Annotated in this window: 56 protein-coding genes, 15 tRNA genes and 1 pseudogene (2 of these 72 only partly in view); 35 read left to right on the forward strand and 37 right to left on the reverse strand. The window is 44.1% G+C overall.

Annotated elements, in window-relative coordinates:
• The 6 genes from fliD to BSR11_RS08170 form a co-directional block, all read right to left on the reverse strand.
• On the reverse strand, positions 1-1786 hold the 5' portion of the coding sequence (gene fliD, locus BSR11_RS08145; RefSeq protein WP_072669916.1) for a flagellar filament capping protein FliD. 179 nt of this gene lie to the left of the window's left edge; 1786 of the gene's 1965 nt are visible here — the first part of the coding sequence; the start codon lies at positions 1784-1786; its stop codon lies beyond the left edge, outside the window.
• A 21-nt stretch (positions 1787-1807) separates the two neighbouring features.
• Positions 1808-2266, reverse strand: coding sequence for a flagellar protein FlaG (gene flaG, locus BSR11_RS08150; RefSeq protein ID WP_072669917.1), 459 nt, complete (start codon positions 2264-2266; stop codon positions 1808-1810).
• Between the two features lie 81 nt (positions 2267-2347).
• Positions 2348-3478 (reverse strand): flagellin, encoded by a 1131-nt coding sequence (locus tag BSR11_RS08155; RefSeq protein ID WP_072669918.1) that lies wholly within the window; start codon positions 3476-3478, stop codon positions 2348-2350.
• Between the two features lie 281 nt (positions 3479-3759).
• Positions 3760-4893 carry a flagellin gene (locus tag BSR11_RS08160; RefSeq protein WP_072669919.1) on the reverse strand — a complete coding sequence of 378 codons (1134 nt, stop codon included), beginning with the start codon at positions 4891-4893 and terminating at the stop codon, positions 3760-3762.
• 237 nt (positions 4894-5130) lie between these two features.
• Positions 5131-6273, reverse strand: coding sequence for a flagellin (locus BSR11_RS08165; protein WP_072669920.1), 1143 nt, complete (start codon positions 6271-6273; stop codon positions 5131-5133).
• 155 nt (positions 6274-6428) lie between these two features.
• Positions 6429-6890: a DUF2919 domain-containing protein gene (locus BSR11_RS08170; RefSeq protein ID WP_072669921.1), complete on the reverse strand. Its 462-nt coding sequence runs from the start codon at positions 6888-6890 to the stop codon at positions 6429-6431.
• A 155-nt stretch (positions 6891-7045) separates the two neighbouring features.
• On the opposite strand from BSR11_RS08170, the gene BSR11_RS08175 reads away from it, so the two are divergent.
• Positions 7046-7393 carry a DUF2956 domain-containing protein gene (locus BSR11_RS08175; RefSeq protein ID WP_072669922.1) on the forward strand — a complete coding sequence of 116 codons (348 nt, stop codon included), beginning with the start codon at positions 7046-7048 and terminating at the stop codon, positions 7391-7393.
• A 21-nt stretch (positions 7394-7414) separates the two neighbouring features.
• Here BSR11_RS08175 and BSR11_RS08180 read toward each other — a convergent pair whose 3' ends face one another.
• Entirely contained in the window at positions 7415-7702 is a 288-nt protein-coding gene (locus tag BSR11_RS08180) for a winged helix-turn-helix domain-containing protein (protein ID WP_072669923.1), read from the reverse strand.
• A gap of 276 nt (positions 7703-7978) precedes the next feature.
• Here BSR11_RS08180 and BSR11_RS08185 point away from each other — a divergent pair, with 276 nt between their 5' ends.
• The 4 genes from BSR11_RS08185 to BSR11_RS08200 are packed head-to-tail and all read left to right on the forward strand — an operon-like array spanning position 7979 to position 10414.
• Positions 7979-8341 (forward strand): ArsC family reductase, encoded by a 363-nt coding sequence (locus tag BSR11_RS08185; RefSeq protein ID WP_072669924.1) that lies wholly within the window; start codon positions 7979-7981, stop codon positions 8339-8341.
• Positions 8342-8343: 2 nt separating this feature from the next.
• Positions 8344-9480, forward strand: a complete 1137-nt coding sequence (dapE, locus tag BSR11_RS08190; RefSeq protein ID WP_072669925.1) for a succinyl-diaminopimelate desuccinylase — start codon at positions 8344-8346, stop codon at positions 9478-9480.
• Positions 9480-10151 carry a M15 family metallopeptidase gene (locus tag BSR11_RS08195; protein WP_181397477.1) on the forward strand — a complete coding sequence of 224 codons (672 nt, stop codon included), beginning with the start codon at positions 9480-9482 and terminating at the stop codon, positions 10149-10151. The genes dapE and BSR11_RS08195 overlap by 1 nt, the downstream gene beginning before the upstream one ends.
• Positions 10152-10162: 11 nt before the next feature.
• On the forward strand, positions 10163-10414 hold the full coding sequence (locus BSR11_RS08200) for a DUF2897 family protein (RefSeq protein WP_072669927.1): 252 nt from the start codon (positions 10163-10165) through the stop codon (positions 10412-10414).
• Positions 10415-10458: 44 nt separating this feature from the next.
• On the opposite strand, the gene bamC is transcribed toward BSR11_RS08200, so the two are convergent.
• Together bamC and dapA are read right to left on the reverse strand one after the other, a co-directional pair.
• Positions 10459-11475 (reverse strand): outer membrane protein assembly factor BamC, encoded by a 1017-nt coding sequence (gene bamC, locus BSR11_RS08205; RefSeq protein ID WP_072669928.1) that lies wholly within the window; start codon positions 11473-11475, stop codon positions 10459-10461.
• A gap of 42 nt (positions 11476-11517) precedes the next feature.
• Entirely contained in the window at positions 11518-12396 is an 879-nt protein-coding gene (gene dapA, locus BSR11_RS08210; RefSeq protein WP_072669929.1) for a 4-hydroxy-tetrahydrodipicolinate synthase, read from the reverse strand.
• 528 nt (positions 12397-12924) lie between these two features.
• Between dapA and BSR11_RS08215 the strand changes: the two genes are divergently transcribed.
• The gene (locus tag BSR11_RS08215) at positions 12925-13467 is read left to right on the forward strand and encodes a glycine cleavage system transcriptional repressor (RefSeq protein WP_072669930.1); all 543 of its coding nucleotides are present in this window, start codon (positions 12925-12927) and stop codon (positions 13465-13467) included.
• A gap of 16 nt (positions 13468-13483) precedes the next feature.
• Positions 13484-13951, forward strand: coding sequence for a thioredoxin-dependent thiol peroxidase (gene bcp / locus BSR11_RS08220; protein ID WP_072669931.1), 468 nt, complete (start codon positions 13484-13486; stop codon positions 13949-13951).
• Between the two features lie 94 nt (positions 13952-14045).
• On the opposite strand, the gene BSR11_RS08225 is transcribed toward bcp, so the two are convergent.
• Together BSR11_RS08225 and BSR11_RS08230 are read right to left on the reverse strand one after the other, a co-directional pair.
• The gene (locus BSR11_RS08225) at positions 14046-15917 is read right to left on the reverse strand and encodes a methyl-accepting chemotaxis protein (protein ID WP_072669932.1); all 1872 of its coding nucleotides are present in this window, start codon (positions 15915-15917) and stop codon (positions 14046-14048) included.
• A 242-nt stretch (positions 15918-16159) separates the two neighbouring features.
• Entirely contained in the window at positions 16160-17233 is a 1074-nt protein-coding gene (locus tag BSR11_RS08230; RefSeq protein WP_072669933.1) for an AI-2E family transporter, read from the reverse strand.
• A gap of 446 nt (positions 17234-17679) precedes the next feature.
• On the opposite strand from BSR11_RS08230, the gene bepA reads away from it, so the two are divergent.
• The 3 genes from bepA to wrbA all read left to right on the forward strand — a co-directional run bounded on the left by bepA (position 17680) and on the right by wrbA (position 20240).
• Entirely contained in the window at positions 17680-19146 is a 1467-nt protein-coding gene (gene bepA / locus BSR11_RS08240; RefSeq protein ID WP_072669935.1) for a beta-barrel assembly-enhancing protease, read from the forward strand.
• A 165-nt stretch (positions 19147-19311) separates the two neighbouring features.
• The gene (gene arsC, locus BSR11_RS08245; RefSeq protein WP_072669936.1) at positions 19312-19662 is read left to right on the forward strand and encodes an arsenate reductase (glutaredoxin); all 351 of its coding nucleotides are present in this window, start codon (positions 19312-19314) and stop codon (positions 19660-19662) included.
• Entirely contained in the window at positions 19659-20240 is a 582-nt protein-coding gene (gene wrbA / locus BSR11_RS08250; RefSeq protein ID WP_072669937.1) for an NAD(P)H:quinone oxidoreductase, read from the forward strand. Before arsC ends, wrbA begins: the two co-directional genes overlap by 4 nt.
• Positions 20241-20282: 42 nt before the next feature.
• Here wrbA and BSR11_RS08255 read toward each other — a convergent pair whose 3' ends face one another.
• Both BSR11_RS08255 and BSR11_RS08260 read right to left on the reverse strand, forming a co-directional pair.
• Entirely contained in the window at positions 20283-21686 is a 1404-nt protein-coding gene (locus BSR11_RS08255) for a metal-dependent hydrolase family protein (RefSeq protein ID WP_072669938.1), read from the reverse strand.
• A gap of 126 nt (positions 21687-21812) precedes the next feature.
• Complete coding sequence (locus tag BSR11_RS08260) at positions 21813-22925, reverse strand: DUF8605 domain-containing protein (RefSeq protein ID WP_072669939.1); 1113 nt, start codon at positions 22923-22925, stop codon at positions 21813-21815.
• Positions 22926-23177: 252 nt separating this feature from the next.
• Here BSR11_RS08260 and BSR11_RS08265 point away from each other — a divergent pair, with 252 nt between their 5' ends.
• Positions 23178-24422, forward strand: coding sequence for a uracil-xanthine permease family protein (locus tag BSR11_RS08265; RefSeq protein WP_072669940.1), 1245 nt, complete (start codon positions 23178-23180; stop codon positions 24420-24422).
• Positions 24423-24561: 139 nt separating this feature from the next.
• Here BSR11_RS08265 and ybaK read toward each other — a convergent pair whose 3' ends face one another.
• From ybaK to hemA, 7 genes are all read right to left on the reverse strand, one after another.
• Positions 24562-25035 carry a Cys-tRNA(Pro) deacylase gene (ybaK, locus tag BSR11_RS08270; RefSeq protein WP_072669941.1) on the reverse strand — a complete coding sequence of 158 codons (474 nt, stop codon included), beginning with the start codon at positions 25033-25035 and terminating at the stop codon, positions 24562-24564.
• 82 nt (positions 25036-25117) lie between these two features.
• Positions 25118-25969, reverse strand: coding sequence for a 3-deoxy-8-phosphooctulonate synthase (gene kdsA, locus BSR11_RS08275; RefSeq protein WP_072669942.1), 852 nt, complete (start codon positions 25967-25969; stop codon positions 25118-25120).
• Positions 25970-25991: 22 nt separating this feature from the next.
• The gene (locus BSR11_RS08280; protein ID WP_072669943.1) at positions 25992-26801 is read right to left on the reverse strand and encodes a SirB1 family protein; all 810 of its coding nucleotides are present in this window, start codon (positions 26799-26801) and stop codon (positions 25992-25994) included.
• Positions 26802-26822: 21 nt separating this feature from the next.
• Positions 26823-27206 (reverse strand): SirB2 family protein, encoded by a 384-nt coding sequence (locus BSR11_RS08285; RefSeq protein WP_072669944.1) that lies wholly within the window; start codon positions 27204-27206, stop codon positions 26823-26825.
• Between the two features lie 10 nt (positions 27207-27216).
• On the reverse strand, positions 27217-28065 hold the full coding sequence (gene prmC, locus BSR11_RS08290; protein ID WP_422636403.1) for a peptide chain release factor N(5)-glutamine methyltransferase: 849 nt from the start codon (positions 28063-28065) through the stop codon (positions 27217-27219).
• Positions 28066-28072: 7 nt separating this feature from the next.
• Positions 28073-29161, reverse strand: a complete 1089-nt coding sequence (prfA, locus tag BSR11_RS08295; protein ID WP_072669946.1) for a peptide chain release factor 1 — start codon at positions 29159-29161, stop codon at positions 28073-28075.
• Between the two features lie 35 nt (positions 29162-29196).
• Complete coding sequence (gene hemA, locus BSR11_RS08300; protein ID WP_072669947.1) at positions 29197-30453, reverse strand: glutamyl-tRNA reductase; 1257 nt, start codon at positions 30451-30453, stop codon at positions 29197-29199.
• A gap of 157 nt (positions 30454-30610) precedes the next feature.
• Here hemA and lolB point away from each other — a divergent pair, with 157 nt between their 5' ends.
• From lolB to BSR11_RS08405, 20 genes are all read left to right on the forward strand, one after another.
• Complete coding sequence (gene lolB, locus BSR11_RS08305; protein WP_072669948.1) at positions 30611-31228, forward strand: lipoprotein insertase outer membrane protein LolB; 618 nt, start codon at positions 30611-30613, stop codon at positions 31226-31228.
• Entirely contained in the window at positions 31225-32097 is an 873-nt protein-coding gene (ispE, locus tag BSR11_RS08310) for a 4-(cytidine 5'-diphospho)-2-C-methyl-D-erythritol kinase (RefSeq protein WP_072669949.1), read from the forward strand. The genes lolB and ispE overlap by 4 nt, the downstream gene beginning before the upstream one ends.
• A gap of 29 nt (positions 32098-32126) precedes the next feature.
• Positions 32127-33071 (forward strand): ribose-phosphate pyrophosphokinase, encoded by a 945-nt coding sequence (locus tag BSR11_RS08315; RefSeq protein WP_004394723.1) that lies wholly within the window; start codon positions 32127-32129, stop codon positions 33069-33071.
• Positions 33072-33218: 147 nt separating this feature from the next.
• Positions 33219-33809, forward strand: a complete 591-nt coding sequence (pth, locus tag BSR11_RS08320; protein ID WP_072670065.1) for an aminoacyl-tRNA hydrolase — start codon at positions 33219-33221, stop codon at positions 33807-33809.
• A gap of 11 nt (positions 33810-33820) precedes the next feature.
• Positions 33821-34912, forward strand: coding sequence for a redox-regulated ATPase YchF (gene ychF / locus BSR11_RS08325; protein WP_072669950.1), 1092 nt, complete (start codon positions 33821-33823; stop codon positions 34910-34912).
• A 326-nt stretch (positions 34913-35238) separates the two neighbouring features.
• Positions 35239-35315 (forward strand) — tRNA-Met (locus BSR11_RS08335).
• Between the two features lie 39 nt (positions 35316-35354).
• A tRNA-Leu gene (locus tag BSR11_RS08340) sits at positions 35355-35439 on the forward strand.
• Positions 35440-35475: 36 nt separating this feature from the next.
• Positions 35476-35550 (forward strand) — tRNA-Gln (locus BSR11_RS08345).
• Positions 35551-35631: 81 nt separating this feature from the next.
• A tRNA-Met gene (locus BSR11_RS08350) sits at positions 35632-35708 on the forward strand.
• A 43-nt stretch (positions 35709-35751) separates the two neighbouring features.
• Positions 35752-35836: transfer RNA gene (locus tag BSR11_RS08355), tRNA-Leu, on the forward strand.
• Between the two features lie 26 nt (positions 35837-35862).
• A tRNA-Leu gene (locus BSR11_RS08360) sits at positions 35863-35947 on the forward strand.
• Between the two features lie 36 nt (positions 35948-35983).
• A tRNA-Gln gene (locus BSR11_RS08365) sits at positions 35984-36058 on the forward strand.
• 43 nt (positions 36059-36101) lie between these two features.
• A tRNA-Leu gene (locus tag BSR11_RS08370) sits at positions 36102-36188 on the forward strand.
• A gap of 13 nt (positions 36189-36201) precedes the next feature.
• A tRNA-Gln gene (locus tag BSR11_RS08375) sits at positions 36202-36276 on the forward strand.
• 45 nt (positions 36277-36321) lie between these two features.
• Positions 36322-36406 (forward strand) — tRNA-Leu (locus BSR11_RS08380).
• Positions 36407-36439: 33 nt separating this feature from the next.
• Positions 36440-36514, forward strand: a tRNA-Gln gene (locus BSR11_RS08385).
• Positions 36515-36558: 44 nt separating this feature from the next.
• Positions 36559-36643: transfer RNA gene (locus BSR11_RS08390), tRNA-Leu, on the forward strand.
• Between the two features lie 12 nt (positions 36644-36655).
• Positions 36656-36732 (forward strand) — tRNA-Met (locus tag BSR11_RS08395).
• A 66-nt stretch (positions 36733-36798) separates the two neighbouring features.
• Positions 36799-36873: transfer RNA gene (locus tag BSR11_RS08400), tRNA-Gln, on the forward strand.
• 45 nt (positions 36874-36918) lie between these two features.
• A tRNA-Leu gene (locus tag BSR11_RS08405) sits at positions 36919-37003 on the forward strand.
• A 52-nt stretch (positions 37004-37055) separates the two neighbouring features.
• Here BSR11_RS08405 and BSR11_RS08410 read toward each other — a convergent pair.
• The 15 genes and pseudogenes from BSR11_RS08410 to BSR11_RS08485 all read right to left on the reverse strand — a co-directional run bounded on the left by BSR11_RS08410 (position 37056) and on the right by BSR11_RS08485 (position 53460).
• Entirely contained in the window at positions 37056-38189 is a 1134-nt protein-coding gene (locus BSR11_RS08410; protein ID WP_072669952.1) for a flagellin, read from the reverse strand.
• A gap of 490 nt (positions 38190-38679) precedes the next feature.
• Entirely contained in the window at positions 38680-39819 is a 1140-nt protein-coding gene (locus BSR11_RS08420; RefSeq protein ID WP_072669954.1) for a flagellin, read from the reverse strand.
• Between the two features lie 491 nt (positions 39820-40310).
• Positions 40311-41504 carry a flagellar hook-associated protein FlgL gene (gene flgL, locus BSR11_RS08425; RefSeq protein ID WP_004394718.1) on the reverse strand — a complete coding sequence of 398 codons (1194 nt, stop codon included), beginning with the start codon at positions 41502-41504 and terminating at the stop codon, positions 40311-40313.
• A 12-nt stretch (positions 41505-41516) separates the two neighbouring features.
• On the reverse strand, positions 41517-43442 hold the full coding sequence (gene flgK / locus BSR11_RS08430; RefSeq protein WP_072669955.1) for a flagellar hook-associated protein FlgK: 1926 nt from the start codon (positions 43440-43442) through the stop codon (positions 41517-41519).
• Positions 43443-43706: 264 nt separating this feature from the next.
• Positions 43707-44633: a flagellar assembly peptidoglycan hydrolase FlgJ gene (gene flgJ, locus BSR11_RS08435; protein WP_072669956.1), complete on the reverse strand. Its 927-nt coding sequence runs from the start codon at positions 44631-44633 to the stop codon at positions 43707-43709.
• A gap of 10 nt (positions 44634-44643) precedes the next feature.
• Positions 44644-45729 (reverse strand): flagellar basal body P-ring protein FlgI, encoded by a 1086-nt coding sequence (locus tag BSR11_RS08440; protein WP_072669957.1) that lies wholly within the window; start codon positions 45727-45729, stop codon positions 44644-44646.
• A gap of 82 nt (positions 45730-45811) precedes the next feature.
• Positions 45812-46591, reverse strand: a complete 780-nt coding sequence (gene flgH, locus BSR11_RS08445) for a flagellar basal body L-ring protein FlgH (protein ID WP_072670066.1) — start codon at positions 46589-46591, stop codon at positions 45812-45814.
• A gap of 27 nt (positions 46592-46618) precedes the next feature.
• Entirely contained in the window at positions 46619-47407 is a 789-nt protein-coding gene (flgG, locus tag BSR11_RS08450; protein WP_072669958.1) for a flagellar basal-body rod protein FlgG, read from the reverse strand.
• Positions 47408-47423: 16 nt separating this feature from the next.
• Complete coding sequence (flgF, locus tag BSR11_RS08455; RefSeq protein ID WP_072669959.1) at positions 47424-48173, reverse strand: flagellar basal-body rod protein FlgF; 750 nt, start codon at positions 48171-48173, stop codon at positions 47424-47426.
• Positions 48174-48446: 273 nt separating this feature from the next.
• Positions 48447-49751 (reverse strand): flagellar hook protein FlgE, encoded by a 1305-nt coding sequence (gene flgE / locus BSR11_RS08460; RefSeq protein ID WP_072669960.1) that lies wholly within the window; start codon positions 49749-49751, stop codon positions 48447-48449.
• A 28-nt stretch (positions 49752-49779) separates the two neighbouring features.
• The gene (locus tag BSR11_RS08465) at positions 49780-50487 is read right to left on the reverse strand and encodes a flagellar hook assembly protein FlgD (protein ID WP_004394710.1); all 708 of its coding nucleotides are present in this window, start codon (positions 50485-50487) and stop codon (positions 49780-49782) included.
• Between the two features lie 16 nt (positions 50488-50503).
• A complete protein-coding gene (gene flgC, locus BSR11_RS08470; protein ID WP_004394709.1) occupies positions 50504-50920 on the reverse strand; it encodes a flagellar basal body rod protein FlgC in 417 nt (138 codons plus the stop codon).
• A gap of 4 nt (positions 50921-50924) precedes the next feature.
• A complete protein-coding gene (gene flgB, locus BSR11_RS08475) occupies positions 50925-51320 on the reverse strand; it encodes a flagellar basal body rod protein FlgB (RefSeq protein ID WP_072669961.1) in 396 nt (131 codons plus the stop codon).
• A 377-nt stretch (positions 51321-51697) separates the two neighbouring features.
• A pseudogene (locus BSR11_RS08480) lies at positions 51698-52523 on the reverse strand (protein-glutamate O-methyltransferase).
• Between the two features lie 10 nt (positions 52524-52533).
• A complete protein-coding gene (locus tag BSR11_RS08485; protein ID WP_072669962.1) occupies positions 52534-53460 on the reverse strand; it encodes a chemotaxis protein CheV in 927 nt (308 codons plus the stop codon).
• A 57-nt stretch (positions 53461-53517) separates the two neighbouring features.
• On the opposite strand from BSR11_RS08485, the gene flgA reads away from it, so the two are divergent.
• The 3 genes from flgA (at position 53518) to BSR11_RS08500 (ending at position 55186) form a co-directional block, all read left to right on the forward strand.
• Positions 53518-54285, forward strand: a complete 768-nt coding sequence (gene flgA / locus BSR11_RS08490) for a flagellar basal body P-ring formation chaperone FlgA (RefSeq protein WP_072669963.1) — start codon at positions 53518-53520, stop codon at positions 54283-54285.
• A gap of 103 nt (positions 54286-54388) precedes the next feature.
• Positions 54389-54712, forward strand: coding sequence for a flagellar biosynthesis anti-sigma factor FlgM (flgM, locus tag BSR11_RS08495; RefSeq protein ID WP_072669964.1), 324 nt, complete (start codon positions 54389-54391; stop codon positions 54710-54712).
• A 48-nt stretch (positions 54713-54760) separates the two neighbouring features.
• Positions 54761-55186, forward strand: coding sequence for a flagella synthesis protein FlgN (locus BSR11_RS08500; RefSeq protein WP_072669965.1), 426 nt, complete (start codon positions 54761-54763; stop codon positions 55184-55186).
• Between the two features lie 135 nt (positions 55187-55321).
• On the opposite strand, the gene flgP is transcribed toward BSR11_RS08500, so the two are convergent.
• Together flgP and BSR11_RS08510 are read right to left on the reverse strand one after the other, a co-directional pair.
• Positions 55322-55759: a flagellar assembly lipoprotein FlgP gene (gene flgP / locus BSR11_RS08505; RefSeq protein ID WP_110166527.1), complete on the reverse strand. Its 438-nt coding sequence runs from the start codon at positions 55757-55759 to the stop codon at positions 55322-55324.
• 9 nt (positions 55760-55768) lie between these two features.
• A complete protein-coding gene (locus BSR11_RS08510) occupies positions 55769-56404 on the reverse strand; it encodes a FlgO family outer membrane protein (RefSeq protein ID WP_004394702.1) in 636 nt (211 codons plus the stop codon).
• Between the two features lie 160 nt (positions 56405-56564).
• On the opposite strand from BSR11_RS08510, the gene BSR11_RS08515 reads away from it, so the two are divergent.
• Positions 56565-57528 carry the 5' portion of a flagellar assembly protein FlgT gene (locus BSR11_RS08515; protein WP_072669967.1) on the forward strand. Its footprint extends 182 nt past the window's final position, so the window shows 964 of its 1146 coding nt (coding positions 1-964); the start codon lies at positions 56565-56567; its stop codon lies off the right edge, out of view.

The following is a 57528-nucleotide window of genomic DNA, read 5'->3' on the forward strand; positions in this document are numbered from 1 at the left end:
TCGAGCCGGTCGCTCCGGTCAAACCTTGAATCGCCTCTTCGACTCGTCGAGCAAAGCCTTGATTACCACCAAAAAAATCACCCAGTTGATTAAAATTATTATTCAACTGGCGATTGAGCATAGCATAGTTAATCTCTAAGTTCCCTTGACGGGTGGTAGTAATCCCTAATTCCGTCAAACTTTTGAGCTGCTCAGGCCCTTGTTCAATTGGTGATGAAAAAACCGATTTAAGTCGTGAATCGGCACTACGAACAATGCTATCTCCAGCAAGCGGTCCAGCGCGGCCTGTCCTTGGATCGACAGCCGATAATTCTTTACTGATTTGATAAAATTGATTGTAAGCCGCAACGAATTGCTCAATGTCTTGACGAACACTATCCCTATCGTACTCTATGCCAATTTCTGCTGGCCGTTGATTGGCGTCATGTCGACCTTTAAGAGTAAGATTAACGCCATCGATAGCATTTTCAATTATGTTATTTTCACTGGATAATGTCGCGATCCCATCAAGTAGGACCAAAGAATCTTGCCCAGCTTGAACTTGGATCATCCCTTGATATTCATCAAAAGAGTGCTGCGCGGCTTTTAATTGAGCTTGAACTTGTTCCATCTTTTCAAAAACAGCAAGCTCTTCAGCAGATAACTTGGCTCTTTCAGCGGCTTTTGCCTCCTCCGGAGTCATATTGCCGCTTTTTATCGCTTCTTGTATTGCGGCTTGCTCTTGGGCAAGTTTGGCATCAATTTTGGCTTGGGCTTCTTTAGGCGTCACATAAGAATCAAGCAACGTGCCTGACGCGGTATTACTCCAACCAGGAATATCGGCGGCCTTTGCTAAGCCATTTTCATCGGGTTCCGGTTGAGGTTCAGAGTAAGAGTCAAGCAAGGTACCTGAGGCAGTTTCGGTCCAACCGGGAATGCGCTCCTCAGGTCTTAAATAACGATTAGCCTCTTCTGCAGCCTTTATGCCAGCACTTGAGACATCATCGAGCTCTTGTGTTGTTGAGACCACTTGCTCAGCTTGAGCCGCGAGCTCGCTATCCACAGCACGTGCGGCCGCACCAATTTTTTCAGCCACTTGTGCCGCGATTTCTTGCTGCTCAGCCGTCAAAGGAGCAATAATTTGTTGCGCTTCAGCTCGTGCTTTCTCTAAATCTTTAACCCTTTGCTCTAAAGTTTTATACTCCAAGCGTTTTAACGGATTACCAGACTCAGCTTGCGCTTGAATTGAAATTTGGTGTTTTTCACCCGATAAATTCGAAGCAATGATCAGCCGAGGCCCTTCGACATCATTGATGATCGACGCTCGCACACCGGGGTTATTTTTATGGCCATTAATCTCTCGTATCACATCTGTCAGCCGAGAATTATTAGCAACATCAACTGTAAATTGTCTTTTCCCGAGAGAAATTTGCAGCTTACCCTCACCAAATCTTGTGTCACTCGGTATAACCTCTGACGCAATTTTATGGCTTTGAGCAAGCTGCAACACATCGACTGAGTATCTCCCAGCAATCGCATCGGTTGAAGCGGTTGCAGAAACAATCTGGTCATCAGAAGTGTCAACTTTGCGCACAGCAAACGCTTTCTCTTGACGAAAGTTCGCCATGAGATTTCGCATGGTATCCAGTGATTCTCTGAGCCTGCCATAGGCACTAATACTGGCTTCATTATCATAGCGCTTATTATCAATGCTTTGCTGTTTTGGTATACGCTCAGCATCAACAATCGTCCTTACAACGCTATTGATATCAAAACCAGTGTTCATCCCCATTGGGCCTAAACTCATCCAATCACCTCAATCATACGATTACGCCTTAATCACCAGCAAGCCTGACTTTGGACTCTGCTCACGAGAGAGACGCCGTAATACTTCAAGCATTTCTTCTTCAGGGATCTGCCGAATAATGTCACCCGTAGAGGCTTCATAAATCGTCACAACATCCCGTCCGGATTCTTCATCAACCCGAAACGCCAAACCTTTATTGATCGAATTAACAAACTCGTCCATTTTCTCAATAACCACTGCGCGTTGCTGCTCGTTTATCCGCTCTCTTTCTTGAGATTGTTTAATCGCGGCTTGCAACGCTTGTTCTTGGTTGCGTTTTAGTTGTTCAGACACTTGCGCATTGACTTTTTCAGTCTTGCGCACCGAACGGTGACTCTCCTGCGAAGAAGCACTTACCACGCTGTCGTTTCCTGAAGCAAGTTTAGTGCCACTTTGCGAGCCGTAAGGCTGGATGTTCGATGTGTAGGATGGTACTTCCATAACAATCTCCCTTCCACCTTATAGGTAGCTTAATCGCTAATCGCGCTTTCAGCTACCCATGCTGCCCATTGCACCTGTCAGTTAACCTAACAGGCTAAGAGCTGCAGATGGTGACTGCTTCGCTTGAGCCAATACTGAGGTACTCGCTTGTTGCAAAATTTGCGCTTTAGTCATTGCCGTTGTTTCACGTGCGTAATCTGTATCTTGAATACGGCTGCGTGAGGCATTAACGTTTTCATTGGTATTCTCTAAGTTATTAATCGCATGAGAGAATCGGTTTTGAAAAGCACCTAATGAAGCTCGCTGGCTATCCACCGACTTCAGTGCGCCATCAAGAATAGCAATCGCTTCTTGTGAACCAGCAACAGTAGTGACATCAATGTTTTTAACGTTAACATCTTGTCCTGCGCCAAAACCGATTTCGGTAGCAAGATCGCCAGCTATCGTCACATCACCGGTTACTTTTTGCGAAGAGGCATACAACTGAAGCTTGCCATCTTCACCGACGGAAGCATTGATATCTTCACTTTGACCATTGATGTAAGTCGCGACCTCTTCAAGATCATCACCGACTTTAGCGTTAATAGTGATTTCTCGCGCTTCACCCTGTTTATCTGTGTAGTTAAGCGTGAGTTCTGTCGCAGTGGTGACTCTCCAATCTGGCGTTTGGCCTGTTTCTGCTCGATAAGCTCTTCCGCCCATCTCCGCAGTATCAGAACGCAAACTTCCCATGGTTAACAGTACCGCTTCCCCTGACTCAGCACCAATTTGGAAAGATTTACTACCAAAAGTGCCGTTCAGCAGCCGGTTACCACCAAAGGAGGTACTTTCCGCAATCCGGTTAAGCTCTTGGTTAAGGGCCGTAACTTCTTCTTGAATCGCCACACGCTCAGAGCGTGAGTTTGAACCATTAGAAGATTGCAGTGCGAGATCTCGCATACGCTGCAAAATATTGGTACTTTCGCCCATCGCACCTTCAGCGGTTTGAGCAATAGAGATCCCATCATTAGCATTGCGTACCGCGACATCAAGTCCACGGCTTTGCGAAGTCAATCGGTTTGAGATTTGTAGGCCTGCTGCATCATCACGAGCACTGTTAATACGATACCCCGATGATAGGCGTTCCATTGATTTTTGCACACCGTCAGCCGCACTGTTCAAGTGGCGTTGTGCGGTCATCGCCGACACATTGGTGTTTACGTTAATTGCCATAGTTTGATCTCCTTAGGCGGATAGTTGGCATACCTTCAAGTCTCTCACCTCTCGTCGGTATACCTCATTTCTCTCGTATCCTTTAACGGCCTAGATTCAATATCCTTTAGGGAAAGAGTAGACATTTTTTCATTTTTTTTCTTTTCATAGCAAAAAGATGATCCAGTTCAAAAAATAACACTCATCTATAGCTAAAGATTACAAGAAACAGCCCCACCTTGCTCAATTTCAAACATAAAAAAATCCAGCCGAAGCTGGATTTTTAGTCAGTATTTGGATAATTAACCAAGTAAACTTAACGCGGCATTCGGTGCCTGTTTAGCTTGAGCTAAGATAGAGCTTGAAGCTTGACCAAGGATTTGCGCTTTGGTCAACGCTGTGGTTTCCTTCGCAAAATCAGTATCCTTAATACGGCTCTTCGACGCATTAACGTTCTCGTTAATGTTATCCAAGTTGTTGATAGCATGGTTAAAGCGGTTTTGGAATGCACCAAGTTCGGCTCGATGACTATCGACATACTGTAACGCTGCATCCACGATAGCAACAGACTCTTGAGCGCCCCCAACACTGGTGACATCAATGGTATTCACGGTAACGGCTTGTCCAGCACCCATCGCCAGCTCAGTCGCTAACGTACCACTAAAGGTTACGTCTCCGTCAACTTTATGATTACCAGTGAAAACCTGCAGTTGCCCTTTTTCATTGACTGAAGCTTGAACTAGGTCGGTTTGACCATTGATGTAAGTAGCCAGCTCTTCAATATCATCGCCAACTTTAGCACTGATATTAATGGTCTGCTCCACACCATTCACATCATTAAGTGTCAAAGTTAGTTCATTGTTACCATCACTGACGGTCCAGTTTTTATCGGCTTCAGTAGCCGCCACATAACTAGTACCACCCATTTTAGCGTTATCACTGCGCATGTCGTTAAGAGTCAACATGACGGCTTCACCACTGTTCGAACCAATTTGGAATGCTTTGGTTTGGAACGTACCATTCAGTAGACGGTTACCACCGAAAGAAGTCGTTTCAGCGATACGATTGAGCTCATCATTCAACGCCGTCACTTCTTCTTGAATCGCAACACGTTCTGATTTTGAGTTAGAACCATTGGCCGATTGCAATGATAGATCACGAATACGTTGTAGAATATTGGTGGACTCATTCATCGCACCTTCTGCAGTTTGGGCGATAGAGATACCATCATTAGCATTACGCACTGCGACATCTAAACCACGACTTTGTACATTTAAACGGTTAGAGATTTGTAGACCAGCAGCATCATCTTTAGCGCTGTTGATCTTAAAACCAGAAGATAGACGCTCCATCGACGTTTGTTGCGCATTAGTCGCGCTATTTAGGTAACGTTGTGCGGTCATTGCGGCTACGTTGGTATTTACATTCACTGCCATGGTAATTTCTCCAATTGATTTTCCGATGTTTCCGGTTTTCGACGTCTCGTAAAACCAAGGTAGTTCTCTCAAAGTTATTTTCTTAGCGGCGTGTTCTGAAAAACCTTTAGAATTTTTTTTGCTTTTCTTTAAAAAAACTCACTTTGTGGTTAAAAACGCACCAAATAGGATAAAATCACAAAAAAGGTATTTTTTTCACTCAAGCTTTTAAATGACCTGTCGATAAAGATTGTTTTTTTAATTCTTCAGTAAAGACAAGGCGAGATGAGGCTGTTTTTTCGCTTGGCTAAGAATCGACGTGCTGACTTGTTGCAGTATTTGCTGTTTAACCATTTGAGTGGTTTCTTTAGCAAAGTCAGTATCTTTGATCCGGCTATTTGAGGCAGCTAATTGCTCATGCATATTATCAAGGTTATTAATGGCATGATAAAAACGATTTTGGAGAGCACCTAATTCAGCGCGATGGCTATCGACATACTGCAATGCGGTATCAATCACAGCGACAGCACTTTGCGCGCCACCAACGGTGGTGATATCAAGATCATTGACGGTTTCATACTTTCCAAAGGTAAGCTGTAGCTGGTCAGCCAAACCACCTGAAAAATAAGGCTGGCCGTGAATAAAATGGCTATGTTGATTTTCGAAATAAATCTGTAACTGCCCATGTTCATCAACCGAAGCCGACAGCTTATCGGTTTGACCATTAATATAAGTCGCTAATGACTCGATGTTATCACCGACTTTAGCCTGAATATCGACAGTTTCCGTTATGCCTGCGCGATTCATAAACGAAATAGACAACTGGTGATTCCCTTGTTCAACTTGCCAATCCGAACCTTTAGGCAGAGAAACATATTTAAAGCCGCCCATCAGCAACTGGTCACTCCGCATCGATTTCAAACCGACTTGTACCGCCTCTCCAGAGGCCGCACCAATCTGAAAAGAAGCCGAACCAAAACGTCCATTGAGTAATTTTTGCCCCGCAAAAGAGGTGGTTTCTGCAATTCGGTTTATTTCATCATTCAAAGCACTCATTTCTTCTTGGAGTGCTCGTCGCTCAGCTTGGCTATTCGAGCCATTCGCTGACTGTAAGGAGAGATCGCGCATTCGCTGCAAAAGGGTTGTTGTTTCTTGCATTCCACCTTCTGCGGTTTGCATGATCGAAATACCGTCATTCGCATTACGCGCTGCGACGCCTAAACCTCGCATCTGTGTTTCTAATCGATTGGAGATTTGCAACCCAGCGACATCATCTTTAGCTCGATTAATTCGTTTACCAGAAGATAATCGATCCAGTGATTGCTGAAGGGCTACTGACGCTTGGTTAAGGTGCCGCTGAGCAACTAGCGCCGAAACATTGGTGTTGACCGAAAGAGACATGCTGTTTTATCAAATTGCCTTGTAAACAGGTAGTTAATCAGAGTATCGACAAAATGAAAAAAATCTTGAGTCATAATGCAGAACAGCATTGATGATCGGCAATGAAATAAGAAGACCACTCGATAAGGTAGATTTAACTTGGCAATCAATAACCGTCAACTCAGTGGATCTGTAGAATTAAAACACGCTTTAACCCGACGACTACGTATCAAGTAAAAGCCAAACCACAGTAAGATGAGCAGCGTCAGCGCATTGGCCCATTGAAATCTGCCATTATCCAAATAAACATGATAACCCGTTTGTACTAATTGAATAATCAGAACACAAAGGGTCATGGCGCGCCCGAAACGGAAATAGGCAACAAGCAAACGCCGCTGCTCTTGCCGAAGGTGAATAAGCCACATTAATAGTAAGCTAGGTAGCCCCGTAAGCAATCCTAAATACAACATGTTGTGGTCAGGATACACAAAGTTCAAAATGGTTGAACCATGTTCTCGGCTTACTCCAGCCACCACAAAAACGACCCAAGCGCGAGCTAAAAACAACCAGCCTAGCCAGAGCCATAACGAAGCATTAAGGTAACCATAACGGTCATAGTGTTCGATCGGATATCGCATAATTCATCATAATTCATACTATTACGCCTGCTACTTTAACGTAATCCTTGCTCGTCGCCTATGCCTTAACAACTCAAGTTTTAACCTTACTCGTCCTCAGTTGAGGAAATGAATCAAGGCATGTTAATCTGATCGATATTGAAAAGGGGTTATTAATGAAACAGACCATTATTCCGTCACCACAAACTCAGCAAGAAGCACAAGCCATTGCTAAAGCCTCACAAAAACCGGGCCAAACGAAAGAACAAACCAAGTTAATTGCACAAGGCATTGAAAGAGGCATTGCGCTCTATAAGAAACAACAAAAAGAGAAAAGCCGTCAAGCCGATAGAGCCAAAAAAAAGTTGCAGCAGTTAAAGAGTACGGTAGAGAAGACTACGGAACAAGTCATGCCCCCCACGGCCCAACCCAGCGAAAAATCAATGTTGTGGTTACCTTGGGCACTGTTAATCATCAGTTGGATAGGTTTTATTGTTTATATTGCCACAAAAACCAACGAATAAAAAAAGCCAGCGTAGGCTGGCTTAAGCATGAAACCCAAGGCTTGCTGCAATAGCAGCTCGGCGTTCGATGACCCATTGACTATCAAACGGCCCCCAATCCGATAACCGATAATAGCCATCATTATGACGACGTCCATCTTGAACAAAGCTGAGCTCAATTCCGATCCCCGGCATCGCTTTGATCACATCCTGAATGGTGCGACGTGGCCATCCGGTTTTTTCAATTAACTTAGGGACATTTGGTCGTTCAAGACTTTCAACTAATAAAGCAAGATATAACCGCCTTGCAAAAACAGGACTCAATTCCATTGATACCTCCTAAATGGTGCAGAGTGCATTATTTCTGTTTTGTCAGTTAAGATGTTGCGTTCGATCAATAACAGGCCAATCGATAGCGCTACAGAACCACTTTCTTATCTCCCACGTGCTATCCGCATAGTATTTGTGCACACTCAACCAAATCATCAATAGGTTTTTTTGTCACTACTTGCGCTTCCTGTTAGGATTTGAACACTGAGTTCATACCAATGATTAACCAGCCAATGATGACGATAAATTGGCACCAGAGCGAGGAAAAGGAACCTTATGCTTATTACTCTTTACGGTATCCCCAACTGCGACACCATCAAAAAAGCGCGAAAATGGTTAGACGCCAAGGGGGTCGAATATCAATTTCATGATTACCGAAAAGATGGTATTACTGCTGAATTAATCGATGAGTTTTTTCAAGCGCTCGGTTGGCAAAATGTGATCAATAAACGGGGAACGACTTATCGCCAATTGAGCCCACAGCAAAAAGAGAACCTCAATGAAACGACCGCTCTGCCTTTGTTGCTTGAGCAACCTGCGATGATTAAACGCCCTATTTTACGTATCGAAAAATTACTCTATGTCGGTTTTAGCACCGATGATTACGCCACTCTTTTTCCATCACCACAAGGACAATAAGGATGATAGATAGCCCCGTACTCGCGCTAGCAAAAGATTTGATCAGTCGCGAATCCGTCACCCCAAATGATGCAGGTTGCCAACAGGTGATGATTGAACGACTTGCCGCGTTGGGCTTTAATATTGAGCCGATGGTCTTCGAAGATACGACCAACTTTTGGGCTCGTAAAGGAACCGAAGGTCCTTTGTTTGTCTTTGCAGGTCACACCGATGTAGTTCCTGCTGGGCCTCTTTTTCAGTGGCATACACCGCCATTTGAACCCACCGTCATTGATGGCTATCTGCATGGTCGTGGTGCTGCGGATATGAAAGGCTCATTAGCGTGCATGATAGTGGCGGTAGAACGCTTTTTAGCGAAACATCCTAATCACAAGGGGTCCATCGGTTTTTTAATTACCTCTGATGAAGAAGGTCCTTTTATTAACGGGACCACTAAAGTGGTTGATGCGTTAATGGCTCGCAATGAGCTGATTGATATGTGCATTGTCGGCGAACCTTCTAGTACCTTAAAAGTCGGCGATGTTGTTAAAAATGGGCGTCGTGGTTCGATTACTGGCGATCTAACCATTAAAGGAACACAAGGCCATGTTGCTTACCCTCATTTAGCGAATAACCCCGTACATCAAGCGCTACCGGCTTTAGCGGAACTCGCAGCGACCACGTGGGATCAAGGCAATGCTTACTTTCCGCCAACCAGCTTCCAAATCCCGAACTTACAAGCAGGGACCGGCGCGTCAAATGTAATACCTGGTGAATTTAGTGTGCAATTCAATTTCCGATTTAGTACCGAATTGACCGAGCAAGAGATCAAACGTCGTGTGCACTCGGTATTAGATGCGCATGGTTTAGACTATGAGCTAAAATGGACATTGAGTGGTGATCCTTTTCTGACTGATGCTGGCTCGCTACTCGATGCGGTGGTTTATGCCGTCCAAGAGGTCAATCATCAACAGCCCCAGTTATTAACCACTGGAGGCACTTCTGATGGCCGCTTTATTGCCAAGATGGGCGCACAGGTCGTCGAGTTAGGACCTGTCAATGCCACTATTCATAAAGTCAATGAATGCGTCAGCATCGCAGATTTAGAGAAACTCACGGACATGTATCAAAACGTGCTGGAGCACCTTTTCGGCCAATGATGTCACCTAAACAATTAACGGGGAAAACCGACGACCACCTCAATGCGGTGCTCGTCGGCCAAAAAAACTTTTGGATTCATCCCCAAGTCAGCCAAGATTTGCTGGCTTTAAAACAAGCGGCCGACTCAGCTGGGTTTAATTTTAATATCGCCAGCGGTTTTCGATCTTTTGCGCGTCAGCAAAGTATATGGAATCGAAAAATGAATGGTGAGCTCGCTATCTTAGATGATAATAGCCAACCTATTGACACTTCTCTTTACTCAGAAGAACAACGAGTGTGGGCTATTTTACGCTGGTCTGCGTTACCTGGCGCAAGTCGCCATCACTGGGGGACTGATTTTGATGTTTTTGATCGCCATGGATTACCCGCTGGAGAGTCATTGCAGTTAGAGCCTTGGGAATATTTACAAGCCCATCAACGCCCATTCTATCAATGGTTAAAAGAGCATATTAAACCGTTTGGATTTTTTTTCCCTTACCAACAAAATAGTATCGGAGTCGCTTTTGAGCCTTGGCATATCAGCCATCGACTGACTGCTGAAAGGTGCTTAACACAATTAACCCTTGACGTACTCGCCGAACAATTAGCAGTTGAAGACCTATTAGGCAAACAAACCGTATTACAAAACCTAGAGACGATCTACAATCAGTACATCATCAATATTGCATAGGCAGGACGGATATGGACTTTTTATTCAACCCATGGGTGATTTCAATTGCTGCGATGAGCCTGATTATTGGTAATTTAGCGGCACTCAAATACCTATCCAAAATCAAATTCCAACCCATGAGCAAAAAAAAAGATTTTGAAAAGCTCAGCGAGCTAGACAAAAAACTGCAATCAATCACTGCCGAACTTGATTCCTCAGAACCGACACCATCAGAGCAGGAAATAGAAAAAACAGAACAAGCTAAAAAAGAGAGGGATACTTAACATTAGTATCCCTCGTCGTAGTAATAACTTAACTCAGTATTAAACTATTTCTCTGCAATCGCAGCCAGAACTGGAGCCATTTCTTTCAATAACTCTTCTTCAACAGGTTTACCTGCCGAGTTGGTTACGTTGACTGACGTTCGATTACCTAAATCACCAAACAAGAAAGTATAAGTGCCCGCCCTTAGATTCATGGGCTTGACACCAATATGATGCCAAAATTGATCATCAGGAGAGGCGTAACGCGCTTTAATGGTTCCCTGAGACTGATTACGCTCTTCAATAGTAAAGCCCATCTCAGGTAATAAAGTCGGTATACGCTGCCATAACACATCATAAGGTGTACGAGCAATGATCACCGGCAAACCACTACGGTCGGAGCCCATCGTGATGGGTATCTGCTTGACTAACTCTTGCGCTCGACGCGTCGCTTCTTCCCGCACTTGCTGATCATAACGGCTAGTAACTAAATTGGTCATAAAGGCGTTATAACGCTCTTTATTACTGGCGGTTACCGGCATTGGTTTACCATCTTCCCGCCAATCTATCAGGGATATTTTAAAACCAAAACGGTTGTTAGCTTCGACACGGGTTAACTCATAGCGGCTACCAAGCGTGGTGTCCTCATCTTCAGAGACCCAATTAATCCAACTGGTTTCGACACGATTATCGCTCTGCTCTACCGCGCCAATCCCTCGCTCTTCCATCATGGTTAATGCCGTTTGCCATACTCTATCGGCTTCATCTTGACGAATCATCCACAAGGTTACTTCACCATTTTGGCGTTCCGCACGGGCGCCAGGAATTAACTCAAGAATTTGTTGAGGTGGACGAATATCCACTTTTCGGCCGATTTTCCCAGGGAATTGTCCTTCAGGAATCGTATAGTTAGGATAAAACTGAGGTACCGCGCCTTCAGGTAAGACCCAAGACGTTAATGGTTTAGTCTCTAAGTAAGCAAAATCATTTTTTGCTTGACGCCGCTGTGCCGGACTACTTGAACAAGCACTCAACACCAATACAGCCAGCGAACCAACAACCAGCTGGTGGGATAACTTCATTGAAACTCCTAAGTTGCTGAGAAGAGTCTCAGCCGTAAAACGTTATAGAATACAAGCTTCTGTCATAGCTTGGGCAACAAACGGGCGAGCGGATTCTGAAAGCTCAGTTAAAGGTAAACGTAAATGACCGTGTGCAATTAAACCCAATCGATGAGCCGCCCATTTCACTGGAATAGGGCTAGACTCAACAAACAGCCCCTTATGGAGAGGCATTAAACGTTGATTAATGATTTCCGCTTCTGCAAACTGGCCAGAAAGCGCAAGTGACATCATTTTAGCCATATCTGCGGCCGCAATATTATTAGTAACCGAGATAACGCCTCTTCCCCCCAGTTTAACAAACTCAAGCCCAGTAGCGTCATCGCCACTTAGCAAAACAAACTGGTCACCGCAAAGCTCACGATGTAACGCAATACGACTTAAATCACCCGTTGCGTCTTTGAGTGCAACAATATTTTTTAGTTCCGCTAAACGAGCAACGGTTTCTGGTTTTAAGTCAACAGCCGTTCGGCTCGGAACATTATAAAGAATCACCGGAATATCCGTTTCTTGGCTGATCGCTTGATAGTGCTGAAACAATCCCTCTTGCGTCGGTTTATTATAATAAGGAGTCACACTCAAATAACCTGCAATTCCGGTATTGTTCAGTAAACGACTAAACGTTACCGACTCATGCGTCGCATTCGCTCCCGTTCCAGCAATAACGGGAATACGCCCAGCGGAAAACTCGACCGTTTTCGCCACAACTTTGACATGTTCTTCTACCGAAAGGGTCGATGACTCGCCTGTCGTACCGACAGAAACAATGGCGTCAGTCCCTGCGGCGACATGATAATCGACAAGTTTTTGTAAACTAACGTAGTCTACTTCACCGTCATGGTCGAAAGGCGTAATTAACGCAACGATACTTCCTGAAAACATGTCTATCTCCCTAAATTGATAACTTTTGCATGGTACTGCATGGCACTTAAAAAACACAAGGGGGGAGATCTGCTTAAATGACACCTAACCGTGAATATTTATCAAATCTTATAGCAGCGCCACTGAACCTAGCCGTGTCGAAGTCACTCAGTGGGCCCCCAAGAATCTATTAATACAACGTTAGTTCAGATAAACCAACGTTATTACTCTCGTTATGATTGCAAAAGAGAGTATGCATGGCTCTTTCGTTTGGTTATATACCTAAATGACTTGGCGTTGCAAGTCAGCGATAAATAAATGAATGCATGCCATGCGCATCGATAAACAAGCTGAGTGACTAGACAAACGTAGCTAGCCTCACAACATCAAGCTAGTCGGTTATACACTTGTTTTGTACAACGGATTGTCAACTTCCAGCAAGAAGGTGATTAACAGTTATTGACTCATGACCATTCACCAGATGTACGATTTTCATATCGCTTATTAACTGTGTTAACATCAATGAAAACATTCAACTTAAGTGGCCTTATGATTCAACATCTCGTGATAACCGCTATAGGCTCTGACCGTGCGGGCGTTTGTAACCAAGTCGTTCAATTGGTTACTCAAGCTGGTTGTAACATTATTGATAGTCGTATTGCTTTATTTGGTAATGAATTTACCTTAATAATGCTGGTTTCTGGTAATACAAACAGCATTACTCGCGTCGAAAGCACACTGCCGTTACTCGGACAACAACAAGATCTGATCACGATGATGAAACGAACTTCTCCGCATCATCAGCCACATTATGCTTATAGTGTTGAAGTGTATGTCGAATCTGACGATCAACTTGGCTTAACTGAAAAATTTACCCATTTCTTTGCCGAGCGACACATTGGTATGGCTTCACTGAGCGCACAAACCATTCACAAATCAAAACTCAGTACCGAGCATGATCAATTTCATATTGCGATTACGGCTCAAGTCAATGCCGACTATAATCTTATGCAATTACAAGAAGAGTTTGCCGCACTCTGCCAACAGCTGGATGTGCGAGGCTCACTCAATTTCATAAAAAACAGTCAATAAAAGGAAAATAATCACCATGACTCCTCTACACGTAGGTTCAACAGTACCGACGCTGACTCGACTGGATCAACACGGCAAGCCAATCTCACTGGCAGATTTTGCAGGAAAAAAGGTACTGCTGTATTTTTATCCGAAAGCCATGACACCGGGCTGTACTGTACAAGCCCAAGGCTTGCGTGACATTCAAGCAGAACTTGCAGCGCACAATGTCGTGGTACTCGGCGTAAGCATTGATCCCGTAGCTCGGTTAGGTAAGTTTATTGAGCGCGATAAGCTTAACTTCACATTATTGTCCGATGAAGATCATCAGTTGGCGGATCAATTTGGCGTTTGGGGAGAGAAAAAGTTTATGGGTAAAACTTACGATGGACTGCATCGGCTCAGTTTTTTAATTGATGAACAAGGCAAAGTTGCTCATGTGTTTGATAAATTTAAAACCAAAGATCATCATCAGGTCGTTCTTAACTATTTAAATCAAGCATAACGTCGCAGAGGCATTCCCTTCGCTCAGTAAAAACCGCTCTATTATCAACAGAGCGGTTTTTTAGTCACGACTGATTAATTATCAATCAGTACGCTCAAACAATAAATTTACCTAAAATGGCGTCTTGCTCACGCACGTTCTCAGCTTGAACCTGCATGGCAATATTGGCCTCTTCAGCCGAGTCAGAAACTTGGGTTGATAAATCTTTTATCTTCACCGTATTGCTGTTAATTTCTTCCGCTACTAAGCTCTGTTGTTCCGCCGCAGAAGCAATCTGTAAGTTCATATCACTGATTTGCTGAATGGCATGGCGGATACGCTGTAATGCACCATCGGCTAACTGCGCTTTGGCAACCGCATCTACCGCCGTATCTTTACTCTCTTTCATCGCTTTCGATACCGAGCTAGAGCCAATCTGTAGTTGCTCAATCATACCGCGAATTTCCGTCGTTGATTGCTGAGTTCGTTGCGCTAACGTACGTACTTCATCAGCAACAACCGCGAAACCACGCCCCGATTCACCCGCACGGGCGGCTTCAATCGCCGCATTGAGTGCTAATAGGTTAGTTTGATCGGCGATATCGTTAATGACTTTTAAAATCGTTTCAATATTAGCCGTTGCCGACTCCAAACCTTGAACTTCTTTAACAGCCATTTCAATGTGCGCGGATAACTTATCGATCGATTGCGTCGTTACACTCACAACTTGCGAACCTTCAATGGTTGCTTCATCGGCTTCTTTTGCGGCAGAGGCGGCCCCTTGAGCATTATTGGCGACCTCCGTCGCGGTCACCGACATTTCATGCATCGCCGTCGCTAATTGCTCAAGCTCTTGCAACTGAGAGCGCATCGCTGAAGATGAACCTTCAACACTCATGATCGTCAGCTCAGCCCCACGCATGATCTCCTCACCAATCGCTTTCGATTGCTTGATTTGCGTTTGTAATGTCTCAGTGAAGGTATTAAAGCCGTGAGCAAGCTCAGCAAACTCTTGATCGGTATTGGTATCTAGACGTTGAGTTAAATCACCTTGTCCCGAAGCAACATCTTTTATAGCTTGATTCAGCACGCTCAGTGGACGCATCAATACCTTGATCAATAAGGTCAGGCCAATGATACTGACAATCACACCAATCAAAGTATAAATAATCGAACTATTACGTAGTTTAGTCAGTGCAACAAATGCTAGCGACTCATCAACCACTGCTCCCACATACCAATTTTCACTGGCGACACGACTGAAATAGACTAGGTGTGACTGGCCATTAATATCAACGTGCTGTATGCCCTCTTTTAATTGAACATCGGGTAAATAGGTCGTCAACTTCTGACCGTTATATTGCGTTTCAGGGTGCGCAATGGTTGAGCCATCGGCAGTCACAATAAACATGTAGCCCGCATCAAACAGGTTAATTCGATTAACCATTTCTGCTAATTGAGTCAGCTCTAAATCATAAAACATTGCGCCGATAAAGCGTCCAGCATGACGTACTGGCGTGCCGATAGAAATGATGATCGTATTGGTCGACGCGTCAGCATAAGGCGCTGTAACGACGAGTGAGTTCTGAGCTTTAGCGCCGATATACCATGGGCGACGTCTTGGGTCGTAATCACTACCCGGATCCCAACCGTCGTCATTCTCGACCATGGAACCATCTGATTCATAGCCCAAACCGATGGATAAAAAGCTACCTTTCAGCGCCGGTTTTTCTAGCACATTACTGACATATTGACGGTTTAAAGGATCAAGTTCTAAAGTTTCGGTGATGGTTTGAGCCATCCCTTTCTTGCTCCCCATATCCAAGCTAATGGTATTTTTTACTCCAGCAACCATTTCTTTTAAGCTGCTGTGCACCAAAGCTTGCACCTCTGAGCGAACCGTCGTCAACTGTTGCACAGACAATGAAACGACAATGACCAACAGTAGTGCAGATGAAGCTGCCACAATTTTTTGACTAAATTTCATAATTTCCCTCTACTAATCTTCCTGATGTTCTTTTTATTTTTTATGTGGGCGGAGTTGGCCTTAATCACTGTATCGCCAAGTTCAATCAAAACTTAAACGAGGATATTAAGAGTGTAAGCAAAAGTTAACTCTTTTTCCGCAACGACGACATAAACATCGCTTAATTATCTTTAAACAAAAAGCCTCATTTATAATAATGAGGCTTAACAATTCAATGATGAGGCAAAAAAACACGCCATCATTTAACCATCGACAGAGGCCGTGTCGTCATCATTACTGGGTAAAGCATGCCACACGGCTTTCACTAATGTGGCCAGAGGAATGGCGAAAAAGACGCCCCAGAATCCCCATAATCCGCCAAAAACTAACACTGCGATGATGATGGCAACTGGATGCAAATTGACCGCTTCAGAAAATAAAATAGGCACCAGTACATTACCATCCAAAATTTGAATAATGAAGTATGCCACCAATAAGGTATAGTATTGAGGCGTTAATCCCCATTGGAACAAACCAACAATCGCCACCGGAATTGTCACCGCTGCCGCCCCAATGTAGGGGATCAGAACCGAAAAACCTACCGCTACAGCGAGTAGCGCAGAGTAACGTAAATCTAAAATCGCAAACGTCACATAGCTCACGCCACCAACGATTAAAATTTCCAACACTTTACCACGAATATAATTAGAAATTTGTTGATTCATTTCTAACCATACCTTGGTCGCTAAACGTCGATTTCGAGGCAAGACGCCACTCGCGATCGACATCATTTCTTGTTTATCTTTCAGTAAAAAAAACACCAACATCGGCACGAGGATCAAATATACCGCCAACGTTGCTAAACTGACCAACGATGCTAATGAGCCTTTAACGACCGACTCTCCCATACTTAATGCTTTATTTTTAGCATTGTTCACTAACGATTCAACGATTTGTAAATTGGCCAACTCTGGATAGCGATCCGGTAAACTGGCAATAAAGTTTTGCAAACCGTTATACATATTAGGGATATCATTAATTAAATTAATTACTTGCTGCCAAATGGTTGGAACAATACCAAATAACGCCACTAACATGAGCCCGAGAAACAACGATACAATAACCAAAACTGATAAGGTTCTCGGGATCCCTAAACGGCATAATTGCGTGACAGGCCACTCAAGCAGATAGGCCAAGACAATCGCAACCAATAATGGGGCGATCAAGTGACCAAAAAAATAGATAATAACAAAACCAAAAAATAAGATAGCGACCAAACTAACCGCATGAGGATCGGAGAATCGTCTTTGATACCAACGATTGAGCATTTCAAACATCGAGCGGGCTCTCCTTAATAATAGAACACGAAAAATAGCCATGATTTGGCAAATTAACAGAGTGTACAGGCAACGTGTTGAGATAACATTGAACACCAACATTACTCTGCCTGCCAATCAGAATAGTGAGATTTTGTCTATCATCAAGCGCTAAGATGTGACGCTTTGCAAGTAATAATGTCATTAGGCAGTACGACTTAGGCAAATCAACAATCTTGGGTTCCATTTTAGAGCTCAATCCTTAATATAGACTCAAACCACCGATGGATGGATCAGATGGTTCCTCGTTATCAAACGCGAGGAGAAGTGGCAACACAGTGTATAAAGCAAACACCAATAATACCACTGCCGCCGTCAGTAAACGAGATGACTTTCTCCGGCGTAGGAAACCAATTACATCGTGCAGTGTCTTAGAGAAAGATAAGCTTGGAGCATTCCCTATCACCATGAAAATAAAACGTTCTCTTGTTTACCTCTGCCTTGCGGCAACCTTAAGTCCTCTTTCCGGTGCGTATGCGAACCGTTTTGGGAGTGATAGCATAGAGCTGCCCGATATTGGTACCGTAGCGGGCTCAACATTAACAATTGATCAAGAGCTTATCTATGGCGATGCGTATATGCGCATGTTACGTAATAGCCGTCCTATCATCAATGATCCTGTCATTAATGAGTATATCGAAACCTTGGGTTATCGCTTAGTTGCTAGCTCCGACGATGTCAAAACACCATTTACCTTCTTCATGATCCGCGATCGTAACATTAACGCTTTTGCGTTTTTCGGTGGTTATATTGCATTGCATTCTGGCCTACTGCTACACGCTCAATCAGAAAGTGAACTCGCGTCTGTCATGGCGCATGAAATTGCTCACGTCACTCAGCGCCATTTAGCACGCAGCATGGAAGAACAAGCTCGTCGCTCTCCAGCAACGATTGCCGCCTTAGCTGGATCACTACTGTTAGCCATCGCCGCGCCTCAAGCAGGAATTGCCGCTATCACCGCAACGACAGCGGGTAGTATGCAAAGCCAAATTAATTACACTCGTAGTAATGAAAAAGAAGCGGATCGCTTTGGGATTGCAACTTTAGCTAAAGCTGGGTTTGATGTGCATGCCATGCCACGCTTTTTTGGTCGTCTTGCTGACGAATATCGTTACGCCAGTACACCACCACCGATGCTACTGACTCACCCTCTACCCGAAGATCGTATTACGGATAGCCGAGCTCGAGCACAGCAGTTTCCTAGTGTGAATGTTGCTCCTTCTCTGAATTATCATTTAACACGCTCGCGAGTTGTCGCTCGTTACGCCGGAATCAACAGTGAAGCCGCATTAGATTGGTTTAAACGTAACCAAAGAAAAGCGGACCCGAGTATGGCTGCCGCTTTTGATTATGGTAAAGCACTCGTTTATCTTGATACTAAACAATACGACGAAGCAGAAAGCCGCTTAAAAACGTTGCTACAAAGCCATCCTGACAATAATTTTTACCTCGATGCGATGAGTGATCTTCTGATTGATACTGAACGTGCAACAGAAGCACAATCTATGCTGGCTCAAGCATTGCAACGTAAACCCAATAATCCGGTGTTGGTAATAAACTACGCCAATGCCTTAATCAAAAATGACCAGTTTCCAGAAGCTATCCGAATGCTACAGCGCTACACACATGATCGCCCAAATGATGTCAATGGATGGCATTTATTAGCAGAGGCCAACAGTCGAAGTGGTAATAGTGCGGAGGATTTAGCAGCCCGAGCCGAAATTTTTGCTTTAGGTGCGAACTGGAATAAAGCGATTCAATTTTATACCCAAGCCAGTCAGCTTGCTCCTTTAGGAAGTTTGCAACAAGCTCGCTATGATGCACGACTCGATCAGCTCATGGTACAAAGAGATCGATTTTTAGCGCTACGATAAATTTAGCGACTCAAGTCATTGTTAGCCAACAATGACTTGAAGTGGTCGATGGTCAGCAAACGAGTGACCCCCTAATAATATCGACAGGGGAAAACGACGCAGCCTCGTCAATTCGCGGAATAATGAACCACTTAAATAATAAACCATCTTTATTAAGGAGAAAGGATGTCCGTTACCATTTATCATAATCCACGCTGCTCTAAAAGCCGAGAAACGTTAGCTTTATTAGAAGCGCGTAACCTACAACCTAATATTATTCATTATTTACAAACTCCACTGACGATTGAACAACTCAAAGCCATTTATGCAAAGTTACCCCATAGTCAGGTTCGCGACATGATGCGTTGTAAAGAAGCCTTGTACAAAACCCTGAATTTAGACGATCCTACTCTCTCGGACGAGGCGTTATTTTCAGCCATGGCAGAACACCCCTCTCTGATCGAACGTCCGATTGTTGTGGTAAATCAACAAGCCCGTCTCGGCCGCCCACCAGAACAGGTACTGGACATCTTATGACCCGTCTGATCGTTTTGTACTACAGCCGTCACGGCAGTACTCAAAGCTTGGCTCGGCACATTGCCCGAGGCATTGAGTCAGTCTCTGGATGTGAGGCGATTTTGCGTACCGTTCCTGAGCTGGAACCTACGCAAGGAAACGCGAGCGAGCCGTACTTAACCCTAGATGAGTTAGAGCAGTGTCATGGCTTAGCCGTTGGCAGCCCCGTTTGGTTCGGAAATATGGCCGCGCCATTAAAACATTTTTGGGATCAAACGACTCCACTATGGGTTAAAGGCTCGTTAATTGATAAACCTGCCTGCGTATTTACTAGCTCAGCAACGTTACACGGTGGACAAGAGACGACCCAACAGACCATGATGCTGCCTTTACTGCATCATGGCATGTTGATCATGGGGATTCCTTATTCAGAGCCTAAGTTACATACAACCCGAACGGGAGGTACTCCCTACGGAGCCAGTCATGTGGCAGACTCTGTAAATACCACTTTAAGTCATGATGAAAGTGAATTAGCACAACGTCTTGGTCAGCGCCTAGCTCAACTTGCCGTTACCTTAAATAATAGCAATAACCTTTAATCGAGAATGTTAGTCCAAACCAATAAGAAGTTGGGACTAACATTAAATCGGTAGAAGGGATTTTTTTATTTTTCCAGCTTGGATAATCATCGTCATTTTGTGCTCAGGATCCTCTAAAAAGCTAATATCATGATTTAGATCTCCCGCGACTAAAAGTATATCAGCCAATGCTTGTTCTTTTATCACGCCTAATGCGCCGGGATAAGGATCACAGTGACCGGATAATTTTAGCAGCTGCCCATTTTTACCAGTCGCCATCGCTAAGACTTCTAATGGCGTGAAAAAACGTGTCAGCTTAGACAACATCTTGCCCTGCTTACTGAGATTGCTTGGTGTAAATAAGATATCAGTGCCCCAAGCAGTATTGATCTGATATTTTTTCGCCAGCTCGTAAGCTCTTATCGTCCCTTCAGCCACTAATTTCTGCTTTTTAATATTTGCTTCATCTTGATAGACGTTAGAATCTTCATCAGCAAGGAAAGGCTGCAAACTCCACCAAATCCCCTGCTTAGCCATCAGCTGGGCCGTTTTTTCATCACATAACTGACCATGCTCAATACACTTTACCCCGCATTCGATCGCTCGTTGAATACTCTCACTGGTGTAAGCATGAACCATCACATAAGTGCCCCAGTCACTGGCCGCCGCAACCGCCGCTTTGATTTCATGTTCAGTATATTGATTGGTAAACAAATGATCATGAGGAGAAGCAACTCCTCCTCCAGCCATTATCTTAATTTGCGCCGCACCTTGCATCAATTGTTCACGAACAGCCTTGAGTACCGCGTCATGGCCATCGGCGATTGAAGAAATACCAGCGCGTTCAATACTACTGAGTGTATTGCAATTAAATAAGTCGGCGGAAGTTCTAAAATCCGCATGGCCCGATGTTTGCGAAATCATTGCTCCAGAAGGATAAATTCTTGGACCATCAAACAAGTGGTTATCAATGGCTTTCTTAAGCGAAAAACTCGGGCCTCCAGCATCTCTCACGGTCGTAAAACCACGCATTAAAGTATTGTTCGCTTCTTTCACGGCAAGGAGATGAAGATAGCTAATCTCTTCCATCATCGCTTGAGACTTAATAATGGCACACAACATTGAGTGCCAATGAGCGTCAATCAAACCGGGCATTAATGTATAGCCTTGACAATCAATCACGCTGTCTTGGGTAAGTGGCAATGGTTGGTCAATAAGAACCGTGATAATTTTGCCACTGTCGATCAATACACTAGCATTTGCTTTAATCGTCAGGGTTTCGCCATCAAATAATTGCGCATTTGTTAGCCAGTATCGGTTCCTATGCTCGACCGATGGACTCGGTGTCAGCGCTGCTGATAGCTGCTCATACACCACATGGGATGCTTGAGGAGTGAGTGCTAAACGTTGATGAATGGTCTCTATTCCTTGACTACCACATTGGCAGTGACTGGTTGTTTCACTCATAACCACTCCTCTATTAATATTTTTTATTTAATAGCTCTTATCAAATAACGTCAATCGTCGTTATTTAATGTTATTTGCATTGATAATGCCATAAGGGGGAAATTCATCCCCCCTTAGAAAATTCACTTAATCTTGCCAAGAAAAATAAAGCTGCGTTCTTTTAGGGGGGGTAACCACCGATGACTCATCCTCTGACTGACGACCATCTTTCGCCTTATCTTGCTGAACGTTCTTACGCTCAATTAGCTTCGGCGCCGCTCTTTGCGTCACTTGACGAAGACGAAGCACTTCTTGAGCGAAATCTGCTTCGCTAGCTAATAAATGCACATTGAAGATAACTTCATCCCCTTGAATACTCACAATATCCAAAGAGGCAACAGAACTTAAGCGTCTGACGCTCTCCTCTAAGGTAAAGAAAGCCCGAGCATTATTAATCGGTTTAAATGCAGCCCAAAGGGTTTGTGAGGACTCAGTGCCGACTAACACAGCACTTTTTTTAGCATAGTGGCTGGCCAATACGTCGATCAATGTATTCACAGCCTCCTCACCTGACGTCTGCCCGCTCATGGGTGCTTTAGGAGAGGTTAGCAGTTGATCGGCAGATTGATCGTACAACGCCCAACGCAAAGTAGAACCTTGAGCTCGTAGCACTAAAATGGCATCACTGGCGTAACGCTGACTCGCTGTCGCAATGGACTCCGTAAAGCCTCCCCATAGATCAGAACTCTGGATACCCGTCACATCCTCAAAGTCACCAACCGGAAGCGTTAAGGGTAAACCTCGCTGTTCAGCCTGCCTTTTTAATTGCGATACCATGTCAGTTTGTGAATGGTCCCAAATAATACGGCGCTCATAGTCAGATTCTTCCACTAACCATACTAAAATATTAGCCCGTTCTTCAGGCCAAAACGCTAAATGCGCTTGAGTCAACAGTGCGCGGATACGAGGCCCACTAAAAGCCACTCTTAATGTTCTTTGATCATTGAGTTGTCCATAGCTGATCTGATTAGCATACTGAGCACTTTGACGCAGCGCTTTACTGACGACGTCATTGCTCAATGAGTCCTGACTACCCGTCGCTCGAATAACCACCTCTTGCATGGCACGAATTCGAGCCTCGGCTTCTGGATCATTGTGCTGCTCATCCATCACAACTTCAGCTTGGTACAAATTGATTTTGGTTAATGCCAATGCAGGCAGACTGATTAACCCAATCAACAACAAAACGAAATAGCGCATACGGTTACCATAGATTCCAAGTGAACATTGATGATAAGCAACTATCTAGGTCGGGGCAAGGCGCTGTACGAGGGCCAGTGTCAATTTTCCGCAGTTTTTCCGCTTCTCAATCCCTCTTCATTAGTGACAACGTCTGACCTTTTCAATCGATTAATGAGCGTAAACCAGAAAAAGTTTGATCTATAACCCATAGCAATCGTTTGCAAAGATGATAGAATCCCGCGAATTTTATTTTGCTTCAGGGAAAACACGATGAAAAATGCCATTCAAGGCGCACAAATGCTATTTGTCGCATTTGGTGCTCTGGTCTTGGTTCCATTACTAACCGGGCTTGATCCTAACGTTGCTCTGTTTGGGGCAGGTGTAGGCACCTTAATCTTTCAACTCATCACTCGCCGATCTGTACCTATCTTTCTCGCCTCTTCTTTCGCTTTTATTGCTCCGATCATGTATGGCGTACAAACTTGGGGAATTGGCGCAACAATGGGTGGCCTAATGGCCGCAGGCGCAGTCTATGTGTTACTCGGCGCCATCATTAAAGTTCGAGGTGTGGGCTTTGTACACACGCTATTACCGCCCGTGGTCGTTGGACCGGTTATTATGGTGATCGGATTGGGTCTCGCGCCTACCGCAGTCAATATGGCTCTGGGTAGAACAGGGGATGGTTCAATACAACTGATCGATGCACAAGCTGCATTATGGATCTCTGCGATTTCATTGCTGGTCACTGTCGGGGTGAGTGTTTTTTCGCGAGGCTTTTTTAAGCTGATCCCTATTTGCGCAGGTATTGCCGCGGGTTATAGCGTTTCTCTCTACTTTGGTGTGGTCAGCTTTGTTCCTGTTCAGCAAGCCGCATGGCTTGCATTGCCAAACTTTACCTTTCCTGAATTTAATATTAATGCCATTTTATTTATGATTCCGGTCGCGATTGCTCCAGCCGTTGAGCACGTAGGTGATATGTTAGCCATATCCAATGTGACCGGAAAAGATTATCTGAAGAAACCGGGCTTACACCGTACTATTGCAGGTGATGGGTTTGCCACTATGGCAGCCAGTATGGTCGGTGCACCACCGAACACCACTTACAGTGAAGTCACTGGTGCAGTCATGTTGACCAAAGCTTTTAACCCGGTGATTATGACTTGGGCGGCAGTAACGGCGATTATATTAGCCTTGGTCGGTAAACTTGGGGCATTGCTACAAACCATTCCTATCCCAGTAATGGGTGGCATTATGATTTTGCTGTTTGGGTCAATTGCTACCGTTGGGCTCAACACGCTGATCCGAAACCAAGTCGACCTACACAAATCACGAAATCTAGTTATTGTCGCTGTCACCTTAGTCTTTGGCATCGGTGGCATGGCATTTGGTATTGGTGAATTTAGTTTACAAGGCGTAAGCCTGTGTGGGATTGTTGCGATTGTTCTTAATTTAGTACTACCAAAAGATCTCGGTGAAAACCAAGTCGTCGATAACACGCAGATGGATAAGCATTGATCATGTCGCCAAGGCAGTGGCAAATTCAAGTAGGAAAATGATAAGTAAAGCTCTCGTTCATCTGAGGATCATCAATAGACGTCATCGAGATGGACGAGAGTATCCAAGCGACCAACTCGCCATAACAGGCTAGAAAAATTTATTGGCATAAATCAGCAAGTTCACCGCCAGTAAGCTTTGCGAGATCTTGTGGGCTGAGTTCGATCTCTAAACCACGCTTCCCTGCACTGACACACAAAGTGGTCAATGTCTCGGCGCTGCTGTGAATAAAAGTCGGCAAGCGTTTCTTCTGCCCTAAAGGACTGATCCCACCAACCACATAACCCGTCACTTTTTGAGCCACCTCAGGGTCAGCCATTTCGGCTTTTTTCGCTTTTGCTGCTTTTGCTGCGAGCTTTAAGTTGAGCTTTTTCTCGACAGGGATCACCGCAACGGCTAAATGCTTGGCTTCACCATTGAGACAGAACAATAACGTTTTGAATACCGTCGCCGGATCTTGTCCCAAGGCTTGCGCAGCCTCTAAGCCATAGCTAGGGTGGCTAGGATCGTGCTCATAGTGATGAATCGTGTGGGCGATGTGCTTTTTTTTCGCTAAATCAATTGCTGGGGTCATACTTAGCCACTCCTTATTGCCCAAACAAAAAAAACGAGTAAGGAATTATCTTACTCGTTTTTTTAAAGCGCAAGGACTTAACTTAACGAATATCGATCGGTGCAAAGCTCTTAATCAAATCATCCAAGGCTTTCATTTGTGCCAAGAAAGGCTCAAGCTTATCTAATGGTAATGCTGACGGACCATCACATTTTGCTTGGTCAGGCGTTGGGTGGGCTTCGATAAATAAACCGGCGATCCCCGTTGCTAATCCAGCTTTAGCCAGTTCTACGGTTTGCTCGCGGCGGCCACCAGAAGCGGCTCCCAATGGATCGCGCATCTGTAGTGAGTGGGTAACATCAAAAATGATTGGACTGCCTTGAGAGGCTTTTTTCATCACGCCAAATCCAAGCATATCGACCACTAAGTTATCGTACCCGTGACAAGCGCCGCGCTCACATAAAATCACTTGCTCATTGCCACATTCCGCGAACTTTTCAACAATATTGCCAACTTGCCCAGGGCTCATAAACTGCGGTTTTTTAACGTTAATAACTGCGCCCGTTTTTGCCATCGCTTCGACTAAATCCGTTTGACGAGCCAAAAATGCAGGTAACTGGATAACATCGACAACCTCAGAGACTGGTTGAGCCTGCGCTTCGGTATGTACGTCGGTAATGATTTTCACCCCGAAGGTCTCTTTCAGCTCTTGAAAGATTTTCATGCCCTCTTCCAAGCCAGGCCCACGGTATGAATGTACCGAGCTACGGTTAGCCTTATCGAACGACGCTTTAAACACGTAAGGAATACCAAGCTTTTCGGTTACTTTGACGTAGTGCTCGCAAATTTGCATCGCCAAATCACGAGATTCCAACACATTCATACCCGCAAACAGCGTAAAGGGATGATCATTGGCGACCGGAATATGACCGATATGAACAATTTTTTGTTCCATAGTGAGTTCTCTTAAGTTGTGATTAATGCAGCGTCACTGGATAAACCGTCAGCGCATTCATTTGATTCTTGAGTAACTGCGCTGCAGGATCATCAGGGCAGTGTTCAATAAAGTATTGGAAATCGGATAACGCCACCTGATGACAATCTAACTGCTGATAGATAAAACCACGATCTCGTATCTCATAAGGATCATCAGGGACAAAAGTTAACGCTAAATTGGTGCAGCGCAGCGCCAAAGTATAGCGCTCTTCGCGCAACAAGGCACTTTTCAATAAGGCTAGCCAACGACCAATAATCGTTGGATTGTCTGTCGGTTGGATGTGTTCTGCCTGTAAACGAGCTAAAGGACCTTTATGACCAACCAACCACGCATTAAGCATGTATTTCGAGACAAACTCGCCAGAAAAAGGATTAAGATACAAGGGCGCTTCGTCTGGCCAATGAACTTCAAGTAAAAATTGGGTAGGGAAAGTAATCCCTTGTACGGGAAAATCAAAGCGCCTAGCAAAATAGAGCAATAAAGCCCCGAGACTGACGGGTATTCCCTGACGACGCTCAAGGACTTTATCAATAAAACCATTACGAGAATGGAAATAGGACTCTTTATCACCACAAAAGCCCCATTGACGATAAAAAACATCCAAAAATAGAGCGAAACGCTGCTTTGCATTCGATTCATCAGCCAAAGCAAGCTCAGCTTGATGATACAACTTTTGTAACTCAGCGAGAGCCCAATCGACCTTTGTCTCTGGGTTGATGGCCTTATTTAATGCCAGCGCACCTTCCACTAAATCCATTGCATCAAAATCTTCATCAAACAAGTTCAACATAGATTTATCGAGTCCATGATATTAACTGAAAAACATCGGAGCTTTAGAAGCGGTAACTTTGCCTGCCATAATCAACCACCCCATGGCACCAAGAAAAGCAAACGAGCGTAGCAGTTTATTACGGCCAAATTTGAGGGCAAAAAAGCCCAAAGCAATATAAGCCAAGACACAAGTAATTTTATCGGTCATCCACGGGGCTGCAGCCGTATAAGGTATAAAGCCAGTGATCACAATAAGCCAAATTCCAGTGATTAATAACAGACTATCGTTGATGTGCGGATAAATTTTCAGAAACTTATGTTGTAACCAATGAGAATCCATCATCATTAAAATATAACGAACACTCAATAAGAAAGCGCTAATCGCAATAGTGAAAAGATGGAGTGATTTAAGTCCTTCGTACATGTGTTCCTCTTTAAAATCGATATTGACCCAAGGTGACTCGATCGTTACCAGCATAATCTTGCTCGGTAACCACTTGTTGATACCCTAGTTCATTGAGAATGGCTTGCACCGCTTTGCCTTGTTGATAACCATGTTCAAACAATAACCATCCTTGATCGAGTAAGTATTCACGAGCCATTATCGCGATATGTTTAATATCGGCTAATCCATTATCGCCTGCGACCAAAGCGCTTTTAGGTTCAAAACGGACATCGCCTTGCTGTAAATGGGGATCGTGTTCCTCGATGTAAGGCGGGTTAGAGGCAATCACAGCAAACTTTATACCGTTAGCGAGAGGGGTAAACCAACTGCCTTGTAAAAATGTGACATTGGTGATTCGTAATCGTTTGCGATTATCGTCGGCAAGCTCAACGGCCTCTGAGCGTAGATCAATACCCAGCACATTACGCTGAGGCAACTCTGAAGCAAGGGCTAATGCAATAGCCCCAGTTCCTGTCCCTAAGTCAAGGATATCACCGTCACAAAGCTCAGCTTTATCGAGTGCCAATTCAACTAAGCGCTCAGTATCAGGTCGAGGTATTAAGGTCGATGGCGCAACTTTTAGGGGCAACGACCAAAATTCGCGTTCCCCAATAATATAAGCGATCGGCTCACCTACGATGCGCCGTGCGAGTAATGCTTCAAAAGCGGAAACCAAGTCTGGGCTGAGTACTTTATCTGGCCACGTCAGTAAATACGAACGTGGTTTTTGTAACACATGGCAAAGCAGTAGAGTAGCATCGAGAGACGGCGAATCACTGCCGCTCTCGGTCAATTGCCGCTTCGCCTTAGCCAATAAGGCTTGTATCATCATGACGATTAATCAACTAATGGTTATCGGATAACGCAGCCAGCAGATCCGCTTGATGCTCTTGGACAACGGGATCAATCAAAGCTTGTAAATCACCTTCCATCACTTCATTGAGACGATAAATAGTGAGGTTAATACGATGATCGGAAACACGGCTTTGTGGGTAGTTATAAGTACGAATACGATCACTGCGATCGCCTGAACCGAGTAGGTTGCGTCGTGTATCGGATATTTCCGCTGCGCGTTTTTTCTCTTCCGCTTGAACAATCCGAGCGCCAAGTACAGACATCGCTTTAGCTTTGTTCTTATGTTGAGAACGCTCATCCTGACACTCAACCACAATCCCCGTCGGCAAGTGAGTAATCCGAATCGCTGAATCCGTCGTGTTAACGTGCTGACCACCCGCTCCTGATGAGCGGAAGGTATCAATTTTTAGATCGCTGGCTTTAATTTCAGGAATTTCTGCTTCAGGAATTTCTGGCATGACCGCCACGGTACAGGCTGACGTGTGTACACGGCCCTGAGATTCTGTCGCGGGAACACGCTGCACTCGGTGGCCGCCCGATTCAAATTTCAATACCCCGTAAGCTCCGTCACCATTAACTTTGGCTATCATCTCTTTGTAACCACCATGCTCAGCTTCACTCGCCGACATGACTTCAATCCGCCAGCCTTTTTTCTCAGCAAAACGGCTGTACATGCGGAATAGATCACCAGCAAAAATACCGGCTTCGTCACCACCAGCACCAGCACGAATTTCTAGAAAGCAGTTGCGATCATCGTTCGGATCTTTCGGCAATAACAAAATTTGCAACTCAGCACTTAAGCGCTCAATTTCAGCTTTGGCCGTTTTCATCTCATCTTGCGCCATCTCGCGCATTTCCGCGTCGTCTTCTTTGGCCATCTCTTCTGCAGCCAGCAAATCTTCCTGAGCTTGCTGATAGGCTTGGAAGCATTTGGTGACTTCTTCGAGCTGCGAGTACTCTTTTGAGAGCGATCGAAATTTATTTTGATCACCGATCACGGCAGGATCACCTAATAAGTGTTGCACTTCTTCGTAGCGCTCCACCAAAGATTCAAGCTTAACTAAAATCGACGCTTTCATAATTTCTTCTTTAATAAATAAGGATTTAGAAATGATTACAGGTCATCAAGACCCAAACTTTGTCTAATAATTGCCAGTTTTGCTGGCTCCCCTTGCTCCGCTGCCATCTGCAACGCGCGCGTTGGGGTATGGATTAATCTATTGGTCAGTTTATTACTTAACTCGATCAACAATTTTTCCGCATCGCCTCCAGCGGCTAACGCTTGTAAACTTTTACTGAGTAACTCTTCACGGATGTGACTCGCAGATTGACGATAGTCACGAATACTATCCACGGCCTGCAGCGAGCGCATCCAGCTCATGAACTCCGCGCTTTCCTCACTGACGATCGCTTCGGCTTGAATCGCCTCAATCTTCCGTTGCTCAATATTGTTCTCAACGATGGACTGTAAATCATCCACTGAATAGAGATAAGCGTCATCGAGTTCACTAACTTGTGATTCTACATCACGCGGCACGGCAATATCGACTAACAGCATCGGTTGGTGGCGACGCGCTTTGAGTGCACTTTCAACCATCCCTTTACCAATGATGGGGAGTGGACTAGCGGTCGAGCTAATCACAATGTCCGCCTGTGCTAAATAATCAGGGATCTCATTTAAGGTGATCACTTCAGCGTCAAAATTTTGCGCCAAAGCCATAGCCCGCTCACGAGTTCGGTTAGCCACGATCATTCGCTGGCAACCGTGACCATCTAAGTGCTTAGCAACCAATTCGATGGTCTCTCCTGCTCCAACCAACAGCACCGTAGCTTTGGTCAATGACTCGAATATGTGTTTTGCTAGTGTACAGGCGGCATAAGCAACGGAGACAGCATGACCACCGATATCCGTTTCGGTCCGCACGCGTTTAGCAACCGAAAACGCTTTTTGAAACAACTTATCTAAGGCCGAATCCACCATGCGATTTTCTCGCGAATCCGCATACGCTTGTTTTACTTGCCCTAAAATCTGTGGTTCACCCAAAACTAATGAATCCAATCCACAAGCGACGCGCATCAGATGACGAATTGCCGCCTGCTCTTCATGAACATATAAACTGGGTTTTAACGTTTCCAAATTGACTTGATGAAACTGAGATAGCCACTCTATTAGCTTATTCTTACTTGCCACCTTAACATCGCAATACAGCTCAGTTCGGTTACAGGTTGACAAAATCACACTTCCCTTGACATAAGGTTGACCAGATAAATGGCGTAAGGCTTCGGACAGTTTATCTGGTCCAAAGGCCACTTTTTCTCGCAACTCAACCGAAGCTGTATTGTGATTGATACCAATAACAAGCAAGGACATGTATCGAGGGTTCTCTGATAAGAAGTGGATTGAGCGGCGAATTTTACTTGATGCACCTATTTATTGAAAGAGCGATTGGGATTTGTTTTCCCGAGTTCGTGATATCAATGGTATAGTGACGGCTCTTGTGTCCCATAAATGGATAAATAACGAGCATATGATAATATTTCCGCCACGTATTTTTCTGATGATCACCTTACTCTTAGGGTTATGGGGCTGCAGCAGCCTTCCTGACCCTATTAGTGATGTAGAATGGCAATCACACCAAGCTCGCTTAAAGACCATTAAGCAGTTTCAACTGGTTGGCAAACTTGCCTATATTGATCCCAATCAGCGTCAATCTCTCAACTTTCAGTGGCAAATCTCCCCCCAGCAAACCCAACTACGCCTAAGCACATTTTTAGGGCAAACGGTATTAAACTTATCGATTGATCAACAGGGTGCGCAAGTCATCACTCATGATGACAACGTCTACCGAGCTGACAATGCCGAACAATTGATTGCTTCTCTGACTGGGTTAACGCTGCCTATCGAACTTTTACAAGCGTGGATTATCGGTTTACCCACTCAAGCGGATCACTTTGAATTAAATTCGAACAATACCTTGGCTAGGTTACAAAAAAAACAAGGCCTTTCTCACTGGACTGTGGATTATCATCGCTACCGCGAATACCCCTGGCAAGATAAACCTCTTCCTTTGCCAGACCGAGTATTGCTCACCCAACAGGATACTTCGATTAACCTAGTGATTTCTAAGTGGACACTCACGCCATGATACAACAAACAACGGTGTGGCCATCACCCGCTAAATTAAATCTGTTTTTGTACATTACCGGCCAACGTGCTGATGGCTATCACGACTTACAGACATTATTTCAATTTATTGACTATGGCGATGAACTGACGATTACCGTCAATCAAACAGGCCAGATCACTCTCACACCTCCGTTAGCAGACGTCGCCCTGCAAGACAATCTGATTTATCGTGCAGCTCGTGCCTTGCAACAGCAAACCCAGAGCTCGCTCGGCGCGGATATTCAATTAATCAAACGCTTACCCATGGGCGGTGGAATTGGTGGTGGCTCTTCTAATGCGGCAACAGTATTGGTGGCGCTCAATTATTTATGGGGCTGTCGGTTAAGCGATGATCAACTCGCCACAATTGGCTTAACCTTAGGGGCCGATGTTCCAGTTTTTATTCACGGCTTCTCCGCTTTTGCCGAAGGTGTTGGAGAAAAGCTCCAACCAGTGCAGCCAGAAGAAAAATATTATCTCGTGGTTCGTCCAAATGTGAGTATTGCAACAAAAGTGATTTTTTCTCATCCCAATTTACCGAGAAACACAGCAAAACGTGATATTAATACCCTACTCAATGAGAACTACGAAAACGATTGCGAAAAAATTGTCCGATTGGAGTACCCAGAGGTTGATAAGCAACTTTCATGGCTGCTACAATACGCGCCGTCAAGATTGACCGGGACTGGGTCTTGCGTTTTCGCTGAATTTTCGAGCAAAAAAGAAGCGCAGGCTGTCCTTGCGAAACTCCCAGACACTGTCTCTGCGTTTGTCGCTCAAGGCCGCAACGTATCACCACTAAAAGAGACACTGGCTGATTACCAATCAGCCGACACCCAACCTAATTAAAAACTGGACGCAACCCTGAGGTTTCCACCGTGCCTGATATGAAGCTATTTGCTGGTAACGCCACACCTGAACTAGCCCAACGTATTGCTGAACGTCTATACATCTCCCTTGGTGATGCTACTGTTTCTCGCTTCTCTGATGGAGAAGTGGCAGTGCAGATCAACGAAAATGTTCGTGGTAGCGATGTATTTATTATTCAATCAACTTGTGCCCCAACCAATGACAATTTAATGGAATTGGTGGTAATGATTGACGCAATGCGCCGCGCTTCAGCAGGCCGTATTACTGCTGTCATCCCTTACTTTGGCTATGCACGCCAAGACCGTCGAGTGCGTTCTGCTCGAGTTCCGATTACGGCGAAAGTCGTTGCTGACTTTCTCTCTAACGTAGGGGTTGATCGAGTCTTAACCATCGACCTACACGCAGAGCAAATTCAAGGTTTCTTTGATGTCCCAGTAGATAACATCTTCGGTACTCCCGTTCTCTTGGAAGACATGAAAGCACGTAATCTAGAAGATCCTGTTGTTGTATCTCCGGATCTGGGTGGTGTGGTACGTGCTCGCGCAACAGCAAAAGCACTCGGTGATATTGATATTGCGATTGTTGATAAACGTCGCCCGCGTGCTAACGTCTCTGAAGTCATGAACTTAATCGGTGACGTTGAAGGGCGTGACTGCGTGATTGTCGACGATATGATCGATACCGGCGGCACCTTATGCAAAGCAGCTGAAGCACTTAAAGAGCGCGGAGCAAAACGTGTATTTGCTTATGCAACCCATGCGGTATTTTCAGGCAATGCGGCCAAAAATATTAAAAACTCCGTACTTGATCAAGTGATCGTTACCGATTCAATCACTTTGTCTAAAGAAATGGCAGCAACGGGTAAAGTAACTCAGCTAACCTTATCGACCATGCTTGCAGAAGCGATTCGTCGCATCAGTAACGAAGAGTCTATCTCTGCTATGTTTAACTAAGCTTGCGGTAGTCTTTGATCGGTAAAATACCTCGTCAAGATGACGAGGTATTTTTGTTTCACGGCGTCGAGCATCAGCCATCTCGCCCTTTTGCGCTTTTCTATGCTATCATACCGCGCTTTTTTCGTTTCCGAAGGGATCCTAGCCTTGAGTCAACCAATTAAATTACTTGTCGGTCTGGCCAACCCGGGGCCTGAATACGTCAATACACGACATAATGCAGGTGCATGGGTCATCGAAGAACTGGCCAGAGTGCACAATACGACACTAAAAAGTGAAGTGAAGTTCTTCGGATTAACTGGTCGTATTTTGGTTAATGGCGAAGACCTACGTTTACTGATTCCGACGACTTATATGAATTTATCCGGTAAAGCCGTCGCGGCTCTTGCTAAGTTTTATCAGATTAAACCAGAAGAAATCATGATAGCTCATGATGAACTGGATCTTCCTCCCGGTGTAGCTAAATTTAAGCAGGGTGGCGGACATGGTGGTCATAATGGGTTAAAAGACACCATCAGTAAATTAGGCAACAATAAAGAATTCTACCGTCTTCGTATTGGCATTGGCCATCCAGGACACAAAGATAAAGTGGCAGGTTATGTGTTAAGTAAAGCTCCTAACCAAGAGCACGAGTGCATCCTAGCAGCAGTAGATGAGTCTGTTCGCTGTCTCGATATCTTACTGAAAGATGGCCTAACTAAAGCGCAAAACCGCTTACACACGTTCAAAGCTGAATAAGGTTACCAAATATGGGTTTTAAATGTGGCATTGTCGGTTTACCTAACGTAGGTAAATCAACTCTTTTTAATGCACTGACTAATGCAGGTATCGAAGCGGCTAACTTCCCGTTTTGTACTATTGAACCAAACACTGGTGTCGTACCAGTGCCTGATTTGCGTCTTGACGCATTGGCAAAAATTGTCAATCCGCAACGCATATTACCCACCACAATGGAGTTTGTGGACATCGCAGGCTTAGTCGCTGGCGCATCAAAAGGGGAAGGATTAGGTAATAAATTTTTAGCCAACATCCGCGAAACTGATGCGATTGGTCACGTAGTCCGCTGCTTTGAGAACGAAAATATTGTTCACGTCGCAGGAAAAGTATCACCTATTGAAGACATCGAAGTGATCAATCTTGAGTTGGCTCTCGCTGACTTAGACAGTTGCGAACGCGCGATCCAACGTCAAACGAAACGTGCCAAAGGTGGCGATAAAGACGCTAAATTTGAGCTTACTGTTTTAGAAAAACTATTGCCCGTACTGACTGAAGGGGGCTCTGCACGCTCTGTCCCCTTAAGCAAAGAAGAGCTTGCCGCAGTTGGATACCTTAATTTCCTCACCCTTAAGCCAACCATGTACATTGCTAATGTGAATGAAGATGGCTTTGAAAATAATCCCTATTTAGATGCAGTCCGAGCTCATGCCGCCCAAGAAAATGCCTCTGTCGTCGCCGTATGTGCAGCGATTGAAGCTGAACTATCTGAATTAGAAGAAGAAGAGCGTGCTGAGTTTCTTGCTGATCTGGGTATTGAAGAGCCAGGCTTAAACCGAGTGATTCGTTCAGGTTATGAACTGCTTGATTTGCAAACTTACTTTACCGCAGGGGTTAAAGAGGTCCGTGCTTGGACCGTTCCAGTAGGAGCTACAGCCCCTCAAGCGGCAGGAAAAATCCACACTGATTTTGAACGTGGATTTATTCGCGCCGAAGTGATCGGTTACAACGACTTCATCCAATATCAAGGTGAAAGTGGTGCAAAAGAAGCCGGAAAATGGCGCTTAGAAGGTAAAGATTATATTGTCAAAGATGGTGATGTCATCCATTTCCGCTTTAATGTATAACACTTAACCTCTATCGAAAAAAGCCAACGTAATGTTGGCTTTTTTGTAACGCTCGTTCACGGCTTATTTTCACATCAATCATCAATAAACTACGATTATCGGTTTGATGTAGAATAAGAAAATCTCTCGCTTTGGGATAGATTTTGATCAGAAATAGCCAGCTTTGTTTAAAAAAAACTCGAACAGTTGGTTTTCGGGAATTTATTCAAAAAAACTATTGACGCTCTACAGCCATATCCGCATAATGCGCACCGTTCGCAGTGAGAAGGCAACTTCAAAACTTCGAAATTTAAGGCTGACTGTGAGTGATAAGCAGTTTAGCAATTGGCTACGTAGCTCAGCTGGTTAGAGCACATCACTCATAATGATGGGGTCACAGGTTCGAATCCCGTCGTAGCCACCATTTCCTAAGTGTTCTTTGGTAGAATATTCAGGAAATAATGCGGAAATGGCGAAATTGGTAGACGCACCAGATTTAGGTTCTGGCGCCGCAAGGTGTGAGAGTTCAAGTCTCTCTTTCCGCACCATTTATTGATAAGCTGTCCAAAGCAACTTATCACCGTAGGTCTATCGCCAAGCGGTAAGGCAGCGGCTTTTGATGCCGCCATTCCCTGGTTCGAATCCAGGTAGACCTGCCATTATTTCTTTAAGTTTCAATACATAAAAACTATTGGAACTGATAGCGAGAATAGATTATAGTTTCTCGCTCTATAAAAGATGGCTACGTAGCTCAGCTGGTTAGAGCACATCACTCATAATGATGGGGTCACAGGTTCGAATCCCGTCGTAGCCACCACTTATTTTACCTACTCCTCAAGGATAAGGTACGATAGCGAGATGCGGAAGTGGCGAAATTGGTAGACGCACCAGATTTAGGTTCTGGCGCCGTAAGGTGTGAGAGTTCAAGTCTCTCCTTCCGCACCATTATCTCGTTATAAAAATAAAGTTTTGCGGAAATGGCGAAATTGGTAGACGCACCAGATTTAGGTTCTGGCGCCGCAAGGTGTGAGAGTTCAAGTCTCTCTTTCCGCACCATTTATTGATAAGCTGCCCAAAGCAACTTATCACCGTAGGTCTATCGCCAAGCGGTAAGGCAGCGGCTTTTGATGCCGCCATTCCCTGGTTCGAATCCAGGTAGACCTGCCAACTATTTAGTTCCATCAATACTGTATCAGCATTCACTGAATTTGCGGTGGTGGCGAAATTGGTAGACGCGCTAGCTTCAGGTGCTAGTGTCCGTTAGGACGTGAGGGTTCAAGTCCCTCCCTCCGCACCAAGTTCAGTATTACAGGTCTATCGCCAAGCGGTAAGGCAGCGGCTTTTGATGCCGCCATTCCCTGGTTCGAATCCAGGTAGACCTGCCAATTACAACGATGATTTGAGTTAATCAAATTATCTACAAAATTAGTGCGGAAGTGGCGAAATTGGTAGACGCACCAGATTTAGGTTCTGGCGCCGCAAGGTGTGAGAGTTCAAGTCTCTCCTTCCGCACCATTAATTAAGTTAGCATAGCCTGCTATCACCTACAGGTCTATCGCCAAGCGGTAAGGCAGCGGCTTTTGATGCCGCCATTCCCTGGTTCGAATCCAGGTAGACCTGCCAGTTACAACGATGATTTGAATTAATCAGATTATCTACAAATTTGTGCGGAAGTGGCGAAATTGGTAGACGCACCAGATTTAGGTTCTGGCGCCGCAAGGTGTGAGAGTTCAAGTCTCTCCTTCCGCACCATTAATTAGTCGTGGCTACGTAGCTCAGCTGGTTAGAGCACATCACTCATAATGATGGGGTCACAGGTTCGAATCCCGTCGTAGCCACCATTTATCGTTAGTTACTGTTGGACAGTTGATTTAACGATAAGCCTGTTATTAAATTGACGGTATTACAGGTCTATCGCCAAGCGGTAAGGCAGCGGCTTTTGATGCCGCCATTCCCTGGTTCGAATCCAGGTAGACCTGCCAATTATAACGATGATTTGAGTCAATTAGATTATCGACAAAATTTGTGCGGAAGTGGCGAAATTGGTAGACGCACCAGATTTAGGTTCTGGCGCCGCAAGGTGTGAGAGTTCAAGTCTCTCCTTCCGCACCATTAATTTAAAAACCCAGCTTTAGCTGGGTTTTTTATTATTACTCAATCTAAATTACCCCAATAGCGCAAGTGCTGCCGTTGGTGCTTGTTTCGCTTGAGCTAAGACAGAGCTTGAGGCTTGGCCTAAAATCTGTGATTTAGTCAATGCCGTCGTTTCTTTCGCAAAGTCGGTATCCTTGATCCGGCTCTTAGACGCATTAACATTTTCATTAATGTTATCCAAGTTATTAATTGCATGGCCAAATCGATTCTGGAACGCACCTAGCTCTGCACGATGACTATCAACATATTTAAGCGCAGCATCGACCACCGCCACTGATTTTTGCGCCCCGCCAACGGTCGTCACATCAATTGTATCGATAGTGATCGCTTGCCCCGTTTGCATGTCTAACTCGGTAGCTAATGCACCACTAAAAGCGACTGCACCAGTGACATCATTATTTCCCGTAAAGATCTGTAGTTGCCCCTTCTCATTCACTGAGGCTTGCACTAAGTCTGTTTGACCATTGATGTAAGTCGCCACTTCTTCAATATCATCACCAACTTTGGCGGTAATATTAATGATTTGCTCATCACCATTGATATCGGTCAGGGTTAATGTTAAATCGTTACTACCGTCACTAACTGTCCAATCTTTATCCGCTTCAGTCGCCGCAACGTAACTGGTTCCTCCCATCATCGCGTTATCACTACGCATGTCTTTCATGGTCAGCATTACAGCTTCACCGCTCTGAGATCCAATTTGGAACGACTTCGTTTGGAAAGTACCGTTCAATAGACGATTACCCGCAAATGAGGTGGTCTCTGCGATACGATTCAATTCATCATTAAGTGCCGTGACTTCTTCTTGAATCGCAACACGCTCAGATTTTGAGTTTGAACCATTCGCAGATTGTAAAGAAAGATCCCGCATCCGTTGCAAAATGTTGGTGGTCTCATTCATGGCGCCTTCGGCGGTTTGTGCCATGGAAATACCATCATTCGCGTTACGAACAGCAACATCTAAGCCACGACTTTGCACATTCAAACGGTTTGAGATCTGCAAACCTGCAGCATCATCTTTCGCACTATTAATTTTAAAACCTGAAGACAAACGTTCCATTGACGTTTGCTGTGCACTGGTTGCACTGTTCAGGTACCTCTGTGCCGTCATCGCTGACACGTTAGTGTTTACATTTACCGCCATAATTGGTCTCCTATTAATATTAGACGTAGCGGAACTTGCCGAACGGTTTCCGACGTCTCGGAATACCACGTAGTTCTCTCAAAGTATCTTTAATAGCGACTTAGGGAACCATTCCTTTAGAAGATTTACTGAGCAAGATGAATTAAATCATTTAGAAAGAGAGATATGAGGTATAGAACACAAAACCAATTGAAAACGACATAAATCGCTCAAGATTTAGCAGTAATGGTCGGGGGGGGATATGAGAAATGGATTGGCAGAAAAAAGAAAAGCCCCTTTTCCTTTGAGAGAACTGGGGCTATGGTTGGCAGCCATTGCCAATGTGGAGATCAAGAGAAATGAACACATTATGGCTAACCATAATGTATGGTTATTTTCCGAGTATAAACAGGCGTATCTGAGAGAGCTTATACTGTTCTAACAACCATACCTTGCCAAGGTTGCGGTATTACATACTCACGTCTGAGCTTATTAATGCCGCCTCCCAGGACTACTGCAATAGTGATATTGCAGAGTTTGGCAACTGTTTTGCTTGAGCAAGAATTGACGTTCCTGCTTGTTGCAATATTTGTGACTTAGTCAACTGAGTCGTCTCTTTCGCAAAGTCGGTATCTTTGATCCGGCTCTTCGATGCTTCGACGTTCTCTTGGATGTTGGCCAAGTTATTAATGCTGTGGTTGAGTCGGTTCTGTTTAGCACCTAAATCCGCGCGTTGTGAGTCAATGTATTTGAGCGCTGCATCTAAAATACCGACCGCGTTTTGCGAGCCACCGACAGTGCGCATATCAATATTTTGCACGGTCGTTTTTTCGCCAGGGCCACCAGTTAAACCAAGTTCAGTAGCCAGCCCCCCAGAGATGGTTAGATCGCCTTCAATATGTGGTTCAGCAACGAAAATCTGCAACTTACCATCTTCGTCAACGGAGGCTTTGAGCAAGTCAGTCTGACCATTGATGTAAGTCGCGAGCTCTTCAATATCGTCACCGGTTTTGGCTAAGATATCGAGTGTCACTTCTTGACCATCTTTTTTGGTGAACTCTAATTTCAAATCGTTTGCCGTCGAATCAACGCCCCAATCTTTGGTTTTGCCTTCAGTAGCAATAAAAGATTGGCCGCCCATCCGATAGTCATCGGCACGAATACTGGTTAATCCCATGATAATAGCTTCACCAGAGCTAGAACCAATTTGGAATGATGCTTCACCAAATGAACCGTTGAGCAATCGACGACCACCGAAAGAGGTTGTTTCGGCAATTCGGTTTAACTCATCTTGCAGAGCAACCGACTCTTCGTTCAATGCTTGACGCTCGGCATCTGAGTTGGTGCCGTTGGCTGATTGTAGGGCCAAATCACGCATACGCTGCAGAATGCTGGTTGACTCATTCATTGCTCCCTCAGCGGTTTGAGCAATCGAAATACCATCGTTAGCATTACGCATTGCCACATCAAGACCACGAGATTGAGCGATCAATCGGTTTGAAATTTGCAAACCTGCCGCATCATCCTTGGCACTATTAATACGGTTACCAGAAGAAAGACGCTCCATTGAGGTATTCAAATCATTGGACGACTTGGTCAAGTAACGCTGAGCGGTCATTGCCGACACGTTGGTATTTACATTAATGGTCATATTTTGCTCTCCTATCGAGTCCGCAAGTCTTTTGCGAAGCGGTCAGCTTTACTCTCTTGGAAGCACTGACCGTAAATCACTTGCCAAATACACCCTAAGGTATATTTAAGATCGGGTGGTATTCACTCTGTTTAAATTAATCCAATAAACATGCCAACTTTTCAAATAGACTCAATAAAAAAATTAATTATTTATAATCAGCAACTTAATTGACAATGTTGGCGATATTTCTTTTCCATCGACATCCATGAAATGCAGTTGCCGCTTTTTTTGCCGCTCCACCTGCAATCAGCTGGCAAAGAAAAGCCGACCGAAAACAAGATGAGATTTAAGACAAAAAGCCCCTCTATTTTCGCACTTATGGCATGGCACATAAGGCACAAAGATAGGAACAAATTCACCTTTGAGACTAAGCTTTGCTCGCAAAAATAAGGTTAATCACGAACCCCAAACTACGATTTAATAACGAAGTCGACGATGGTTACTCATCTTTAAAGGTAATTAAACAAGGTTAAATCTTTCGCTTTCCCAAACGCTAACTGAGAGGCTTGCAGCGCTCTCGAGTTTTCATTAAATTCAATCACTGCTTGTGAGTAATCGAGATCCTCAAACTGACTTTTAGAGCGAGCCAGACTGATTTTAAAATCTTCATGTTGATCTTCTTGTAGATCTAAGGTACTCAATCGAGCACCGACATCCGAACGAACTTGGTTTAAATGAATAAAGGCTGTGTGTAATTCTTCAGTGATTTGATGAAGCTTGCCTGTGGTTGAGGCATCAGAAACAGAACCTTTGGAGTATTCAATGGCTTTTTTAAAACTATCAAATACTGTAAATGTTTTACGTGGATTCAGAGTGATGCTATCTCCGGCCGTGATACTGCCTTTGATATTAATAGTAAGACCTTGATACTGAACCCCTGTTCTTGGATCGAAATCATTAACCTCGACAACTTCACCGTCGCGTTCTAACTGATAAGCAAAACCACCATTGAGCATATCAACAAACGTTACCGTATAGCTGGCATTATCACCGTCATCACTGTTCGTTGCCCGCTCAAGCAATAATTCAGAGCCTTCTTGTAATGCATACTCTGGTTCAAAATCACCAAATGGATTATTAATATCCATAAACATTTGATTGCCGGGGGTATTAAAAGGCATTTCTAAATTATTGGAGATACGCATTTTTCGCTGATAATCATCACCGTAATAGGTCACATTGCCTTGATTATCTCGAAAAAAAGGTTGGTTCTTCGGCCGAGTTCCCGCAAAAATAAAATTACCCGTTTCGTCTTGTACATTGGCAAGATTCAAAAAGTTATTGGCAATTTCTTGAATTTGCCGCGCCTGAGTTTCACGATCTTCAGGAGATAATGAACCGTTGATCATTTCCATGACCATACGCTTCGCTTTATCAGTAAACTCTTCAGCGTTAGAAATGATCACTTCTTGATGTTCAAGGCGATTGCGAACCAGAACTATCGCATCAAGATATTGACGTAACTGCTCTTCTTGTTGTGTTACATTTTGAATGTAATGCGTCGCGAGGGGGTTATCCCCGGCAGACAAAAGCTTTTTGCCCGAAGCTAATTGCGCTTGGTTGTGATGAACTTTATTTTCTTGGCGACGTAAATCGTTTTGCACCGACTGATAGTTATGGAAGCTAGAAATTCGATTTAACATTTACTTGTCCCTCTACCTGAGCTGCAAAATAGTGTTAAACGTGTCATTTGCAGCCTGCATAATGCGCGAAGAGGCCATATAGGCATGCTGAAACTTCATCATATTTGCCGCTTCTTCATCCAAGTTAACCCCAGATACTGAACCAATACGCGATTCCGCCGCCTCTTTTTCTAAGCGAGCAACATCCGCCAATCGAGTTGAAGTCGAGAGTTTTAAACCGAAATCGGTGTTCAAGTTATGATAGAGGCCAATAATGGTTGACTCATTGTCATTCATTTTTTTCGTCGTTTGCAGATGAATCATCTTGCGTAAATTACCGTTATCACCTTCCGCAGGATTTAAATTGGCGGTAAACTTATCATTCTCAATCGCCCCTCGAGTCAGAGTAAAGACGGTCGGTTGGCCACCGGCCTGTTGAGCAGGAATCACGATCGGTAACTTTGATTGGTCGTCATTGAATAAATAAGGTTGTGTCGCGAGCAACTGGCCATTCTTATCCACTACACGAATTTGCATCTCATGATCCCCTGCGCCTGTATTGGGGACCAGATAAGCTTCAAACTCTTTGATATCACCAACTTGGTCAATTTGAAATTGAGCACGCCCTTGAGCAAAGGAGGTCGAGGCTTGATAGCTTTGAGCGGCAATTTTTGTCGGATCATTGGTTGCCATCTGAATCTGAGCGGCACCATCACGGGTTGGGCGGACGATCACTCGCTCACCAATTTCTGGTGGAGTATTAACCTGAATACGCAGCCCATCTAAATAAAGATTGCCTTGATTCAATGCGAGGATCTGTTGTTTACCATCTGGTAGTGTAGCCACATAATGGCTGCCAGTATAAGACAGAGTAAACTCGCCACCTTTCAACTGGCTGAGATCATCGATATACACTCGAATATCAGCATTCGAATCACTGGCTGTGGCAATACGTGAACGAGCATTGACTTCGGAGTTAACATCGGAAAAAAGCAGCCCACCAACATTACCACGTAGATCTAAGCCTTGGCTTTGTAACTCGTTGACTTGATGAGCAAAAGAAATGGAGAGACGACCAATTTCATCCAGTAATCCTGGAATATGTTGATCACGCATTTCAAATAGCGCAGCCATCTTTCCGCCAATCTCTTTTTCAGAAATAGATTTTAATGTATTACCTTCAACGACCGCTAAGCGACGCTGTTTGACATCGGGATAACCGTCAATCATTTTTAATTGACTCGCTTCCGTTCCCGAAACGAGGGTATGCCCGCTACCAATATGGATATTGAAACCTTCAGCACTGGTACGGGGTGTTACCGTTACTTTGGTATATTGGGAAAGTTCAGCGACTAATTTTTCATGCTGATCCATCAAATCGTTATGCGGTCCAGGTACACGCATCATTAAACGCTGTAAGTCACGTATTTCTAACGCTAACTGGTTGATTCGTTCAATACCAACGTCGAGCCCTTTATTGGTAATATCAAACTGGCGTCGCACAGTTTCATGGAAATCATTCAGATTTTGCGTAACAAGATTCGCTTTTTCGAGCACAACTTTACGTACCCCTACATCGTTGGGGGTATCGGCTAAACTTTTTACTGAATCAAACCATTCGTTAAGGTTTTCAGGGATTTTCTTAGAGGCAACAGAAGATAATAACTTAGAAAGCATATCTAAATTTTCTTCTGTATCGCTATTAAAAGCGTGATTGGTTGTGGCAAGATTCAACTCTTTAACGGCAAACTGATCCCAAGAACGGCGAACATTTTCCACATGTACACCCATCCCATAGGTTTGACCACCGAGTTGGCGAGGCGCATTGGTCCCTTGAATCACAGACTGACGACTGTAACCCTCTGTATTAACATTCGCAATGTTATGACCCGTGGTATTGAGTTGTCTCTGAGCCGTTAATACGCTCTGCGCACCAAGATTCAGAAGATCAGACGCCATACTTGCCCCCAAAAAACCAATTAACGCCAGTCATTACTGACCCCATTACTACTTATAAAAGCAATAAATGTGCCAATGAAGGGAGTTAGCTAACTCGAGGAAATATAAAAGATAAATCTGCAACACTAGAAGAAACTGATTGCGGATCCAACCAGCCAAAGCCTATTTATATCTTCAGTAAGCGACGAAATGAAAGGATTGTTATCACAGGAAGCAATGACCACAGAGTCAAAAACAAATAACGGCAATCTAAACCCTATCGATTTAACTGTTATCCATTTGATCGATCTGCGCTTTTACTCGTAGTACTTTGTCTGCATATTGAGGATCTGTCGCATAACCTGCTTGATGAATTCCATGAATAAACGCTTCATTACTTCCACCATGCTCTAACGCGGTGCTGTAGCGAGGATTATTTTCTAAAAAGCGCAAATAGTCATCAAAACTGTCTTGAAAACTTGGGTAAGCGCGAAAAGCGGCTTTTTCCATAACCGGAGTTTGATCGTAATATTCTAAGGTTTGAGTGGCAACACGCTGCCCCTGCCAGCTTCTATCGGCCTTAATATTAAATAAATTATTACTGCTTCCACGAGCATTACTGACCATTTTTTGTCCCCAGCCAGTTTCTAAAGCAGCTTGAGCAAGCAGTAAAGAAGCATCAATACCTAATGCTTGTGCCGCTTTATCGGCGTAGGGTTTGAGTGAGGTTACAAAAGACTGTGGTGAATCAAAGCGGTATTCATGAGTCGGCGCTGAAGATGCTACTACTACGGCACTATTAGGCCGCTCGGCTGCCACCGCTCGCGCTTGTTGAACTCGATTCATCGCCTCTTGGAAACGGTCGTTATCTTGATTGTTAGCAGCGACATTGTCTGCCGCCGTTAACTGCGCGACAATCATATCGGCTAAGCCTAGCGAGCCCGAAGCACTTAATTGACTGACCATTTGCTCGTCTTGCATTTGTCGATAAAAATCTTCGTTATTACTACTGAATAAATCCGATTTAAATGCGGAGTTCGCATCACGCATCGACTTCAGCATCATCGACGTAAAAATAGCCTCAAACTGCCTTGCTGCAGCGGTCAGTGCTTCTTTTTCCGCACCACTGTCGCCATTCAGAGCTTGTTGACGTAATTTATCTAGGCTGGCGATATCATGAATAAAGCCGATATCATTAGGGTTATTCACCATCACGAACTCCTTAGATAATAATTAACTGGCCTTGAATAGCACCCGCTTGTTTTAATGCTTGTAAAATTGCCATTAAATCTGACGGAGCAGCGCCGACTTCATTCACTGCTCGGACCAACTCATCTAAAGTTGTTCCGGTTTCTAACTTGAACATTTTTCCTTGCTGCTCAACGACTTCAATATCAGTATCGGGAATAATCGCCGTCTCTCCTCCAGCAAAAGGATTCGGTTGATCAACGCCCCAGTTTTCTTTGATAGCAACGGTCATTCCGCCATGAGTGACAGCCGCAGGTCTTAAACGTACATGCTGACCAATCACAATCGTTCCAGTTCGTGAGTTGACAATAATCTTTGCCGCCATATCCGCAGGTTCAAACTCTAGGTTTTCGATAGCAGAAAGAAAAGCCACTCTTTGCGAGACTTCTCGTGGCGCACGAACACGTACTGAAGTTGCATCAATGGCTGAGGCCATATCAGGACCTAAAAATTGGTTCACGGTATCGGCCATTCGTTGAGCGGTCGTAAAATCCGATTGGAAAAGATTAAAAGTGATAAAATCACCACGACCAAAAGGGGTAGGAATCTCTCTCTCAACAATCGCCCCATTAGAAATCATACCAACCGTTGGGTTGTTGCCAACCAAACTTGACCCATCCGCTCCAGTAGCACTAAAGCCACTGACCACTAAATTGCCTTGAGCCACAGCATACACTTGGCCATCTAAGCCTTTCAAGAATGTTTGTGTCAATGTGCCACCACGTAAACTACTCGCTGAGCCTATCGATGAAACCGTCACATCAATCGTCTGCCCTTGCTTTGTAAAAGGCGGCAATTCAGCGGTCAACATTACCGCGGCAACATTTTTCGTGTTGGTTCGCGTACCAGGAGGCAATTGAATGCCAAAGTTTTGCAACATGGCACGAAAACTTTGATCAGTAAACGGGTTCGATTCCCCTGTACCAGGTAACCCCGTTACTAAACCATACCCGACTAATTGGTTACTACGCACACCGGCTACTTGTGCAACATCTTTAATTCGCGTGGCATGAGCACTGCTTGCCATGAACACCATTAAGAGCAATAAAAATTTTTTCATCATCGTTAACCTTCTCTCAATGTCGATATGCATTGCCGTGTGATCATTTTATCGTGTCAAAAAATCGACTTATACCGTCTGATTACAAAGAGACATTAAAAAATCGTGCCAAGAATCCAGGCTCTTGCATATCTTGATTCGAGCCGGTACTGGAGTATTGAATTCGAGTATTAGAGATACGGTTAGACGCTATCGTATTGTCGTAACCGATATCATCAGGGCGAACGGTACCACTTAAGCGAATGTATTCATCGCCAGTATTAAGCATCAGCCACTTCTCGCCTCGAACCACTAAATTCCCATTAGATAAAACGTCAATAACTTCAACAGTAATCGAACCTTGTAGGTTATTATTTTGGTTTGCTTGCGCACTGCCAGAAAATTGATTGTTATTTTTCAAAGCGTAAGAGAAGTTATAATCACCAATAGTAAGCTCCTGCCCGCCCACGCTGAGTGGATCCATAGAGGCATCATTATTTTTGGTTAACTTAGCATCTGCACTTTTGGTCGCTTTGGTATTTTCGTTTAAAGTCACGGTAATAATGTCACCAATCCCTCGTGGCTTCGCATCACTGTATAAGCTCACCGCTCGTGCGAGATTAAATAATGATCCCGTCTCAGCAGCATAATGCTCAGGCTTGGCCTTGGGATGAATAGGAGCCCAAGCAGGGTCGCCAGCAACCGGGTCATTTCGGTTACGTAAGGTATCGAGTAACCCAGAACTGCTGTCAGACGATCTGTCACCTTCAACAGCATCGACTACGGTTGTGCCTTGTACTACATCAGCTGTTTCAAGGGGTTCGGGTAATAAACTGCATCCTGAAAGTAATGTCACAAAGGCTAAACTGAGTATACGTTTCATCATCATAGTCTCTTAGTTAGTCAGTGATTAGAGTTGTTGATTAACAAAGCTCATCATTTGATCCACGGAGGAGATCACTTTAGAGTTCATCTCATAAACTCGCTGCGCTTCAATCATATTAACCAGCTCTTCAGTCACATTAACATTCGAGCTTTCCAGCATGGATTGGCGGATATTGCCAAGCCCATCCAGACCGGGAACGCCTTCTTGCGGGTCACCACTGGTTCCTGTCGGTAAGTACAGGTTTTGTCCAACAGGTTCTAAACCACCTGGGTTAATGAAATCAACGATAGTGATTTGTCCTAAGACTTGGTTCTCTTGCTGACCTCGTAAGCGCACTGAAACCTCACCGTCATTACCAACGGTTATTGAAATAGCATCTTCTGGAACAACAATTTCTGGCTGAACTAAATACCCAGCACCAGAAGTGACAATCGCACCTTCCGCATTCAACGTAAATTGACCATTACGGCTATAGCCGATATTGCCATCCGGCATGAGGATCTGGAAAAAACCATCGCCTTCAATCATCATATCTAGGCTGTTATTGGTGGTCTGGACGTTACCGTTGGTGTGCACTTTCTGCGTTGCCACAACCTTCGCCCCAGCTCCGAGCATTAATCCACTCGGCAGCTCAGTATTTTGTGAAGATTGACCACCAGGTTGATTAATATTTTGGTAAAAAAGATCCTCAAATACCGCCCGACTCTTTTTAAAACCAACGGTTGAGGCGTTAGCTAAGTTATTTGAGATGGTGGCAATATTGGTTTGCTGCGCATCTAAACCAGTTTTACTTATCCATAATGCAGGTTGCATACTAAATTCCTCTCACTTAGCTCGTACGCAGCAAAGAGTCAGACGCTTTGTCCATTTCTTCTGCTGTGCTCATCATTTTGACTTGCATTTCAAACTGACGCTGTAAATCAATTAAGTTGGTCATCTCCCCGACAGCATTGACGTTGCTACCTTCAAGAGCACCAGTTAATACTTTTACTGTGGCATCGGCTGGATAGTCTGCAGCGGGATCTTTGGCTCGGAATAAGCCATTAATATCTTTAAAAAGCGAGCGATTGTCAGGTTTGACTAATTTGATACGATCAACGACTTCCATCGCGTCAGCGGGCGCTCCCTGTGGGCGAACTGAAATAGTACCGTCATTGCCAATCTCTACTTTATTTAACGGGATTGGTAACGTGATCGGTGCACCTAATTCACCTAACACTAAATGGCCATTACCATTTACCAGTAAACCATTTTGGTCAATGCGTAGATTGCCGCTGCGCGTTAAGCCTTCATTGCCAGTTTTATCTAACACAGCAATCCAACCATCTCCCTGAATAGTGATATCTAAGTCACGTCCAGTGGTGATCACGCTACCTTGGTCAAAACGGTGTCCAGGACGCTCTGTCATACTAAATACGCGACTAGGAAGACCATCACCATACGCCTGCATTGAACGCGCTTGTTCTAAATCCGCTCGAAAACCAGTGGTACTGACGTTAGCAAGGTTGTTGGCTCTTAACTGCATCGCCTGCATATTTTGTTTAGCGCCACTCATGGCAAGGAACAGTGCGCGATCCATCAGACGTTCTCCACAATCATTAATTAATCATAAAAAGCAATTAACGTGCCATTATTTTTATAATTATTAATCAGAGAGTTAAAGTGGATGAGGTGATAATTGTACAATAAGAAGCGGCAATTTAACGGCAAGAGAAGACTGAGGATGCCATGTGGCATGCCGTTCTACCTAAAGATCACTAGTGAAGGTCAAACGAAGAGAAAAAACGAAGAAAGAAGTACATGCCTAAGTAGACAAAGCAACTTAGGCATATTGAACGGTATAAAACTAGAGTTAACGAATTTGTAAAATCGTTTGTTGTAATCCAGTATGCACTTCTAAAGCACGTGAGTTAGCTTGGAAGTTACGCTGCGCAGAAATTAGATCTACCAGCTCTTGAGTCATATCAATGTTTGACTGTTCTAGCACACCATTACTGATGGTACCAAATGAGCCTTTGCTTGATTCACCCCAAATTTTAACACCAGATTGCTGGGTAGAATCCCATTGTGTGCCACCTTTTTTATCCAAACCTTGCTCATTAGCCACTCGAACTAAAGCGACTCGACCTAAGGTCACGTTTTGTCCATTCGAATAAGTGGCAAGTACACTGCCATACTCATCAAAATCGATTTTCGTTAAAAAGCCTGTCGTCGCACCGTCTTGATCAAACTTCGTTAATTCAAATGGCGCAGCAAACTGTGTTGCTCCATTGAGGTTAAAAGCCAAAGTCTGCGTGCCATCAGCGCCATTCATATCAATCGGATTATCCCCTTCTCCAAAAGCAACAGAGACTATGGGATTACCACTATTGATACTAGATAGCGTACCATCATTATTAAAGCGCAATGTATGACCTACATGGCCATTTGGAGATGCAGCATCCCCACCAGCGATATTGAGTGGTTTTTCACCAGTTTTATCCGTAACCGTATAGTAGGTATTCCACTTATTATTTTCATTTTGATCTTTCAAATAATAGGTAGTCAGCTTGTAAGGTTGCCCCATTGAGTCATAAATGGTCGATGAGGTGGTACGGTTGTAAGTATCAGGGTCAGTAAAATCAAACAGCGCTGGATCTTTTAAATCACCGTTTGCGGGTAAGTTAGCGGATAATTCGATATTACCGGTTTGCTTTGGTTTACCAAACTGAGCTGGAATGTTGATCGGCTTAGGCTCATACGATAAAACCTCTCCATTATCAGGATTTACTTCATAACCGAGTAAATATTGATCGTTTGAGGTCACCATATAGTTATTCTTATCAAGGTGAAATGCGCCGTTACGAGTGAGCTCATTTTGCTGAGGAATTAAGCGATCTTTAGCGACTGCAAAAAATCCAGTACCAGCAATGCGTAAATCCATCGGGTTATTAGTATAAATACTTGACCCTTCATGAAATTGTTGTGCGACCTTACTGGCTTGAACACCTTGACCAGGGGTGGTTTTTGAATTGGTAAATAGCGACGTTGAATACACATCACCAAACTCTGCTCGCGACTCTTTAAAGCCGTAAGTATTGGCGTTAGCAATATTATTACTGGTGGTATTCAAATCTAATTGAGCAGCAGAAAGACCGCTTAACGATATATATGACATAACAAATTCTCCTGTTTGGCGAGCATAATTATGCTTTGCCAACTCCTAGTACTTCAGCAAGTCGTACTGGTGATTCAAAACCAGCAAGATTGAGCAGTACATTACCGTCGCCTTTACCGAGTAGAACACTATTGACATTCGCGTAGGTTGACACGCCAAATTCGGCATTTTCACCACCGAGCAAACCGGATGCTCTAACTCTATATCGACCTTCAGGCAATGGATTTCCATTTTCATCATTACCATCCCATTCGACACGATTATCACCGCCAGGTTTTGCACCAACGTCAAAGGTACGCACTAATTGGCCAGCTTCGTTTTCAATACGAATGAACAAATTTTGTACCGCTTGAGGCAATTTGACCATTGCCGCCATGCCGCCAACATCCGACTTCATTCCAGCAGAACCGGGAACCAGAACATCTCGTCCTACTAGAGACGAAGCCTGTAGTGCCTGATTAGAAGTCATTGCCGAGTTTAAACTTTCAAATTGACCGTTCATTTTGCCAATGCCATCAACGGTGGCAAAAGAGGCCATTTGAGCAATCATTTGATCGTTACTCACGGGTTTAAATGGATCTTGTTGTGCCAACTGCTTGGTTAATAACGAGAGGAAGTCCTCTTGTTTTAATTCTTGTTGCCCAGTCGTTTCCGTAGGCTTTTTCTGCTCTTGTAATGCTTTCAGTTGGTCTATATAGGACAAGCCGCTTTGACCAAGGTTATTTATGCCAGCCATTTGCTACCTCCTACCCTTATTGACCCATCTGCAGCGTACGCAGCAGCATCTGTTTACTTGCATCGGCCACTTGAACGTTGGTTTGATAAGAACGTGAAGCAGAGATCATATTGGCCATTTCTTCCATAACATTCACATTGGGTTTATAAATAAAGCCTTCGTCGTTAGCCAAAGGATGATCGGGATTGTATTCCGCATTTAGCGGTTTATTACTTTCGACAATCCCTAGTACTTTTACTGGGACATTGGGATCACGATGATAACGGGCTTTATTTAATTCTGCCCCGAACACGGCGTGACGGGCTTTATACGTCTCTTTCGCCGAACTACTAACACTATCTGCGTTCGCTAAGTTACTGGATGTCGTATTTAGACGAACAGATTCAGCACTCATTGCAGAACCAGTCACATTGAATACATTAAATAAGCTCATCTAATTAATCCCCTTTAATCGCTTTTGTTAGGTTCTTAAACTTACCACCTAAGAACTCTAGGGAGGCTTGATGACGCAGTTGATTTTGCATAAATAAGTTACGCTCTAGATCAACATCAACCGTATTGCCATCTCCGGTATCCGGTTGAGTCGGGACGCGGTAAAGCATTTCCCCTGTCACCGTTTTTGAGGCAGGAATATGCCGACCATCCGTACGGCTAAGACTAATGCTTGCCCCTGAACTTGCCGCCTTTAATGCTCGATCAAAGTCCATTCCTTTTGCTTTAAAGCCCGGAGTGTTCGATTGTGCAATATTAGTCGCAATCACTTCCGCATTGCGTGCACGAACACCAACCGTGTGTTGATGGATACCGAGTGCTTTATCAAAAGAAATAGTCATGTTTTGCCTCTTTGCTAAGAACCGACCGCTACTCCATTTAAAAAGCAAATTACGTACCAAGTTTTAGATGCTTTAAGAAATTAGCGATTCATCATGCGTTGCAATACTTCAGTCTGTCTTACTATCATAGAACATGCAGCAAAAAGAAAAGGCCAATAGTGCGACGTTAAACCAAAGCAAGAATTTAGCCATATTGAGATTGGCTATAAACAAAACCCGACATACAGTCGGGTCTAAAAGGATAAAACGATAACTAAACCGCTTTCAGTTGTAGGTTGGCGGTAAATAGTAAGTCCCATCAGCATAGACAGGCTATGTGATTGGGGTGAAAATGCACCAACATCGCTGCCGCTTCAAGTACGAAGGAGACACAGCGCTTATTTAAGCTTGTAAATGATGCCGGGATTACAGCGAACCATGTCAAAGCGATCAGTCAGTCCGGTCAGTGACTCTGATGCTCCGAGTAATAAATAACCACCAGGATTCAAGCTATTCGCCATTTGATTATACTTTTGATTTCATGTCTGGTGAAAAATAGATCAAAACATTACGACAAAAAATAATATCAAACTTACCTAATAGAGCGTAACTTTCCATTAAGTTTTGGGGACGAAAGTTAACTAATTTTTTTACGTTATCTTTGACTCGCATTCGACCATCACCGTTTTCTTCAAAGAAAGCTCGACGACGCTCTGGCGATAAACCTCTGCCGAGCGCTAAATTGTCGTAAATGCCAGCTCGACACATATCTAGCATGCTACTGGAAATATCCGTCGCAGTAATGGCCACACTCGATAACATACCAGGACGCTTTTGCTGTACCTCTAGAACCGTCATTGCCATCGAGTAAGGCTCTTGGCCTGAAGAGCTCGCCGCAGACCAAATTTTAATTGGCCTTTTGCTTTTCGCAACTTCCGGTAATAAACGTTCAGCCAATACAGTAAAAGGGTACGAATCTCGAAACCATAACGTTTCGTTCGTAGTCATCGCATCGACCGCAGCGACACGCAACTCACGATTTCGGCCCGTCACTACATCGCGCAGCAGATCAGACAGTGAACTGAGCTTGAACTTGTTAACCAGTGGACTAAGACGACTTCTCACTAGGTATTGTTTACTGTCGCCCAGCACGATACCGCACTGAGACTCTAAAAACCGACAAAAATCGCGATACTCTTGATCGCTGATAGTAATAGCAGTCATGTAGTTCTCTTTATTCTACTAGCGCAGCTTTCACCGCGTTGCCAAGCTCATCGGGATTGAATTTAGCGATGAAAGAGTTGGCACCCACCCTTTCAACCATTGCTTGGTTAAATACCCCACTCAATGATGAATGAAGGATAACGTATAAATTTTTTAATTCGTTATGACGTCGAATCTCTGCTGTTAAGGTATAGCCATCCATCTCCGGCATTTCAATATCCGAAATCACTAAACAGATTTGCTCATAGATACTGCCTTCTTTCGCCATACTTAATAGTTTTTCATAAGCGTCTTTACCATCTTTGGTTAGAATACACTCAAAACCAATTGACTCAATCGCTCTTTGTACCTGTTTACGCGCCACACTAGAATCATCGGCAATAAGAATTCGACGCACAATCGCTTTCTCTTGCTCAGCATGAGCAATCTCTTCTCCAATCGACGCATTCATAATTTCGTTCACTGGAGCAATTTCAGCGAGGATTTTTTCCACATCAAGAATTTCAACCAATTCATTATCGATATTGGTGACGGCAGTGAGGTAATTGCCTTTACCTGCCGCTTCGGGTGGTGGCAATATGGCCTCCCAGCGCATATTGATAATACGTTCAACAGAACTAACTAAGAAAGCTTGAATGGTACGGTTAAACTCAGCAATCACCACAAAACTCTTATCAACATCCACGGTTGGACGGCCACCGACGGCTAAGCTAAGATCGATCACAGAGACCGTTTGACCACGGATATGAGCAACACCTTTAACCAGGCGATGTAAGTTTGGCATGGCAGTGAGCTTCGGGCATTGCAGAACCTCTTTAACCTTAAATACGTTAATACCATAACGTTGACGCCCGTTAAGACGGAAAGTCAATAATTCTAGTCGGTTTTGACCAACAAGTTGCGTACGCTGATTCACAGAATCAAGAATACCCGTCATAAGCTCATCTCCATCTCAAACTTTTATAGGAAAAAAGTGGTAGTCTAAAATCAGGCCATGAAGAAATCAGAGAAACGAACTATGAATTCGAAGACCCGTTTATTTTCCCATTCCCCAACTAAGTGTAGAGGGTTCTACCATTTTTTTTATAACTCTATCGGCTTTTTATTATATTTCTTTAGTCTCTCGGCTTTTTCTGCAACGCCAGAGCAAATCGAACAGATTCAGCGAGCAGCCGAAAGTCATGTCATCAACACCGTCGATAAGCCGATAGGCGGTGAACTGGTTGTCAATGCGGCCAACATTGATCCTAGAATCTTTGCTACCGATTGTCCCAATGAGCTACAGACCTCATCCTCATCTCATAGCGGCTCTGCTAGTAATATCACTGTATTGGTTGAATGCCCAGCGGATAACTGGCGAATTTATGTTCCCGTGAGACTAACGATGACGGTTCCGATGGTCACAACCCTTAATGCGTTATCGAGAGGACAAACAATTACGCAAAATGATATTACTCTTAGTATGGTAGATCTGCTTCGCTTTCGACGGCAAGGATTTTCCTCACAAGATATGGTAATTGGAGCAAAAACGAAAAGAAACTTACAATTAGGGGATGTGATCAATCGTAACGATATCTGTGTCGTTTGTCGAAATGAAAGCGTGTTGATCCGAGCTGTTAGTAACGGGATGAACATCACAACTAGAGGGACAGCTCTCTCTGATGGTAACCTAGGCGAGCAGATAAAAGTGAAAAATGATCGTTCAAACCGTATAATAGATGCACAAGTGAGCGGAATGGGGGAAGTTACCGTGCAATTTTAAGCCCTTTACGATCATTTTTTATTGATGAGTAAACAAAGCACTAAAGTTTTCTCTCTCTCCGTCGATATGACGGTACCCATGGATCAATTTTAAAGGCTCATTTATGGCAGGTATTGATAACATACGTTCAGGTCAGTCGTTAGTAACAACGAATCGCTCACCTGCTCGTTCAGATACAAATTCAACAGCGGCATCATCGACATCGAATGCTGCTCGCTCCCAATCCTCTCAACAAGATGCGGTATCTCTAAGTACCCAAGGCAGAGCGATTGGTGAAATGCACAGTGAAATGGCGGCAACGCCAAGCTTTGATACGGCAAAAGTTGCGGCGATTAAAGAAGCCATAGCAAATGGCTCTTATGTCGTTGATGCTGAAAAGCTCGCAGATAATATGATTAAGTTTGAAAAAGAGTTAGGCGGTTTTTAACCATCACCTCACTTTCAAGTCAGACCGATGCATAAAGGTGGTTGATTTATGGCAGCATTAAACGATTTAGTTGCATTCCAATTGAAAAATGCTCAAGAGCTTTCAGCGGTATTGGAACAAGAAAAAATAGCCATCACTAGCCGCGTTTCTGCCGATATCGAGTCAACAGCGAAACAAAAGATAGCCTTAATTACTCGATTACAGCAAACCGATCAACGTATCGCGAGTCATCCCCATCTTAATCAGCTCACTGAAGATGAACATTTACACAACCTACTGGCTCAAATTCGTTCGATTATTCACGACTGCCAGCAAGCCAACTTAGTGAATGGTGAAGCTCTGGCAAGAGCACAAGTCAGTTTTAATAAGCTCAACAACTTGATGCAGCAAAGTCACGGAAAAATCGGCATGACTTATAATGCAACAGGTCAAACTCATACCGTTTCTACCTTAGGTACTAACCTTAAAGCTTGATGGTTTTCGCTCCATTTTTGCTGGTTATTGTCCGCTTTTCACTGTTCGATAGCTTCTCAACTCAAACCCCTTAGCATAAAAAAAAGCGGCCACATTATCTGCCGCCACTTCTGTGTATTCTGGAGAAAAAAAGAGTTAAAATAAGGTTTGCTGGCGTTTCTCTGGCACCTGTTGAACTTCGCCATAACTACGTAATCGATCCATTTTACGGATATCTAACCGCAGTTCAGTTACATAGCTATCGCCAACTTTATAACTGCGAACCACTTCTGCTCCTCGAATCACACCATCCACCGCACCTGAGGTAAGTTCAGTACCTAAACGTTGATCATGCAAATCAGCACGGCCACTGACCCGCATACCATAAACTTGCTCAGCTAATTCACGATAAGCATCTATTTTCGAGGCGCGCATTGCACGCACTTGTTTTTCTTCATCATCACGCCCTCGTTGCTCACTGATGCTGGCGTAGCCAACAGCGGTTAACCAATCATCTTCACGCATCGCCTGTAATGGTTGGCATCCTGTGATCAGTATGATGATGGCCAGAAAAAAAAGGAATTGTGATCTCATCATATTCTCCTAAGGACGCAGGATGACACTGTAAGGGCGAGTCATCGTTGGATCAGAACGAATAAGTACACCATCTTGAGTGCGAATGGTATTCAAGGTATCTAGGTCACGTCCTATACGATCGGCTGGTAAAAATCCCTGAGCGGTAGCAACCACGATTCGTGATTGCATGCCAACGACCCGAGCATTAACCAATACCCCCCCTTCTTGACGGAGCATTGTGCCGGTTAATACGTATTGAATTTCTTGCTCTTGAGCCAAATCTTTCCAGTCTCGACTAAAAGCAAAATCGCCTTGACGGGTGACTTGAATTGTCCCTGTGGTTTTAAAATCTACTACTTTGAAACCACGACGTTGAAACTGGTGGATTAACCCTTCAGAAACAGAGTTACCTAACCAATTGGTGGTATCCATATCTTGCAGATCGACAAATGAGGTTACCGCTATCGGGGTACGAGCCGTCACACTGGTATTGGACTGAACGAGATCTTCTGTCAAACTATCAATAAAGAAATCCAACGTATGGCGTGGACTTTCAATCAACATAAATTGTGAGCCAGAATAGGGCTCTTTACCATTATAAATTGGCGCATAAGCACACGCCGTCAAAAAGACTACAGGTACTAAACCAAGCCATTTTTTCATTTTCTTCATCTCCAGATATACTAAGGCTATCGTCCCGTTCACCCGTTTTGACAAAACTGGAACGCTCTTTGCTTTTCTCAATCTGTCTTTGATTCAGAATTGCGCACCTACATCAGCTAACACTTACTAAGCAAGATTTATACCCAACTGGTAACTAATAATGAAAAAAAATATTTCTTTTTTAATTTCAATACTTTTCATGGCTTTTGTTGCCACCAAAAGTCATGCCGCTTGGTACGAAGTGACTGGCACCGCGACGATCGTCTCCTCTGAAGAAGTAGCTAGGTTACATGCTTTGGAAGATGCACTGTATAAAGCGGTGAATTTTGCCGGTGCAGATATTGGTAGTATTAGTAATTTAATGCCTTTACTGGAAACCGATAGAAAGGAATATTTGTTTAATAACCATGAAGTTCGTTATATCTCCGTTGAAAATCGGAAAGTCCGCGGCAATGTTATGAAGGTTACCGCTCGTATCGACATTTATCCATCGGCAAGGGCTTGCCACAAAGAACAATACAAAAAGACCTTTTTAGTCGGCAATATTGATCTTGCTTCGCCACAACAAGCGGTGATGGGACAAATTTATACTATTGGTGATGATTTTGCTGATGTCCTCGATAGACAAATCGCTCAGCAATCACATAGTTTCGTCTCCGTTGGAACAACTGATTACGATATCAATCATCGCAATCCAACTCGCATACAAATGATCGCACAAGATACGGGTGCTCACTATATTATCGGTGGGGTGATTAATGATTTAACAGCTACGATTGAACAAAAGGTTTTGCGAGATGATGTTATTAATCGTCAGTTTGCTCTCGAGATGCAAGTCTTTGATGGTAAAACAGGGAGTGAAATCTTGAGAAGAAATTATCGAGAAGTCGCGAGTTGGCCGTTTGCAAAAACCAGTCAGGTCGATACTCGTAGCGCCCGTTTTTGGGCATCCACTTATGGTCAAATGTTGTTACGAGTAAGCCGGAACATTATGCTGGACCTCGAATCTGAAATTTCTTGTAAAATCACGTTGCCGGAAGTCGTCGCTAAGTTCGGTCAAACGGTCAGTATCGATCTAGGCCGTATTCATGGCGTAAAAGAAGGGGACAAATTGCAACTTTGGC

The sequence above is a fragment of the Vibrio injensis genome (assembly GCF_001895205.1).
GTDB lineage: Bacteria > Pseudomonadota > Gammaproteobacteria > Enterobacterales > Vibrionaceae > Vibrio > Vibrio injensis.

Excerpts from the sequence above, each read along its gene's own strand:
- BSR11_RS08195 (WP_181397477.1), top strand. The coding sequence starts at position 9,480 with ATGTCACCTAAACAATTAACGGGGAAAACCGACGACCACCTCAATGCG.
- BSR11_RS08175 (WP_072669922.1), top strand. The coding sequence starts at position 7,046 with ATGAAACAGACCATTATTCCGTCACCACAAACTCAGCAAGAAGCACAA.
- BSR11_RS08510 (WP_004394702.1), bottom strand. The coding sequence starts at position 56,404 with ATGAAAAAATGGCTTGGTTTAGTACCTGTAGTCTTTTTGACGGCGTGT.
- BSR11_RS08215 (WP_072669930.1), top strand. The coding sequence starts at position 12,925 with ATGATTCAACATCTCGTGATAACCGCTATAGGCTCTGACCGTGCGGGC.
- ybaK (WP_072669941.1), bottom strand. The coding sequence starts at position 25,035 with ATGACCCCAGCAATTGATTTAGCGAAAAAAAAGCACATCGCCCACACG.
- BSR11_RS08230 (WP_072669933.1), bottom strand. The coding sequence starts at position 17,233 with ATGTTTGAAATGCTCAATCGTTGGTATCAAAGACGATTCTCCGATCCT.
- flgB (WP_072669961.1), bottom strand. The coding sequence starts at position 51,320 with ATGACTATTTCTTTTGATAAAGCACTCGGTATCCATCAACACACGGTT.
- BSR11_RS08280 (WP_072669943.1), bottom strand. The coding sequence starts at position 26,801 with ATGTTGAACTTGTTTGATGAAGATTTTGATGCAATGGATTTAGTGGAA.
- bamC (WP_072669928.1), bottom strand. The coding sequence starts at position 11,475 with ATGAAGTTATCCCACCAGCTGGTTGTTGGTTCGCTGGCTGTATTGGTG.
- flgA (WP_072669963.1), top strand. The coding sequence starts at position 53,518 with ATGAAGAAATCAGAGAAACGAACTATGAATTCGAAGACCCGTTTATTT.
- BSR11_RS08465 (WP_004394710.1), bottom strand. The coding sequence starts at position 50,487 with ATGGCTGGCATAAATAACCTTGGTCAAAGCGGCTTGTCCTATATAGAC.
- BSR11_RS08180 (WP_072669923.1), bottom strand. The coding sequence starts at position 7,702 with ATGGAATTGAGTCCTGTTTTTGCAAGGCGGTTATATCTTGCTTTATTA.
- BSR11_RS08265 (WP_072669940.1), top strand. The coding sequence starts at position 23,178 with ATGAAAAATGCCATTCAAGGCGCACAAATGCTATTTGTCGCATTTGGT.
- flgJ (WP_072669956.1), bottom strand. The coding sequence starts at position 44,633 with ATGGTGAATAACCCTAATGATATCGGCTTTATTCATGATATCGCCAGC.
- BSR11_RS08225 (WP_072669932.1), bottom strand. The coding sequence starts at position 15,917 with ATGAAATTTAGTCAAAAAATTGTGGCAGCTTCATCTGCACTACTGTTG.
- hemA (WP_072669947.1), bottom strand. The coding sequence starts at position 30,453 with ATGTCCTTGCTTGTTATTGGTATCAATCACAATACAGCTTCGGTTGAG.
- bepA (WP_072669935.1), top strand. The coding sequence starts at position 17,680 with ATGAAAATAAAACGTTCTCTTGTTTACCTCTGCCTTGCGGCAACCTTA.
- flgK (WP_072669955.1), bottom strand. The coding sequence starts at position 43,442 with ATGGCGTCTGATCTTCTGAATCTTGGTGCGCAGAGCGTATTAACGGCT.
- BSR11_RS08255 (WP_072669938.1), bottom strand. The coding sequence starts at position 21,686 with ATGAGTGAAACAACCAGTCACTGCCAATGTGGTAGTCAAGGAATAGAG.
- flgL (WP_004394718.1), bottom strand. The coding sequence starts at position 41,504 with ATGTTAAATCGAATTTCTAGCTTCCATAACTATCAGTCGGTGCAAAAC.
- BSR11_RS08440 (WP_072669957.1), bottom strand. The coding sequence starts at position 45,729 with ATGAAAAAATTTTTATTGCTCTTAATGGTGTTCATGGCAAGCAGTGCT.
- dapE (WP_072669925.1), top strand. The coding sequence starts at position 8,344 with ATGATAGATAGCCCCGTACTCGCGCTAGCAAAAGATTTGATCAGTCGC.
- BSR11_RS08160 (WP_072669919.1), bottom strand. The coding sequence starts at position 4,893 with ATGGCAGTGAATGTAAATACCAACGTAGCCGCAATGACCGCACAACGT.
- bcp (WP_072669931.1), top strand. The coding sequence starts at position 13,484 with ATGACTCCTCTACACGTAGGTTCAACAGTACCGACGCTGACTCGACTG.
- flgG (WP_072669958.1), bottom strand. The coding sequence starts at position 47,407 with ATGCAACCTGCATTATGGATAAGTAAAACTGGTTTAGATGCGCAGCAA.
- kdsA (WP_072669942.1), bottom strand. The coding sequence starts at position 25,969 with ATGGAACAAAAAATTGTTCATATCGGTCATATTCCGGTCGCCAATGAT.
- flgH (WP_072670066.1), bottom strand. The coding sequence starts at position 46,591 with ATGAAACGTATACTCAGTTTAGCCTTTGTGACATTACTTTCAGGATGC.
- BSR11_RS08170 (WP_072669921.1), bottom strand. The coding sequence starts at position 6,890 with ATGCGATATCCGATCGAACACTATGACCGTTATGGTTACCTTAATGCT.
- arsC (WP_072669936.1), top strand. The coding sequence starts at position 19,312 with ATGTCCGTTACCATTTATCATAATCCACGCTGCTCTAAAAGCCGAGAA.
- flgP (WP_110166527.1), bottom strand. The coding sequence starts at position 55,759 with ATGAGATCACAATTCCTTTTTTTTCTGGCCATCATCATACTGATCACA.
- BSR11_RS08410 (WP_072669952.1), bottom strand. The coding sequence starts at position 38,189 with ATGGCGGTAAATGTAAACACTAACGTGTCAGCGATGACGGCACAGAGG.
- flgF (WP_072669959.1), bottom strand. The coding sequence starts at position 48,173 with ATGGATCGCGCACTGTTCCTTGCCATGAGTGGCGCTAAACAAAATATG.
- flaG (WP_072669917.1), bottom strand. The coding sequence starts at position 2,266 with ATGGAAGTACCATCCTACACATCGAACATCCAGCCTTACGGCTCGCAA.
- BSR11_RS08285 (WP_072669944.1), bottom strand. The coding sequence starts at position 27,206 with ATGTACGAAGGACTTAAATCACTCCATCTTTTCACTATTGCGATTAGC.
- flgC (WP_004394709.1), bottom strand. The coding sequence starts at position 50,920 with ATGAGCTTATTTAATGTATTCAATGTGACTGGTTCTGCAATGAGTGCT.
- BSR11_RS08420 (WP_072669954.1), bottom strand. The coding sequence starts at position 39,819 with ATGACCATTAATGTAAATACCAACGTGTCGGCAATGACCGCTCAGCGT.
- flgE (WP_072669960.1), bottom strand. The coding sequence starts at position 49,751 with ATGTCATATATATCGTTAAGCGGTCTTTCTGCTGCTCAATTAGATTTG.
- wrbA (WP_072669937.1), top strand. The coding sequence starts at position 19,659 with ATGACCCGTCTGATCGTTTTGTACTACAGCCGTCACGGCAGTACTCAA.
- ispE (WP_072669949.1), top strand. The coding sequence starts at position 31,225 with ATGATACAACAAACAACGGTGTGGCCATCACCCGCTAAATTAAATCTG.
- BSR11_RS08485 (WP_072669962.1), bottom strand. The coding sequence starts at position 53,460 with ATGACGGGTATTCTTGATTCTGTGAATCAGCGTACGCAACTTGTTGGT.
- flgM (WP_072669964.1), top strand. The coding sequence starts at position 54,389 with ATGGCAGGTATTGATAACATACGTTCAGGTCAGTCGTTAGTAACAACG.
- BSR11_RS08155 (WP_072669918.1), bottom strand. The coding sequence starts at position 3,478 with ATGGCAATTAACGTAAACACCAATGTGTCGGCGATGACCGCACAACGC.
- BSR11_RS08200 (WP_072669927.1), top strand. The coding sequence starts at position 10,163 with ATGGACTTTTTATTCAACCCATGGGTGATTTCAATTGCTGCGATGAGC.
- prfA (WP_072669946.1), bottom strand. The coding sequence starts at position 29,161 with ATGAAAGCGTCGATTTTAGTTAAGCTTGAATCTTTGGTGGAGCGCTAC.
- ychF (WP_072669950.1), top strand. The coding sequence starts at position 33,821 with ATGGGTTTTAAATGTGGCATTGTCGGTTTACCTAACGTAGGTAAATCA.
- lolB (WP_072669948.1), top strand. The coding sequence starts at position 30,611 with ATGATAATATTTCCGCCACGTATTTTTCTGATGATCACCTTACTCTTA.
- BSR11_RS08165 (WP_072669920.1), bottom strand. The coding sequence starts at position 6,273 with ATGTCTCTTTCGGTCAACACCAATGTTTCGGCGCTAGTTGCTCAGCGG.
- BSR11_RS08185 (WP_072669924.1), top strand. The coding sequence starts at position 7,979 with ATGCTTATTACTCTTTACGGTATCCCCAACTGCGACACCATCAAAAAA.
- BSR11_RS08260 (WP_072669939.1), bottom strand. The coding sequence starts at position 22,925 with ATGCGCTATTTCGTTTTGTTGTTGATTGGGTTAATCAGTCTGCCTGCA.
- dapA (WP_072669929.1), bottom strand. The coding sequence starts at position 12,396 with ATGTTTTCAGGAAGTATCGTTGCGTTAATTACGCCTTTCGACCATGAC.
- BSR11_RS08500 (WP_072669965.1), top strand. The coding sequence starts at position 54,761 with ATGGCAGCATTAAACGATTTAGTTGCATTCCAATTGAAAAATGCTCAA.